Annotated in this window: 49 protein-coding genes (1 of these 49 only partly in view); 26 read left to right on the forward strand and 23 right to left on the reverse strand. The window is 72.4% G+C overall.

From position 1 onward, the window contains the following. Positions 1-219: transposase (locus DIZ27_RS28595; RefSeq protein WP_146228951.1), on the reverse strand; the 219-nt coding region annotated here is incomplete at its 3' end. A gap of 329 nt (positions 220-548) precedes the next feature. Between DIZ27_RS28595 and DIZ27_RS28600 the strand changes: the two genes are divergently transcribed. Next, entirely contained in the window at positions 549-2,105 is a 1,557-nt protein-coding gene (locus DIZ27_RS28600) for a hypothetical protein (RefSeq protein WP_109381344.1), read from the forward strand. 123 nt (positions 2,106-2,228) lie between these two features. Here the strand turns inward: DIZ27_RS28600 and DIZ27_RS28605 are convergent, their stop codons facing one another. Next, the gene (locus DIZ27_RS28605) at positions 2,229-3,530 is read right to left on the reverse strand and encodes an ABC transporter substrate-binding protein (RefSeq protein WP_109381345.1); all 1,302 of its coding nucleotides are present in this window, start codon (positions 3,528-3,530) and stop codon (positions 2,229-2,231) included. Positions 3,531-3,647: 117 nt separating this feature from the next. Between DIZ27_RS28605 and DIZ27_RS28610 the strand changes: the two genes are divergently transcribed. Both DIZ27_RS28610 and purU read left to right on the forward strand, forming a co-directional pair. Further along, positions 3,648-4,148 carry a hypothetical protein gene (locus tag DIZ27_RS28610; protein ID WP_109381346.1) on the forward strand — a complete coding sequence of 167 codons (501 nt, stop codon included), beginning with the start codon at positions 3,648-3,650 and terminating at the stop codon, positions 4,146-4,148. A gap of 46 nt (positions 4,149-4,194) precedes the next feature. Continuing rightward, a complete protein-coding gene (purU, locus tag DIZ27_RS28615; protein ID WP_109381347.1) occupies positions 4,195-5,076 on the forward strand; it encodes a formyltetrahydrofolate deformylase in 882 nt (293 codons plus the stop codon). A 35-nt stretch (positions 5,077-5,111) separates the two neighbouring features. On the opposite strand, the gene DIZ27_RS28620 is transcribed toward purU, so the two are convergent. Together DIZ27_RS28620 and DIZ27_RS28625 are read right to left on the reverse strand one after the other, a co-directional pair. Then, positions 5,112-6,386, reverse strand: a complete 1,275-nt coding sequence (locus DIZ27_RS28620) for a maleylpyruvate isomerase N-terminal domain-containing protein (RefSeq protein ID WP_109381348.1) — start codon at positions 6,384-6,386, stop codon at positions 5,112-5,114. Then, entirely contained in the window at positions 6,383-6,979 is a 597-nt protein-coding gene (locus DIZ27_RS28625; protein WP_109381349.1) for a sigma-70 family RNA polymerase sigma factor, read from the reverse strand. Before DIZ27_RS28625 ends, DIZ27_RS28620 begins: the two co-directional genes overlap by 4 nt. Positions 6,980-7,434: 455 nt before the next feature. Between DIZ27_RS28625 and DIZ27_RS28630 the strand changes: the two genes are divergently transcribed. The 3 genes from DIZ27_RS28630 (at position 7,435) to DIZ27_RS28645 (ending at position 9,872) form a co-directional block, all read left to right on the forward strand. Continuing rightward, on the forward strand, positions 7,435-7,815 hold the full coding sequence (locus DIZ27_RS28630; RefSeq protein ID WP_109381350.1) for an STAS domain-containing protein: 381 nt from the start codon (positions 7,435-7,437) through the stop codon (positions 7,813-7,815). 226 nt (positions 7,816-8,041) lie between these two features. Beyond that, on the forward strand, positions 8,042-8,554 hold the full coding sequence (locus DIZ27_RS28635) for an EF-hand domain-containing protein (protein WP_109381351.1): 513 nt from the start codon (positions 8,042-8,044) through the stop codon (positions 8,552-8,554). 877 nt (positions 8,555-9,431) lie between these two features. Then, positions 9,432-9,872: an ATP-binding protein gene (locus DIZ27_RS28645; protein ID WP_181383730.1), complete on the forward strand. Its 441-nt coding sequence runs from the start codon at positions 9,432-9,434 to the stop codon at positions 9,870-9,872. Positions 9,873-10,317: 445 nt separating this feature from the next. Here DIZ27_RS28645 and DIZ27_RS28650 read toward each other — a convergent pair whose 3' ends face one another. Continuing rightward, positions 10,318-11,427: a GlxA family transcriptional regulator gene (locus tag DIZ27_RS28650; protein ID WP_258308583.1), complete on the reverse strand. Its 1,110-nt coding sequence runs from the start codon at positions 11,425-11,427 to the stop codon at positions 10,318-10,320. A gap of 71 nt (positions 11,428-11,498) precedes the next feature. On the opposite strand from DIZ27_RS28650, the gene DIZ27_RS28655 reads away from it, so the two are divergent. After that, positions 11,499-12,833 carry an MFS transporter gene (locus DIZ27_RS28655; RefSeq protein ID WP_109381427.1) on the forward strand — a complete coding sequence of 445 codons (1,335 nt, stop codon included), beginning with the start codon at positions 11,499-11,501 and terminating at the stop codon, positions 12,831-12,833. An 81-nt stretch (positions 12,834-12,914) separates the two neighbouring features. On the opposite strand, the gene DIZ27_RS28660 is transcribed toward DIZ27_RS28655, so the two are convergent. Next, complete coding sequence (locus DIZ27_RS28660; RefSeq protein WP_109381354.1) at positions 12,915-14,126, reverse strand: NAD(P)/FAD-dependent oxidoreductase; 1,212 nt, start codon at positions 14,124-14,126, stop codon at positions 12,915-12,917. 148 nt (positions 14,127-14,274) lie between these two features. On the opposite strand from DIZ27_RS28660, the gene DIZ27_RS28665 reads away from it, so the two are divergent. Continuing rightward, entirely contained in the window at positions 14,275-14,889 is a 615-nt protein-coding gene (locus tag DIZ27_RS28665) for a GNAT family N-acetyltransferase (RefSeq protein ID WP_109381355.1), read from the forward strand. A gap of 50 nt (positions 14,890-14,939) precedes the next feature. On the opposite strand, the gene DIZ27_RS28670 is transcribed toward DIZ27_RS28665, so the two are convergent. Continuing rightward, complete coding sequence (locus DIZ27_RS28670) at positions 14,940-15,608, reverse strand: pyridoxal 5'-phosphate synthase (RefSeq protein ID WP_109381356.1); 669 nt, start codon at positions 15,606-15,608, stop codon at positions 14,940-14,942. Positions 15,609-15,782: 174 nt separating this feature from the next. After that, positions 15,783-16,418: a TetR family transcriptional regulator gene (locus DIZ27_RS28675; RefSeq protein WP_109381357.1), complete on the reverse strand. Its 636-nt coding sequence runs from the start codon at positions 16,416-16,418 to the stop codon at positions 15,783-15,785. A gap of 134 nt (positions 16,419-16,552) precedes the next feature. On the opposite strand from DIZ27_RS28675, the gene DIZ27_RS28680 reads away from it, so the two are divergent. Together DIZ27_RS28680 and DIZ27_RS28685 are read left to right on the forward strand one after the other, a co-directional pair. Beyond that, the gene (locus DIZ27_RS28680) at positions 16,553-17,389 is read left to right on the forward strand and encodes a VOC family protein (RefSeq protein WP_181383731.1); all 837 of its coding nucleotides are present in this window, start codon (positions 16,553-16,555) and stop codon (positions 17,387-17,389) included. Positions 17,390-17,610: 221 nt separating this feature from the next. Further along, on the forward strand, positions 17,611-19,977 hold the full coding sequence (locus tag DIZ27_RS28685; RefSeq protein ID WP_109381359.1) for a serine/threonine-protein kinase: 2,367 nt from the start codon (positions 17,611-17,613) through the stop codon (positions 19,975-19,977). A 196-nt stretch (positions 19,978-20,173) separates the two neighbouring features. Here DIZ27_RS28685 and DIZ27_RS28690 read toward each other — a convergent pair whose 3' ends face one another. Next, positions 20,174-20,380 carry a hypothetical protein gene (locus DIZ27_RS28690; protein ID WP_109381360.1) on the reverse strand — a complete coding sequence of 69 codons (207 nt, stop codon included), beginning with the start codon at positions 20,378-20,380 and terminating at the stop codon, positions 20,174-20,176. A 205-nt stretch (positions 20,381-20,585) separates the two neighbouring features. Next, positions 20,586-21,488, reverse strand: a complete 903-nt coding sequence (locus DIZ27_RS28695; RefSeq protein WP_181383737.1) for a UbiA family prenyltransferase — start codon at positions 21,486-21,488, stop codon at positions 20,586-20,588. Between the two features lie 7 nt (positions 21,489-21,495). On the opposite strand from DIZ27_RS28695, the gene DIZ27_RS28700 reads away from it, so the two are divergent. The 3 genes from DIZ27_RS28700 to DIZ27_RS28710 are packed head-to-tail and all read left to right on the forward strand — an operon-like array spanning position 21,496 to position 24,286. Continuing rightward, positions 21,496-22,728 (forward strand): 3-oxoacyl-[acyl-carrier-protein] synthase III C-terminal domain-containing protein, encoded by a 1,233-nt coding sequence (locus DIZ27_RS28700; RefSeq protein ID WP_181383738.1) that lies wholly within the window; start codon positions 21,496-21,498, stop codon positions 22,726-22,728. Further along, positions 22,725-23,258 (forward strand): isoprenylcysteine carboxyl methyltransferase family protein, encoded by a 534-nt coding sequence (locus tag DIZ27_RS28705; protein ID WP_258308585.1) that lies wholly within the window; start codon positions 22,725-22,727, stop codon positions 23,256-23,258. The genes DIZ27_RS28700 and DIZ27_RS28705 overlap by 4 nt, the downstream gene beginning before the upstream one ends. After that, positions 23,255-24,286 (forward strand): NAD(P)/FAD-dependent oxidoreductase, encoded by a 1,032-nt coding sequence (locus tag DIZ27_RS28710; RefSeq protein ID WP_109381364.1) that lies wholly within the window; start codon positions 23,255-23,257, stop codon positions 24,284-24,286. The genes DIZ27_RS28705 and DIZ27_RS28710 overlap by 4 nt, the downstream gene beginning before the upstream one ends. Positions 24,287-24,328: 42 nt before the next feature. Here DIZ27_RS28710 and DIZ27_RS28715 read toward each other — a convergent pair whose 3' ends face one another. Next, entirely contained in the window at positions 24,329-25,561 is a 1,233-nt protein-coding gene (locus tag DIZ27_RS28715) for a CdaR family transcriptional regulator (protein WP_109381365.1), read from the reverse strand. A 125-nt stretch (positions 25,562-25,686) separates the two neighbouring features. Here DIZ27_RS28715 and DIZ27_RS28720 point away from each other — a divergent pair, with 125 nt between their 5' ends. Genes DIZ27_RS28720 through DIZ27_RS28735 form a run of 4 tightly spaced genes read left to right on the forward strand, consistent with a single transcriptional unit; the run spans position 25,687 to position 31,023 of the window. Next, on the forward strand, positions 25,687-26,265 hold the full coding sequence (locus DIZ27_RS28720) for an urease subunit gamma (protein WP_109381366.1): 579 nt from the start codon (positions 25,687-25,689) through the stop codon (positions 26,263-26,265). Further along, positions 26,262-27,950, forward strand: coding sequence for an urease subunit alpha (locus DIZ27_RS28725; RefSeq protein WP_109381367.1), 1,689 nt, complete (start codon positions 26,262-26,264; stop codon positions 27,948-27,950). The genes DIZ27_RS28720 and DIZ27_RS28725 overlap by 4 nt, the downstream gene beginning before the upstream one ends. Before the next feature lie 44 nt (positions 27,951-27,994). Next, entirely contained in the window at positions 27,995-29,695 is a 1,701-nt protein-coding gene (locus DIZ27_RS28730; RefSeq protein WP_109381368.1) for an amidohydrolase, read from the forward strand. Continuing rightward, positions 29,692-31,023, forward strand: a complete 1,332-nt coding sequence (locus DIZ27_RS28735) for an MFS transporter (RefSeq protein ID WP_109381369.1) — start codon at positions 29,692-29,694, stop codon at positions 31,021-31,023. The genes DIZ27_RS28730 and DIZ27_RS28735 overlap by 4 nt, the downstream gene beginning before the upstream one ends. A 209-nt stretch (positions 31,024-31,232) precedes the next feature. Here DIZ27_RS28735 and DIZ27_RS28740 read toward each other — a convergent pair whose 3' ends face one another. From DIZ27_RS28740 to DIZ27_RS28750, 3 genes are all read right to left on the reverse strand, one after another. Next, positions 31,233-34,199 carry a BTAD domain-containing putative transcriptional regulator gene (locus DIZ27_RS28740; RefSeq protein ID WP_109381370.1) on the reverse strand — a complete coding sequence of 989 codons (2,967 nt, stop codon included), beginning with the start codon at positions 34,197-34,199 and terminating at the stop codon, positions 31,233-31,235. A 213-nt stretch (positions 34,200-34,412) separates the two neighbouring features. After that, positions 34,413-34,808, reverse strand: coding sequence for a nitroreductase/quinone reductase family protein (locus DIZ27_RS28745; RefSeq protein WP_109381371.1), 396 nt, complete (start codon positions 34,806-34,808; stop codon positions 34,413-34,415). Between the two features lie 12 nt (positions 34,809-34,820). Continuing rightward, the gene (locus DIZ27_RS28750) at positions 34,821-36,350 is read right to left on the reverse strand and encodes a CehA/McbA family metallohydrolase (RefSeq protein ID WP_109381372.1); all 1,530 of its coding nucleotides are present in this window, start codon (positions 36,348-36,350) and stop codon (positions 34,821-34,823) included. 284 nt (positions 36,351-36,634) lie between these two features. On the opposite strand from DIZ27_RS28750, the gene DIZ27_RS28755 reads away from it, so the two are divergent. From DIZ27_RS28755 to DIZ27_RS28765, 3 genes are all read left to right on the forward strand, one after another. Continuing rightward, on the forward strand, positions 36,635-37,528 hold the full coding sequence (locus DIZ27_RS28755; protein ID WP_109381373.1) for an LLM class F420-dependent oxidoreductase: 894 nt from the start codon (positions 36,635-36,637) through the stop codon (positions 37,526-37,528). 99 nt (positions 37,529-37,627) lie between these two features. After that, the gene (locus DIZ27_RS28760; protein ID WP_109381374.1) at positions 37,628-40,213 is read left to right on the forward strand and encodes a bifunctional FO biosynthesis protein CofGH; all 2,586 of its coding nucleotides are present in this window, start codon (positions 37,628-37,630) and stop codon (positions 40,211-40,213) included. 138 nt (positions 40,214-40,351) lie between these two features. Further along, positions 40,352-40,939, forward strand: a complete 588-nt coding sequence (locus DIZ27_RS28765; protein WP_181383732.1) for a L,D-transpeptidase — start codon at positions 40,352-40,354, stop codon at positions 40,937-40,939. 28 nt (positions 40,940-40,967) lie between these two features. Here the strand turns inward: DIZ27_RS28765 and DIZ27_RS28770 are convergent, their stop codons facing one another. Both DIZ27_RS28770 and DIZ27_RS28775 read right to left on the reverse strand, forming a co-directional pair. Next, positions 40,968-41,321 (reverse strand): hypothetical protein, encoded by a 354-nt coding sequence (locus DIZ27_RS28770; protein ID WP_109381375.1) that lies wholly within the window; start codon positions 41,319-41,321, stop codon positions 40,968-40,970. Continuing rightward, entirely contained in the window at positions 41,318-41,779 is a 462-nt protein-coding gene (locus DIZ27_RS28775) for a prevent-host-death family protein (RefSeq protein ID WP_109381376.1), read from the reverse strand. The genes DIZ27_RS28770 and DIZ27_RS28775 overlap by 4 nt, the downstream gene beginning before the upstream one ends. 309 nt (positions 41,780-42,088) lie before the next feature. Here DIZ27_RS28775 and DIZ27_RS28780 point away from each other — a divergent pair, with 309 nt between their 5' ends. Beyond that, on the forward strand, positions 42,089-43,204 hold the full coding sequence (locus DIZ27_RS28780) for an ADP-ribosylglycohydrolase family protein (protein WP_109381429.1): 1,116 nt from the start codon (positions 42,089-42,091) through the stop codon (positions 43,202-43,204). A gap of 110 nt (positions 43,205-43,314) precedes the next feature. On the opposite strand, the gene DIZ27_RS28785 is transcribed toward DIZ27_RS28780, so the two are convergent. The 5 genes from DIZ27_RS28785 to DIZ27_RS28805 all read right to left on the reverse strand — a co-directional run bounded on the left by DIZ27_RS28785 (position 43,315) and on the right by DIZ27_RS28805 (position 47,008). Next, the gene (locus DIZ27_RS28785) at positions 43,315-44,451 is read right to left on the reverse strand and encodes a DUF475 domain-containing protein (protein WP_109381377.1); all 1,137 of its coding nucleotides are present in this window, start codon (positions 44,449-44,451) and stop codon (positions 43,315-43,317) included. A 75-nt stretch (positions 44,452-44,526) separates the two neighbouring features. Beyond that, positions 44,527-45,102: a TerD family protein gene (locus DIZ27_RS28790; RefSeq protein ID WP_109381378.1), complete on the reverse strand. Its 576-nt coding sequence runs from the start codon at positions 45,100-45,102 to the stop codon at positions 44,527-44,529. A 133-nt stretch (positions 45,103-45,235) separates the two neighbouring features. Next, entirely contained in the window at positions 45,236-45,811 is a 576-nt protein-coding gene (locus DIZ27_RS28795; RefSeq protein ID WP_109381379.1) for a TerD family protein, read from the reverse strand. 132 nt (positions 45,812-45,943) lie between these two features. Beyond that, the gene (locus DIZ27_RS28800) at positions 45,944-46,402 is read right to left on the reverse strand and encodes a peroxiredoxin (protein WP_109381380.1); all 459 of its coding nucleotides are present in this window, start codon (positions 46,400-46,402) and stop codon (positions 45,944-45,946) included. 168 nt (positions 46,403-46,570) lie between these two features. Continuing rightward, positions 46,571-47,008 carry a DUF3052 domain-containing protein gene (locus DIZ27_RS28805; RefSeq protein WP_181383733.1) on the reverse strand — a complete coding sequence of 146 codons (438 nt, stop codon included), beginning with the start codon at positions 47,006-47,008 and terminating at the stop codon, positions 46,571-46,573. A gap of 417 nt (positions 47,009-47,425) precedes the next feature. Between DIZ27_RS28805 and aceE the strand changes: the two genes are divergently transcribed. Continuing rightward, on the forward strand, positions 47,426-50,173 hold the full coding sequence (gene aceE, locus DIZ27_RS28815; protein ID WP_109381382.1) for a pyruvate dehydrogenase (acetyl-transferring), homodimeric type: 2,748 nt from the start codon (positions 47,426-47,428) through the stop codon (positions 50,171-50,173). Positions 50,174-50,423: 250 nt separating this feature from the next. On the opposite strand, the gene DIZ27_RS28820 is transcribed toward aceE, so the two are convergent. After that, positions 50,424-52,052, reverse strand: a complete 1,629-nt coding sequence (locus DIZ27_RS28820; RefSeq protein ID WP_109381383.1) for an MFS transporter — start codon at positions 52,050-52,052, stop codon at positions 50,424-50,426. Between the two features lie 133 nt (positions 52,053-52,185). Here DIZ27_RS28820 and DIZ27_RS28825 point away from each other — a divergent pair, with 133 nt between their 5' ends. The 4 genes from DIZ27_RS28825 to DIZ27_RS28840 all read left to right on the forward strand — a co-directional run bounded on the left by DIZ27_RS28825 (position 52,186) and on the right by DIZ27_RS28840 (position 55,691). Then, positions 52,186-52,848 (forward strand): TetR family transcriptional regulator, encoded by a 663-nt coding sequence (locus DIZ27_RS28825; protein ID WP_109381384.1) that lies wholly within the window; start codon positions 52,186-52,188, stop codon positions 52,846-52,848. Positions 52,849-52,950: 102 nt separating this feature from the next. Beyond that, the gene (locus tag DIZ27_RS28830) at positions 52,951-54,150 is read left to right on the forward strand and encodes an alpha/beta hydrolase (protein WP_109381385.1); all 1,200 of its coding nucleotides are present in this window, start codon (positions 52,951-52,953) and stop codon (positions 54,148-54,150) included. Positions 54,151-54,235: 85 nt separating this feature from the next. Further along, positions 54,236-55,084 (forward strand): DUF4429 domain-containing protein, encoded by an 849-nt coding sequence (locus tag DIZ27_RS28835; RefSeq protein ID WP_109381386.1) that lies wholly within the window; start codon positions 54,236-54,238, stop codon positions 55,082-55,084. A gap of 172 nt (positions 55,085-55,256) precedes the next feature. Continuing rightward, the gene (locus DIZ27_RS28840; protein WP_109381387.1) at positions 55,257-55,691 is read left to right on the forward strand and encodes a VOC family protein; all 435 of its coding nucleotides are present in this window, start codon (positions 55,257-55,259) and stop codon (positions 55,689-55,691) included. 108 nt (positions 55,692-55,799) lie between these two features. Here DIZ27_RS28840 and DIZ27_RS28845 read toward each other — a convergent pair whose 3' ends face one another. Further along, positions 55,800-57,081, reverse strand: the final stretch of a protein-coding gene (locus DIZ27_RS28845; protein WP_109381388.1) for a hypothetical protein. 1,673 nt of this gene lie beyond the right edge of the window; 1,282 of the gene's 2,955 nt are visible here — the last part of the coding sequence; its start codon lies off the right edge, out of view — the gene reads right to left on this strand; the stop codon is at positions 55,800-55,802.

The following is a 57,081-nucleotide window of genomic DNA, read 5'->3' on the forward strand; positions in this document are numbered from 1 at the left end:
GAACACACCCGCGTCACGCCACTGCCGGAAGCGGTTGGAAACGGTTGACCAGGCGCCGAACTCGGTCGGCATCTCCCGCCACTGCCCGCCCGTCTTGAACCGCCAGATCACGCCCTCGAACTGCTGCCGCAGCCGCTCGGGGTACGGCCCGTACTGGCCGATCGGCAGGTACGGGCCGATGAACTCCCACTCCGCATCCGTCAGTTGCACTCGCGTCACATAAAACGATCTACCGGATCAGGTCCCGCCCCAAGAGCGAAACCCGCAGATTGATCACGACCCGATACGCGCCCTAGTACCAGTACGGGTACGCGCGATGGCGGCGTCGGCGGATGAACGGGACGGGCGTCGGCGGGCGAACGGGCGGCCAACGTGGAGTTGACGCGGGGCCGGGGTGAAGGAGGGGCCATGAACAGCGTGTGGTGACCTGGTTCTGTTACCGCGATCACAGGGCAGGATCCCAGGCTCTGTGCTGCGTGGCACCGGGCTCCGGGGACCCGGTAGCGTGAGTCGACGATTCACAAGGTCCCCCATGTGTAGGAGTCCCGGTGACGCAGAGTGGACAGGGCGAGGAGCCCTCGGCGCGCCCCGCGCGCGAAGGCATCGTGCTGCCCTCCGACGGTGGCGAGCCCCTGCTGCCGGGCGGGTCGGCCGGTCCGGTCGCCCCAGGTGGTGTGGGCGGACAGCCGCCCGCCTCGGCGCCGTCCGGCGGCCAGACCTGGGGGACGCCCTGGGGACCGGAGGAGCAGTTGCCGGCCCCGTCGCAGGGTCAGGGCTGGCAGTCCCCGCCCGCGCAGCAGTGGGGCCCGCAGGAACCGGCCCCCTGGGGCGCGCAGGACCCGGCCGCGAGCGGGCACGGCCAGGGGCAGCACGGTCCGGGTCCGCTGCCGCCCGAGGGCGGGCAGGCCCCGGCGTACGGCGCCCACACCTCGTACGACCCGTCCGTCCCGATACCGCCGCAGAACGGTTCCTTCTACGGTGTTCCCGCCGTCGACGCGTACGGCTCCGCCGCCGCGGGCGCGCTGCCCGACGGGTCGGAGGGGGCCACCCAGTTCCTGCCGCCGGTGCCCGCCGCCCCCGTGGACGAGGGTGCGACGCAGTACATACCCCCGGTGGGCCCGGGGGCGCTGCCCCCCGAGATGCCCGCCGCACACGACTCCGAGGCGACCCGGTACCCGGGCCCGCCCGCGGGCAACCCCGACGCCGAGGCCACCCAGTTCATGGCCCCGGTGACCGACCAGCCCGGGGGAGCCCCGTACGGCGCCGCACCCGGCGCTCCGGCCGACGACGGGAACCGGCAGCCGCCCGCCGAGTTCGACAATCTCTTCCGCGGCGCGGGCGCCGACACGGGTGCGGTCGGCTCCACCCAGCAGCTCCCCCGCTTCGAGCATCCGCAGCCCGCCCACACCCCGCCCGGTCGGGGCGGCGGTGGCCGGCGTGCCGCCCGTGAGGGCGACGGCGGCGGCCGGAGCGGACGCACGGGCTCACGGGTGCCGCTCATCGCGGCGGTCGGTGTCGGTCTCGTCGTCCTGGGCATCGGCGCGGGCGCGATGCTCGGCAGCGGAGACGACAGCGGCAAGAAGCAGCCCGTCTCCGCCGCCGCCCCCACGAGCGAGGAACCCGAGGCCGAGGCGTCCCCCACCGTCGACCCGGTCCGTCAGCAGGCCGTGGAGCTGGACAAGCTGCTGGCCGTCAGCGGCGACAGCCGGACCGCCGTGATCAACGCGGTGGCCGACGTGAAGGCCTGCCGCAATCTCGACCAGGCGGCCAAGGACCTGCGGGACGCGGCCGACCAGCGCAACCAGCTGGTCACCGACCTCTCCGGCATCGAGGTGGACAAGCTGCCCGACCACCAGGCGCTGAGCACCGCGCTCACCAAGGCGTGGCAGGCGTCGGCATCGGCCGACGACCACTACGCGGCCTGGGCCGACCAGGTGGCGGGCAAGAAGGGCTGCAAGAAGGGCCAGGCCCGCACGACCGGCCAGACCGAGGCGGGCAACCGGGCCAGCGGCACCGCGACGGAGGAGAAGACCAAGGCGGCCTCGCTGTGGAACGCGATCGCCAAGCAGTACGGCCTGACCGAGCGGCAGCCGACCCAGCTGTGACCGGCTCCCGGCGGCAGCGGCGGAGGACAGGGGAGGACAGCGGAGCGGGCCGGGCCGGTGGACGGCCTCCGTCCTCGCCCTGCCCCTCCTCACCCTGCTCCGTCCTCGCCGCGCCCCCGCGCGTCACACCACGTCGGCTTCGTGCAGGGTGTCCGTCACATCGATGAAGCCCTCGCTGCCGGCCACCAGCCGCCCGTCCTCGACCTTCTGCAGGGTCACGTTGGCGTTGACCAGTCGCGGGAAGCCGACGGCGGCCAGCTTGTCCTGGAACTGCCAGCGCAGGGTGGGGGTGAGGCCGCCCGTCTCGACCTTCAGCCCCTTGTTCAGCGTCCGGGTCACACTGCGCGAGCTCACCTCGTCGTCGCCGAGCGACTCGAGGACCTGCTTCAGCACCGTGTAGGCGATCCAGGTGGTCTGCACCCCGGCGTCGGCGGGGTCGATCCGGTTGTCGCCGAACGCCTCCTTCTTGATCACGTCCTTCATCGGGTTCCAGAGCGCGTCGCTCGACGCCGGGTACCAGCCGGTCACGTACGACCCCTCGTACGGGCTCGACGCGCCGCCGGACGTGTTGATCGTCGTCTGGTCGACGCTGCCCATCACGGTCGCGGTGCGCACGTCGGGGTAGTCGGCGCGGGCCCGCCGGAAGGAGTCCATGAAGGTGCCGGTGCGGTCCCCGAGCGCGGGCACCACACAGCCCGGCGCCTCCGGGTCGGTGGTGCTGGTCTCCAGGGCCCGCTTCGACTGCCCGGCGTACTCGGTGGCCTCCTCCTCCGCCCGCTGGTCCGCGGTCGGCTCGTGACCGCCGGCGGACAGGCCCGAGTTGAGCAGCGGGGGCAGCTGGTCGCCCGCGATGGTGTCCGGCCGGATCAGGGTGACCGGCCCGCAGGAATCGGCGAGGGCGCGGCCGAGACCGGCCAGCAGCGCCGGCTGGCCGCCGTTGACGGGGTAGGACAGCGGGCTGGTGAACTCGTCGGTGGTGATGCCGTAGCCGCCGATGTACGGGATGCCGGCACCCTCGAGGGTGGGCAGGAAGGAGTCGGCGTGCTGGCTGTACGAGCCGACGACCGCGACGGCGTTCTCCTTGACCGCGGTCCGGGCGCACCGCGCGGCGGCCACACTGTCGTTGCGCTCGTTGCACGTGAGGACGTTGAGCTTGCGGCCGTTGATGCCGCCCTCGGAGTTCACCCAGCGGGCGTAGGCGCGGGCGAAAGCGGGCATGCCGGGCTTGTTGGTGGTCTTGGTCTCCTCGGGCGCCCAGGTCATGACGGTGATCGGGTCGTCGTCGGCCCCCAAGGTGCCGGGGACGACTCCGCAGCCGGCGGCGAGCGTCATCGCCGCCAGCGTGCCCGTGGTCATGACGCCCGCTCTGAACGTCCGGGAGCGGTGGCGGGGAAGGAAACTGCTGCGAATGCGACTGCCGGTCATGCACACGCACGATTCCCTCACATCGCCAACCCCGGGGTGACCCGTGGTCAACGGGTGGTGACGTGGGAGTGAATTAAGGGGCCGATGTGACCCCTGGGGAGTGGAAACGTACGATCGATGACCGTGCAAGGTTCGGAGAACTCTTCCCGCCGCGGCCGCCGCTCATCCACCATGGGCGGCATGCCACTCAACGACATGCCATGGTGGCGCTGGCGCAGCAATGTGCGCTCCGCGCTGCACATGCTCTCCGACCCCGGGTTCCAGCAGGGTGTCTGGCTGGCCGGGGTGGACGGCTACGGTGACGTCACCGACGCGGTCTACCGGCTGGTCGAGGACACCTGGCTGGACAACTGGTCCGCCGAGAAGTACGTCGGCACGATCTTCCGCGACTCCCAGGAGGCGGCGCTCGTCGACACCGCGGTGCTGCGCGTGCTGCGGATCATGCACCAGGTCGGTCCGGACGCACCGGTCACCGCCTACCTCGAGCACGAGGGATGGCCGGACGCGGTACGGGCCGCGCGGGACGCGCACGTGCGGCTGGCGGTGAGCGACGGGGAGGACCCCGACGCCGCGCCGCAGACCCTCGAGGTGCTGAACATCCTCACGCGGTCCGCGTAGCGGGACGACTCCTCGTCCGCGACCCGCGTGTGGGACCCTTTCCCGCATGAGTGAGCAGCCCACCCGAGCAGAGGCCCCGGCCGACCAGTACGTCCTGACCCTGTCCTGCCCCGACAAGCAGGGCATCGTGCACGCCGTGTCGAGCTACCTGTTCATGACCGGCTGCAACATCGAGGACAGCCAGCAGTTCGGCGACCACGACACCGACCTGTTCTTCATGCGGGTCCACTTCTCCGCCGAGGCACCGGTGACCGTGGACAAGCTGCGGGCGAGTTTCGCGGCGATCGGTGACTCGTTCCGGATGGACTGGCAGATCAACCGGGCCGACGAGAAGATGCGCATCCTCCTGATGGTCAGCAGGTTCGGCCACTGCCTGAACGACCTGCTCTTCCGCGCCCGGATCGGCGCGCTGCCGGTGGAGATCGCCGGAGTGGTGTCCAACCACACGGACTTCGCGGAACTGGTGGCTTCGTACAACATTCCCTTCCACCACCTGCCGGTGACGAAGGAAACCAAGGCGGAGGCCGAGGCGAAGCTGCTGGAGATCGTGCGCGAGGAGGACGTCGAACTCGTCGTGCTCGCACGCTACATGCAGGTCCTCTCGGACGACCTGTGCAAGCAGCTCTCCGGGCGGATCATCAACATCCACCACTCCTTCCTGCCGAGCTTCAAGGGCGCGAAGCCGTATCACCAGGCGCACGCCCGGGGAGTGAAACTGATCGGTGCCACCGCGCACTACGTCACCGCCGACCTCGACGAGGGCCCGATCATCGAGCAGGAGGTCGAGCGGGTGCGGCACGACGTCGCCCCGGACCAGCTCGTCGCCGTCGGCCGCGACGTGGAGTGCCAGGCGCTGGCGCGCGCGGTGAAGTGGCACGCGGAACGCCGCATCCTGCTGAACGGGCGGCGGACGGTGGTCTTCGCCTGAACCGCCGGCCGCCCGGAAGGCGTGGAGGGTCCCGGCTACATCCTGCTCAGTGAGGCCGCCGCCAGGAGGACCTCACTGATGGCCTCCTTGTCGCCGACCTGCCCGGCGGCCGCCTCCCGCGGGGGCACGTGGCCCGCGGCCAGACGGCAGAACTCCGAGCCGTCGAGGGCGATGTGGGCCACCTCGTGCTCGGCGGAGCCCCGGGCGGCGGGGGAGTCCAGCGGGATCAGCCACTCCCCGCCGCCGGACCCCTCGATCTCCAGCCGCAGGCTCCGCCCCGGCGCACCGGCCGCGACCAGCCGCCGCCCGCCGGGTGCGTCCGGTCCGGAGCGGCGGCGTGCCTCCAGTACGGACGGCAGCATCCGCGCGGCCAGGTCGACCATGCGGTGCAGGTGCCGTCCGGTGGGCGGATCGTACGGGTAGTCCACCGCCTCGGCGATGTCCTCCGCGTGCACCCAGCACTCGAAGGCGCGGTCCAGCATCGCGTCGTGCAGCGGCAGTTCGAAGTCGCCGTACGGCACCGCCATCCGCCCGGCCCGGCTGCCCGTGAAGGACACGGTCCGCACCAGGTCGTGGGTCTGCGCACGCCAGGGCGCCCGTACGGAGCGGGTGGGTGGGGAGTGGGCGGCACTCCAGTACGCCTCGGTGCGGGCCGACGGGGTGGGCCGCTCGGCCGACAGGCCGCCGAGCGGGTCGTCCAGCCCGAGGGCGACCGCGACCAGGCCGTCGACGGTCAGCAGATGCGCGATGACCCCGGCGACCGTGGTGCGGCGGGTGGTCGCCTCGTCGTCCTCGTACCAGCGCAGCCGCACGGGCGCGTGCCACTCGGTGTCGCCGAAGTCCTGGAGCAGCGCGTCCAGCCGGGCCGTCTCGGCGTCGTAGGCGGCGGCCCAGTCGGGTACGGGTATGCGCGGCGGGCGCCGCTCGAGGCAGGACTCCAGGACGCGGGTGCGCAGCCCCGGGTCCAGATCGAGGCTCTCGGGGCGCTGCAACAGCCCGACCGCGTCGCGCAGGCGCAGCGCCTCGTCGGCGCAGGCCCCGCAGTCGCCGAGGTGCTCCTCGACGGCCGCCGTCTCCTCCGGCGCGCAGGCGGCCAGCGCCCACGCGCCCAGCAGTGACTTCAGCACCCGGTGCTCCAGCACCAGCGGCTCGGCCGGCCGCGGCGCGACCCCGGCGGCGGGCTCGGGTGCCGGCGCCGGCAGGGACGGCCCGCCGTCCTCACGCGTACCGTCCGCCCCGTTTCCCGCGGCCGTGTGTGTTCCCGCGGCGGCGGTGTCGCCGTCGGACGGCTCGCAGCGGTCGTCGCTCACGCCGCACCCCCGATGCCGGGAGGGGTGTCCAGCCGGGCCGTCTCGGTGTCGTGAGCCGTGGCCAGCAGTTGCAGGCCCAGCCGGAGGCGGCGGCGGGCCTCGTCCGCGGTGACGCCGAGGTCGGCGGCGGTCTGGTGGTAGTCGCGGCGCTGGAAGTACGCCTGCTCCAGCGCGGCCCGCAGCGGTACCGGCATGGCGTGCACGATGTAGTCCGCGCGGGCGGCCACCGAGGCGTGGCGCACCTGGCGCTCCAGTTCCTCCGTGTCGCCGGGGGAGCCGTGGGCGCTGTGGGCGAGCGCCGCCGTCCTGGTGGCGCGCAGCCGCTCGACGGCCAGCCGGTGGGTCAGCTCGGCGACCCAGGTGCGCAGCGGGCCCTGCTTGGGGTCGTAGGCGTCCGGGTGCTCCCAGACGTGGGCGAAGACGTCGCGCGTGATGCTGTCGGCGGCGCGCTCGTCGTCGAGGACGCGGTGGGCGAGGCCGTGCACGAGGGAGGCGAACCGGTCGTAGAACTCACCGAGCGCCGCGGCCTCCCCGCGGGCGAGCCGCTGCTGCATCGTGCGGTCCCAGTGAGGCGGTACGTCCCTTTTCGTCATGTGGCCCCCTTCACCCCCTGTTCCTCCCCCGGCGCCCCGAGCCGGTCGTGCCCGGGTCCAGCGTGTGCCCACCGACTCCATGAATGTAGTCGGCACGTCGGAGAACGCACGCCCCTTTATGGCAATGTGCGCCCCCCGGCGAGCCACAGGTGGTAGGGAGCCACCCGCGGGCACGTCGGATGCCGTCCGGGGCGTGCCTACCCAGCCGCTCAGCGATCGGAACTGACTGAAGTCAACCGGGGCCGACCGAGGCCGACCGAGACCGACTGGAGCCGACCGGAATTGACCTGTGCGGATCCGAGCAGACCGTAACCCATCGAATTGGATCGAAGCCGACTGAAACAAGCCTTTACTGTTCGGTAACGGTTTCTCGGGTCGAGTTTCAGGGCACGGCCGGTGGGCAGCCGCGCTGCAAGGAAGCGTAGGTGTTTCTTCCGTTTCGGCGAGCGAAGGGCGTGGTGGTGGCCTTCAAAGTGACCGACGGGCAGCAGGGCGAGTGGGCCGTGCTCCAAGTGTCGGGTGAGCTGGACCTGGTGACGTCGCCGGTGCTGCGTCAGCGGGTGCACGACGCGGTGGCCGACGGCAGACGCAGCCTCGTCCTCGATCTCTCCGAGGTGTGGTTCTGCGACTCCAGCGGCGTCGGGGTGCTCATAGCCACCCGTCGGCTGCTGCGTTCCTGCCAGGGCAGCCTGCGGCTGATCCTGCCCGCCCACGGGGCCGCCGACGGCAGTCACGTCAACCGGGTCCTGGGCGCGCTCGGTGTCCGCCGCCTCTTCGACGTGCACCCGGACGTCCCGTCCGCGGTGGACGGGAGTTCCCGCCCGCTGTCGGCCTGAGCCGACCGTGAGCCCTCGGGGCGTCACGCGCAACGGACCTCGGGGCGCACGCGCACCACGGACGCCATGGGCGTCGCACGTACCACGAAAGGTGGCGTGTGTCACGCGATCGTCCTGGAATTCTCCCGTTCTTGGCGCAAGTGTCGCTTCCGAATTCATGAAGCCGCCTCGCACGACGTACCCTCCGAGCGAGACGACCCTCTGAGTAAGGCGGCCTGAAAGAAACATGGTCACCAGCGAGTACGAGCGCCGGATCGCGGCCCGGTTCGCCACCTTCGACCAGGACGGCAACGGTTACATCGACCGCGAGGACTTCAGCGGAGCGGCCAAGGCGCTGCTCGCCGAGTTCGGCACGCGGGCCCGCTCCGACAAGGGCCAGGCCCTGTACGGCGGCGCCGAGGCCTTCTGGCAGGGCATGGCGGGCATCGCGGACCACGACGGCGACCAGCGCATCACCCGCGAGGAATTCGTGACCGGCGCGGTGAAGCGGCTGCGGGACAACCCGGACCGGTTCGCCGAGCTCGCCCGGCCCTTCCTGCGCGCGACCCTCGCCCTGACCGGCCCGGACGACGACGGCGCGGTCGGCGTGGCGGACGCCGCCCGCGTCCTGAGGGCGCTCGGCGTTCCCGAGGAGCTCGCCGGATCCGCTGCCGCCACGCTGGACACGGACGGCGACGGCAGGATCGGCGAGGAAGAGGTCGTACGGGGCTTCGCCCGCTATTTCACCGTCCCCGAGTAGGGCCGGTTTCCACGTCCGCGGGGGCGGCGCTGCTCCAGGAGCAGCGCCGCCCCCGCGGACGTGCTCGAGTGCCTTCGGTGCCTTCTGCGGTTGCGAGCCGACGACGCAACACGCCCGGAGCCGTGAACGGTTCGGCCGCGGCCGATCGGGACCTTCCGGGCGGTGGCCCGACCGGTGCGCCGGGATGCCGACCCGCGCGCAGAGCCCCCGCGCCGCCGTCCACGGAGCGGCCGTCACCGTCGACCCCGCGGGCGTCACGCCGGCCCGGCTGCCCGTAAAAAAGACCTGGGTACGGACTCAACGTGCGGAAACGGTGACGGAGGGTGAGGGATTGCCTGCAGTCGGACCGCCCACCGGAACGGCCTGCTCCGCCTCCCCGTCTGCGACGTCCTGGAGCACTCCCGCTCGGATGTCGCGGATCGTGGCACAACGAGGTCACGGAGCGTTGATGCCGTGTTGTGTCCTGGGCGTGACTCGTCACGGCCCGGAGTCGGCCGCCCGCTCCGGTACCTTGTGTGGGATGCGAGTGGTCGTGAGCACGCACAGCACGGGAGTCGCCTTCGGGGCGGCCCCGGAAATGTCAGCGTCTGCCACTGTTCGCCGTGCGACCGGGCCCGCCGCCACCGCCTGTTCGGTCGGCCGGGGTGGGCGTCGCACAGTATGCCGCACGAGTACTCCTTCGCGCTGGAATATGCCCGAAGCGCTTGTTGACGTGACTGTACGTCAACCATGCTGTCCCACAAGGGACTCACGTTCCGTGACCCCTGTCCCGGCCGTTGTTCTGGCCATGCAGAGAATGGCTACGATCGTGGCCCTCGTGAGGCGCGAGTCCAAGTGTCCGCCGGTTCGGATGGTGTGAGCGGTGCAGGTGCTTCAAGTGCAACTGGAGATCCGGCCCGACCCCGCTGAGGTGGGGCGAGCCCGGCAGTGGACCCGCTCACGCCTGGCCGGGTCGGGGATAGAGGTCGACGAGCCGCTGTCCGAGACGCTGGTCCTTCTCGTCTCGGAGCTCGTCACCAACGCCGTCGTGCACACCGGCTGTCCGGCCGTGCTGAGACTGTCCCTGAGGGATGTGGCGGCCGGAGAGGCCACCGTTCGCCTGGAGGTGGCTGACCGGAGCAGCAGCGCGCCGGTGCCGCGCTGTGTGGGCGGCGAGGCGACCGGTGGGCGCGGGCTCGCCCTCGTCGACGGCCTGGCGGACCGCTGGGGGTGGAGCTCCGACGGCACCGGCAAGCGCATCTGGTGTGAACTGGACCGCGGCGCGGCCGTGCAGGAGTCCGCCCCGGCCTGTGGTGGAGTCGCGTACGAGGCGGTGTAGGGCGCGCGGGGAGCCGGCGGGTGGACGCGCGGCCGTGGCGATGTGTCGATGGACCGGTGCACGGATGCACGGGGGGACGGTCTCGCGGGCCAGGGTGTGAACCGGTGCGCCGGGTGTGCTTCCGTGCGCGGCGACGAATAACCGGGCATATGGCGCAGAGGTATCTGTAAGACCTTGAATCGGCATTGACGTGCCGTGACCACTTGATCACTCTGTTTGTCAGCGATTCGCTGCGAGGGGACGGCGAGGGCTTCGACGACGGGAGTCCTCGGCGAGTGTGGGTCGCGACTGCGGCGTCGGTTCCCTGTGGTCGAGGGGAACCCGGGGAGGGAGCGCCGGAGTCGGAAGGCGGTGCGGTGCCGCCGTGCTCGGGATCGAGCGGCACCGTGCCGCCGTCGCCGTCGGGGGGCGATCGCCGTCGCCGTTGTCGTGTGCCGCGGCCGAATCAGGGTCCTGGGGTGGTGGAGCCCTGGAGTCCCGCAGGGCGGCGGCCGGTTCCTCCACAGGCTGTGGACAACTTTTCGGATCGGGGCGCGCCCTCGTCTCCGTCCCGGAACGTCCTCCGGTACGCGGACGGCGTCACCCCCAGCGCCGCCTGGAAGTGCTGCCGCAGTGACTGGGCGGTACCGAAACCGGCGTCACCGGCCACCCGGTCCATGGACAGGTCCGTGGACTCCAGCAGATGCCGGGCCCGCTCCACCCGCTGCCGGGTGAGCCACTGCCCCGGACTGACACCGGTCTCCGCGCGGAAGCGGCGGGTGAAGGTGCGTACCGACATCGACTCCCGGGCGGCCATGTCGCGCAGCTGGATCGGCTCGTGCAGCCGGCCCAGCGCCCAGGCGCGGGCGCCCGTCGTGGACGTCTGCCGCTGATCGGGCACCGGCCGCTCGACGTACTGCGCCTGCCCGCCGTCGCGGTGCGGCGGTACGACCGTGCGGCGGGCCACGTCGTTGGCCACGGCGACACCGTGGTCGCGCCGCACCATGTGCAGGCACAGGTCGATACCGGCCGCGACGCCGGCGGAGGTCAGGATGTCGCCGTCGTCGATGAACAGCACGTCCGGGTCGACGTCGACGCGGGGGAAGAGCCGCTGGAAGCGCTCGGCGTCCGCCCAGTGCGTGGTCGCGGGGCGGCCGTCGAGGAGGCCGGCGGCGGCGAGGACGTAGACGCCGGTGCAGATGGAGGCGAGCCGGGTGCCGGGGCGGACGCGGGCGAGGGCGGCGGCCAGTTCGCCGGTCAGTTCGCCCCGCTCGTACACCGGGCCGAGCTCGTAGGAGGCCGGGACGATCACCGTGTCGGCGGTGGCGAGGGCCTCCGGGCCGTGGACGACGTGGACGGCGAAGTCGGCGTCGGTCCGGACCGGTCCGGGCGGCCGGACGGAGCAGGTGACCACCTCGTACAGCGGCCGCCCCGCGGCGTCCCCGGGGCGGCCGAAGATGCGGTGCGGGATGCCCAACTCGAAGGGGAGCAGCCCGTCCAGGGCGAGGACGACGACACGATGGGGCCTGAAGGTGCCGGCGCCCGGGACGCTGGAGGTGGAGCCCGTCGATTTCATGGCCCGATCCTAGTGAACACTGTCCTTCGGGCCACTCGATGCGGCAGGCCGGTTTCCGGAAGCTCTATGGCGTGACCCAGACAAGCAGGACGGCCGACGCCGTGGAGCGTCCCGGCGACGGGCTGCGACAGCGCGCCCTTCGGTTCCGGGCCCCTCGCCCCCGCATCCACCGTGCGTGGTTCGTCGCCGCCGTCACGTTCGTGACGATCATCGGGGCCGCCGCCTTCCGCTCGGTGCCGGGACTGTTCATCGACCCGCTGAACGAGGAGTTCGGCTGGTCACGGGGGACCATCGGCGCCGCGGTCTCCATCAACCTCGCGCTGTACGGGCTCACCGCCCCCTTCGCGGCGGCACTGATGGACCGCTACGGCATCCGGCGGGTCGTCGCGGTGGCGCTGACCGTGATCGCGCTCGGCTCGGGGCTGACGGTGTGGATGACGGCGGCGTGGCAGCTCCTGCTGTGTTGGGGCCTGCTGGTGGGCCTGGGCTCCGGCTCCATGGCGCTGGCGTTCGCCGCGACCGTCACCGACCGCTGGTTCACCGCACGCCGGGGCCTGGTCACCGGCATCCTCACCGCGGCGTCCGCGTCCGGACAGCTGATCTTCCTCCCCGTGCTGTCCTGGATCGTCGAGCGGCACGACTGGCGCCCGGCGGCCGTCACGGTGGCGCTCGCCGCACTCGCGGCCGTCCCCTTCGTCTGGCTGCTGCTGCACGACCACCCGGCCGACGTGGGCCAGAAGCCGTACGGTGCAACGGAGTTCGTGCCCAAGCCCGCACCCGTCCCCGGCGCCGCCCGGCGCGCGCTCAAGGTGCTGGCCTCGGCGGTGCGCACGGGCCCGTTCTGGCTGCTCGCAGGCACCTTCGCGATCTGCGGCGCCTCCACGAACGGCCTGGTCCAGACCCACTTCGTGCCCGCGTCCCACGACCACGGCATGCCGATCACCGCCGCCGCCTCCCTGCTGGCCGTCATCGGTGTGTTCGACGTCGTCGGCACGGTGGCCTCCGGTTGGTTCACCGACCGCTTCGACGCGCGCCGCCTGCTCGCCGTCTACTACGCCCTGCGCGGCGTCTCCCTGCTCTTCCTGCCCATCCTCCTGGCCCCCACGGTCCAGCCCCCGATGGTCTTCTTCATCGTCTTCTACGGCCTCGACTGGGTCGCCACCGTCCCGCCCACCCTCGCGCTGTGCCGCGAGCACTACGGCGACGACAGCCCGATCGTCTTCGGCTGGGTCCTCGCCTCCCACCAGATCGGCGCCGCCCTCGTCGCCTTCCTCGGCGGTGTCGCACGGGACGTCTTCGGCTCGTACGACGTGGTCTGGTACGCCTCCGGCGCCCTGTGCGCGACAGCGGCCCTGATGGCCCTGGTCATCCGGCGCCGACCGGCGGTCGGCGCTGCGACCGGGTAGTCGGGGTGGTCGGGGTGGTCGGGTCGCCGAACTGACGTGATGTCAGAAGCGGCCGGTGCGGACCGAGTCGATGATCGGAAGTCATCGGGGGAGTCGGGAGATTCCCGGTGCCCCGTGGCGGGTCACCGCCTTGGCTATCTTCTCCGCGTCGATGGCCAGCTCGCGGAGGTTGCCGCTGATGGGGTTGGTGAAGCCGGTGAAGTACAGGCCGGGAGCGTGGGGCGGGGTGCCGGCGCCGCGGGCCACCGGTCTGCCCCGGTCGTCGAGGACGCCGAGGTGGCCGACGAGACCCTCCAGGCCGCGGACGTACCCGGTGGCCGCGATCACCGCGTCGGGGCCGACGCGGGTGCCGTCGGCGAGGGTGACCTTGCCGACGGCACCCGCATCGAACCCCGCCACGGCGGCCACGATCTCCACCCTGCCCCGCCGTACGGCGTCGACCAGCCCGACGTCCTGTACGGGGATGGCGCCCTCCAGCACCCTGCTGTAGAGGCCCTTGTCGGGGCGCGGCAGGCCCTGGGCCGAGAGGTCGGGCAGCGCCACCCTGGCCTGCGCCCGGGACAGCCGGTCCACGAGCCCGACCGGCAGCCGCCGCACCAGGACGGCCGAGTGCTGGGCGGGCCAGCCCGCGGTCGAGCGGCGCACGATGTGCGGCACGGTACGGACCGACAGCCGCACCCGGGAGGCGCCGCCCTCCACCAGGTCGACGGCGATCTCCGCGCCCGTGTTGCCGATGCCCGCGACGAGGACGTCCCGGCCGGCGAAGGGCTTCGCGTTGCGGTACTCGGACGCGTGCAGGAACTCGCCGGTGTAGGCCTCCCGGCCGGGCCAGTCGGGCAGGCGGGGCGTGTGGTTGAAGCCGGTGGCGATCACGATCGCGGCACCGGTCAGCTCGCGGCCCCCGGTGGCGCGCAGCAGCCAGCCCGTGTCGTCGGCGGTGCGCTCGACGCGGGAGACCTCGACACCGGTGACGATCTCGAGGCGGTGGTGCTCGGCGTACTTCTCCAGGTACCGGACCATGTCGGCACGGGCCACCCACCGCCCGAACCGGCGCGGTATCGGCAGGCCGGGCAGCGCGGACAGGCGCCGCGTGGTGTGCAGGCGCAGCCGGTCGTAGTGGCGCCGCCAGGACGCCCCCACGTGCTCGGACCGTTCCAGGACGACGGCCCGCACGCCCCGGGCACGCAGCGAGTACGCGACGGCGAGGCCGCCGGGACCACCGCCGACGACGTAGACGGGGCGGTCTTCCCGGGGCGGTGCGGTGGGGTTCGGGGGCGTGGTGGAGTCGGCCATGAGCGCGAGCGTAATCACGCACCAGGTTGATGGGTATCGGTCAAGACCGGAATTGGTTGCGGATTGATCACTTATGTAGGTGTAGGGGGGAGGGAAAGTGACGGAAATTCTCGTGTCCCGGCCGACCGAGCAGGTTTGAATGACCCGTATGGCTGATACGCATGCGCACCCGCACTCCTTGCGGTCCCTCCCCGAACTCCACGGCCACGGCCTGCACCTGAGCCCCTGGGACCCGGCGTCCCGGTCCGACGCCGAGGTGTGGCTGCGCGGCACCACGGACCCGGAGTTCAATCGCTGGAACACCCCGCTCCGGCCGGTCACGGACGTCGCGGGCGCCCGGGAGGCGCTGCGCAGGAGGGCGCAGTGGACCGAGGACGGCACGACCGTGTCCTTCCGGATCGCCGACGCGGACACCGGTACGCCACTGGGGCACATCGGTGTCAACGACGTCCGGCCGGTGCAGGGGCTGGGCATGGTCGGCTACTGGGTGCTGCCCGAGGCCCGCCGCCGGGGTGTGGCCACCCGGGCGCTGCTGCTCGCCGCGCGGTGGGCGTTCACCGAACTCGGCCTGCACCGGCTCGAACTGGACCACGCGGTCGAACACGAGGTGTCCTGCCGGATCGCCGAACGGTGCGGGTTCCTTCCCGAGGGGGTCCTGCGCGAGGCGATGTTCGCGGAGGGCAGCCACGACGCCTTCCGCGACTCCCACCTGCACGCCCGCCTCGCCACGGACCCGGAGCCGGCCCCACCGAAGGGCTGCTGAAGGCCCACTGAAGGGCTGCTGAAGGCTCGTCGAAGGCCCCGCCGCGGACCTCACGGCCAGAGCAGTTCCCGCGTCCAGCCCTCCCGGGGTGAGCGGCAGTAGCGCAGCCGGGTGTGACGGCGGAGGGCGTCGCCCTGGAAGAACTCCACCTCGTCCGGGCGCAGGCGGTACAGGGTCCAGGACGGAGCCGGGGCGTCCGGCTCCCGCCGGGCCCGCTCCCAGGCGGCCTCCGAGGCGCGGACCAGGTCCTCGGGCGAGCCGAGGACCTCGCTCTGGCGGCCGGTGAGCGCGGCGGCCAGCGCTCCGGTCGAACGGGCGTGCAGATCGGCCTGCGCCTCCTCGGCCGGGGCGGTGCCGACGGGCCCGCGGACCCGGACCTGGCGGCCCAGCGCCGACCAGTAGAAGGCCAGCGCGGCATACGGGCGGGCGGCGAGGTGACCGCCCTTGCGGCTGTGGGCGTGGGTCGCGAAGGACCAGCCGTCCGCGTCCGCGCCGTGCAGCATCACGATCCGTACGTCGGGCAGCCCCTCGGCGTCCGCCGTGGCCAGCGACATGGTGTGCGGCTCGGGCTGACCGGCCGCCACCGCCTCGGCGAACCACCGGGTGAACAGCGGCAGCGGCTCGGCGGGGGCGGCGGCCCGGTCCAGTTCCGGCAGGTCGGTGACCTCCGGATCCCACACCCGCAGTGACTTCAGCAGCTCGTGAAGATCGGTTCCCATGCCCCGAGTCTGCCCGGACGTGTCCGGGGCGGCAGTCCGGCGGCCGGGTCGACGGCGGGACCGGCGAGGTGTCGTGACATGCGACAGGCGGTGGCTCACCGGAGTGAACCACCGCCTGCCTGACAGGACGTGAAGTGCGAAAGGGAGGATCGGGGAAGTGTCGTCGGCATCCGCCTACCTCGTCGGCTTCTTGCCGGTGACGCCCAGGTAGATCAACAGGGCCAAGTTGGGTTTGAGTTCGGCCTGCTTCACGCCCCAGGAGGTGAAACCTTTCTGGTGCAGTGCGACCGCCGCGAGCATGGCGACCAGGGAACCGGCCACCGCGGCCGGGTTCACGTCCTTGTCGATCCGGCCCTTGGACTGCAACTCGGCGACGGCGTCCGTGAGGGAGCTGTTCACCGAGTTGAGGACCTTCATGCGGATCTTGTAAAAGCGCTTGTCGCCCTCGGCGGCGCCGAGGTCGACGACTCGCAGGATCGCGTCGTTCTTCCGCCAGAAGTCCAGAAAACCGTCGACAAGGTCCTGTGCCGTCTGCCAGCCCGCCTTGCCGACCCAGGAGCGGCCCTCCAGGAGCTCGCTCAACCCGGCGCTGTCGGCGGCCACTTGGTCGGCGATCTCGAGAACGGCGCCCTCGACGTCCGGGAAGTACTGGTAGAAGGTCGCCGGCGAAGTCCCCGCCCTGCGGGCGACATCGATGACTTTGACATCCCGGTAGGGGGAGGAGCTGAGCATCTCGCTGAGGCAGTCGAGCAGCTTCTGCCGGGTCGCCTGCCCACGCCGACCGGCCACGCGGCCGTCGACGGTACGCACTTGTCCTGTCATGACGTCAGCTTACCGACGGGTGATCGGAGCGCGATTCGGCCGACTGCAAATGGGGTGTGCGGGCTCTCGACGCCTGGTGTGCCTGGTCTGCGCGGTGCGTACGGCACGGCTAGTTTGGCTGCATGGCCGAAAAAGCCGGAAATGCCAGAAACGCCAGAAACAGGGCATCGGAGTACACAGAGGGCACCCCTTGCTGGGTCGACGCGCAGCTTCCCGACGTGGAGGCGGGCAAGCGGTTCTACGGCGAACTGTTCGAGTGGACGTTCGAAGACCAGCCCGAGCAGCCCGAGTGGCCCGCCCCGGTCTCGCAGCCCGCACCGTCAGGGCCGTCGGGCTCGGCGCAGGCTTCCCCGCCCCTGGGAACCGTGCGGGCGCTGCTCGGCGGTGAGCCGGTGGCGTCCCTCGCGCACAAGACGGACGGCCGGCTCCCCACCGTCTGGACGGTGTCCTTCGCGACCCCGGACGTCGGCGCGCTGTGCCGACGGATCGTCGCGGCCGGCGGACAGCTCGTCTCGGCGCCGCGTCCGGTCGGCGAACTCGGCGTCACCGCACTCGTGACCGACCCCGAGGGTGCCGTGTTCGCCCTGTGGCAGCCCGGTGACCGCCCCGGCTTCGGGCGCCGGCACGAGTGGGGGAGCTTCGCCTGGGCCGAGCTCTACACCCGGGACACCGAGGCGGCCAACACCTTCTACGGCGGCCTCTTCCACGACGCCCTGTTCGGTGAGGGCGCCGAGCCCGACTTCGGCCGTGCCCCGGTCTCCGACGTCTTCCCGGCCGAGATGCCGCCCCACTTCCTCGTCCACTTCGCCGTCGAGGACCCCGAGGCCACCATGGCGGAGGTGACCCGGCTCGGCGGCCGCGTCCAGGTCCCGCCCTTCGACACCTCCTACGGCACGGTGGCCGTGGTCACCGACGACCAGGGCGCGTCCTTCGCCCTCCTGGCCCGCTGGTCCGGATGACCCGCTGACCCACTGGCCGGCCGTCCCGGGGGTTCTCGGCCTCCCGTCCGTCCCATTATTTTGCATATAAGACTAGACACCCCCTATGTCGTCGGGTTCGCAACCGGCGCCCCGGACAGGAACAATCGGGGTGCGTGCCGCCACGGGGCTGCGGTGGTGAGACGCTGCACTTCGGTCGCGTACAGGTGGTGGCGCGACTCGTACGGGGAGGTGGCAGGCAAGTGGTGGATCAGCTGACGCAGCACGATCCGCGGCGTATCGGGCCGTTCGAGGTGCTGGGACGGCTGGGGGCCGGCGGGATGGGGCTGGTCTATCTCGCGCGCTCGGCGTCCGGGCGGCGCGTGGCGATCAAGACCGTCCGGACCGAGCTGGCCGAGGACCAGCTGTTCCGCGTCCGCTTCACCCGCGAGGTGGAGGCGGCCCGCGCGGTCTCCGGGTTCTACACCGCGGCCGTGGTGGACGCCGATCCGCGGGCCGCCGTGCCGTGGCTGGCCACCGCGTACGTCCCCGCCCCCTCCCTCGAGGAGATAGTGAACGAGTGCGGGCCGATGCCGGCCCAGGCGGTGCGCTGGCTGGCGGCCGGGGTGGCGGAGGCGCTGCACTCCATCCACGGCGCCGGACTCGTCCACCGCGACCTCAAGCCGTCCAACGTCCTCGTCGTCGAGGACGGCCCCCGGGTGATCGACTTCGGTATCGCCTCCGGCGTGTCGAACACCCGTCTGACGATGACGAACGTCGCCGTCGGCACCCCCGCCTACATGTCCCCCGAGCAGGCCAAGGACTCCCGCAGCGTCACCGGCGCCAGCGACGTGTTCTCGCTCGGTTCCACCCTGGTCTTCGCGGCCACCGGGCACGCCCCGTTCCACGGCGCGAACCCGGTCGAGACGGTCTTCATGCTGCTGCGCGAGGGCCCGGACCTGGAGGGCCTCCCGGACGAACTGCGTCCGCTGATCGAGTCCTGCATGCAGATGGAGGCCCCGGCCCGGCCCAGCCCCGCCGACCTGCAGTCCCAGCTCGCCCCGCACCTGTTCGGCTCCGGCTCCGACGACAGCGGCACGGCCTCCGCGTGGCTGCCCGAGCGGGCGGTGAGCCTGATCGAGGGACGCCGGGGCGGCCGACCGCCCGCCCGTCCCGCCCCCACGGGGGGCCGCAGCCTCAGCGCCGCCCGCCCCCCGGTCCCGCCCCCGCCCGCGCACGACCCCGTGATCCCGCCGCCGCACCCGCCCGTGCCGGTCGGCGCCCCCGACACCGGACCGGTCCGGCTGGCCGGCGTCTCGGTGCCCATCGGCCCCGGCCCGCGCGTCGCCGACGTCCGCGCCGCCGCCGTCAAGGCGCCCCCGCCGGAGGCCGCCCTCGCCGCCTCCTGGTCCAAGCCCCGCCCCGGCGTCAACGGCGCCGACCCCGCCGTCCCCGCGACCGTGGCGCCGCCCGTGCCGCCCCTGCCGCCGGAGCAGCCGAGCGGCTGGCGGCCGTGGCGCTTCCGGATGTCCAACGACGTCTGGGGCACCCCCTCCGTCGCCGACGACCTCGTCTACGTCACCTCCTTCGAGGTGCACGCCCTCGACGTGGCCACCGGCCGCCGCCGGTTCAAGACCCGGGACGTCGCCTGGTCGATGGCGGTCGCCGACGGCCGCATCCACGCATCCGACGGCCCCACCCTGTTCGCCCTGGACGCCCGTGAGGGCGGCGATCTGTGGCGGCTGTCCACGGACGCCTGGGTGTACTCCCTCCAGGCCGACCACGGCACCGTCGTCACCGGCACCCGGGGCGGCGGCGTCCAGGCGTGGGAGGCCTCCACCGGCCAGAAGCTGTGGGAGGTCACCGGCTGCCAGACCGACTTCGAGACCCCGGAGGCCGGCCCCGCCGTCCACGACGGCACGGTCTACGTCTGGCAGGACGCCCGCCTGCGCGCCCTGGACGCCCGCACGGGCGACGAGCGCTGGTCGTACCCCATCGGCGACGCGGCCTCCTGCGGCGGCGTCCCGGTCCGCCTCACTCACGCCCCCGACGGGTACGTGTACGTCTCCGCGGGCACCCGCATCCTCGCCCTGGACGTCGCCGGCGGGCACGTCCGCTGGCACTTCGAGGCGCCGGCGGTCTTCCTCTCGCAGCCCACCTTCGTCTCCGGTCCGGCGGTCACCGGCGGAGGCGTCTACCTCGCCGACTACCTCGGCACGGTCTACGCCCTCGACGCCACCGACGGCCGCGACCGCTGGCGCATCGCCACCGAGGCCCGGGCCTCGATCGAACCGGTCCTGGTCGCCGCGGGCCACGTCCACGTCGGCAGCGGCAAGGGCCTCTACACACTGGACGCCGTCACCGGCACGCCCAAGTGGCGCTTCCAGGCCGGCGGCGACATCGTGGGCGCCCCCGCGGTCGCCGAGGGCCGCATCCACTTCGGCTCCACGGACCACCTGCTCTACACGCTGAAGGCCGACGACGGCCGCCTGAGATGGAAACTGGCGACCGGCGGTGAGATCACCGGCTCCCCGGTCGTCCGGGACGGCGTCGTCTACGCGTGCAGCAAGGACCGCTGCGTCTACGCCCTGGACGCGGAGAAGGGGACGGGCACGGCACGTACGACGTGACGGCGGTCCCCACCGCGGGGGTCCGCCGGCCCCGCCGCCCCGACCTGTGCGCCCCGGCCGTCCGCCGACCCGCTCGGCCCCGGACCCGCGCGAGCCCCGGGCGAGGCCGGCGGACGAGGCGTGCGCACACGGCTGGGCCGCGACGGCTCCCCCTCCGCGCCGTCGCGGCCCAGCTGTCTCCCCGTGCGGGTGCGGTCTACCGGGTCGGCTTGAACGGCTCCGACGTGGCGTGGATGTCCTTGGTCTCCAGCGGCTCGTCGGTGGCGTGGATGTCGCCCTGGGTGGTCGCTCCGCCGGCCTCTGCCTCAGAGGCCTTGGGGGCCTTCGGGTCCGCGCTCTTCGTGCCGAGCGGCTCCGACGTGGCGTGGATGTCCTGCGGCTTGACGACCTGCTCGTCACTCATGATTCTTCGGTCTCCCCTGTGTGGTGTTCGTCGTCATGAGGCCCGCCCGGGCATTCCCCCGAGGACGACCGGACGGGCCTTTCAGCCGCTCGACCCTGGTGGGCCGGTACAGCGGCCTTCGGTGACGACCCGGCTGCCCCCCGACGCGACGGATCGACTGACTCCACGATGGCGCCCGGCGATAAACGAATGATGAACGCCGACGTCAGGAAGCCATGTCCGAGCCCCGGAGCAGGAGCTGCGCCACGGCCGTCCCGGCCACCACGATCGCCGCCCGGAACGGCCACCGGCTCCGGTCCGCCGACGGTACCGCCGTACCCGCGACCGCGACGATCCCGCCCGCCGCCCCCAGCGCCCACCCCGGCCTCCCCACCGCCCCGGGCGGCCCCGCGACGACCACCAGCACGGCCGCCGACATCACGCACGGAGCCAGCCACCGGCAGACCGGACGGCCCAGCCGTTGCGGCAGTCCGCGCACGCCGGTCGCCAGGTCGTCCTCGATGTCCGGAAGCACGTTCACCAGGTGCGCCCCCACACCCAGCAGCGCCCCCGCCGCCACCGCCCACCACGCGGGCCGGGACGGCGACGGCAGACCGAGAACGACGAAGGCCGGCAGCGAGCCGAAGCCCACGGCGTAGGGCAGCGGCGAGAGCACCGTGTGCTTCCACCGCAGGTTGTAGGCCCAGCCCGCGGCCACGCCCGTGAGGTGCGCCGCAGCCGCCACGACGCCGCTCAGCAGCGACAGCGGTACGCACAACGCCAGGGCCGTCCCCGCCGCGGCGGCCGCCACCCGCGGCGGGAGCGTGCCGGCGGCGACCGGTTTGTCGCCCCGCCCGCAGTCCGTGTCGCGCCGCGCGTCGACGGCGTCGTTGCACCAGCCCACCGAGAGCTGACCGGCCAGCACCGCCGCACCCACCGCCGCCGCTCCCGCCGGCCCGTGGCCCGCCGCCACGGCCAGAGCGGTCACGAACACCGTCACGGCGACCGTCGGCTCCGGATGACAGGAACGCAGCAACACCGGGACCCGGCGCGTCGAGCGTCGGAGGGCCCCGGACGGGTGGAGAGACACATACGCAAGGTAATCAGGCAGCCGATGCGGGGGAGGCATGACCGACATGCGTGTCCCCCTGATCGCCGACCATGCCCCCTCCCCGACCACCTCGACCTCCCCGACCGCCGTCCCGCGCCGGACGGCCGCGCCGGCCGTGCCAGCCGCGCCGGCCGTGCCAGCCGCGCCGGCCGTGCCATCTGCGATTGCCGCCGTCCACACCGCGCTGCCGCCGCACCGGTACGCCCAGGCCGACCTGACCGAGCCGATCGGCGACCTGTGCCTGCCCCCGGGCGCGGACCGCGCCGTACTGCGCCGCCTGCACGCGTCCGCGGGCGTACGCACCCGGCACCTCGCCCTGCCGATCGAGCGGTACGCCGGTCTGAGGGACTTCGGGCTGCGCAACGACGCCTGGCTGGCGATCGGCCTCGAACTGGGCGAGGAGGCCCTCACCGGCGCGCTGAAGCGGGCGGGGCTCGCACCGGCCGACGTCGACCTGCTGGTGTGCGCATCCATCACCGGCGTCGCCGCCCCCTCGCTCGACGCCCGACTGGCGGGGCGCGTGGGGCTGCGGCCCGACGTCAAGCGGCTTCCGGTCTTCGGTCTGGGCTGTGTGGCGGGCGCCGCCGGCCTCGCGAGGGTGCACGACCACCTGCTCGGTCACCCCGACGACACCGCGGTGCTGCTCACCGTCGAACTGTGCTCGCTGACGCTCCAGCACCGTGACGACCGCCGCGCCAACCTGGTCGCCGGCGCCCTGTTCGGCGACGGCGCGGCGGCACTCGTCGCACGTGGCGCGGGCGGCGCCGACGGGCGGGAGAGCGGCGGCGGGAGGAACGACGGTGAACCGGACGCGGCCGGCCCCGCCCCCTCAGTGGTCGCCACACGCAGCCACCTCTACCCGGACACCGCACCACTCCTCGGGTGGGACATCGGAGCCGGCGGCTTCCGCGTCGTGATCGACGCCGGGGTGCCCGGCGTCGTCCGCGACCACCTCGGCCGGCACGTGCGCGCCTTCCTCGCGGAACACGGCCTCACCGCCGACGACATCGGAACCTGGGTGTGCCACCCGGGAGGCCCCAAGGTCCTCTCCGCCGTCACCGACGCCCTCGGCCTGCCCGGTGACGCCCTGGAGTCCGCGTGGCGCTCCCTCGCGACGGCGGGGAACATGTCCTCGGTCTCGGTCCTGCACATCCTGCAGGGCATCCTGGAAGCCCGCCGCCCCGAACCCGGCACCTGGGGCCTGCTCCTGGCGATGGGCCCGGGCTTCTGCTCCGAACTCGTCCTGCTGCGCTGGTGAGCGCCCCCGTGCAGTGGTGGTACGTACTCCTGGTCCTCGCCGTCGCCGCCGAGCGCGTCGCCGAACTCCTCGTCGCCCGGCGCAACGCGGCCTGGACCCTCGCCCGCGCCGGTGTGGAGCACGGCCGGGGCCACTACCCCGTCATGGTCGCCCTGCACACGGGCCTGCTCGCGTGCTGCCTGCTCGAACCCGCACTCCTCGCCGGCCGGCCGTTCCTGCCCGCTCTCGGCCTGCCCATGCTGGCGCTCGCCGTACTGGCCCAGGCCCTGCGCTGGTGGTGCGTCACCACCCTCGGCCCGTACTGGAACACCCGCGTCATCGTCGTCCCCGGAGCACGCCTGGTCGGGGCGGGCCCCTACCGTCTCCTGCGCCACCCCAACTACGTCGCGGTCGTCGTGGAGATCGTCGCGCTGCCCCTGGTGCACTCCGCATGGCTGACCGCGACGGCGTTCACCCTCGCCAACGCGATGCTGCTCACGGTCCGGATCCGCTGCGAGAACACGGCCCTCACCCAGGCGGTCCCCGCGTGAACGGCACCCACGACCTGCTGATCGTCGGAGGCGGACCCGCCGGCCTCGCCACCGCCCTGCACGCCGCGCGCGCCGGACTCGACGCCGTCGTCGCCGAGCCCCGCCGGGCCCCGGTCGACAAGGCGTGCGGCGAGGGCCTGATGCCCGGTGCCGTCCGCGCGCTCACCGCCCTCGGCCTGGACGTCCCCGGCCACCCCATCACCGGCGTCCGTTACGTCCAGGGCCCCCGCCGGGTCCAGGCCGCCTTCCGGTGCGGCCTCGGCCTCGGCGCCCGCCGCACCGGCCTGCACAGCGCCCTGCACCGGGCCGTCCTGGACGCGGGAGTGCCCGTACTGCCCCTGAGGGTGGGGGAAGTGCGGCAGGACACCACGGGCGTGACCGCCCCCGGCACCGGCCTGCGCGCCCGCTGGCTGATCGCCGCCGACGGCCTGCACTCACCCGTCCGCCGCTCCCTCGACCTGGACGTGCGGACCACGGGGACCCCCCGTTACGGCCTGCGCCGCCACTACGCGGTGCCCCCCTGGTCCCCCTACGTCGAAGTCCACTGGGGTCCCCACGCGGAGGCCTACGTCACCCCGCTCGGCCCCGACCTCGTGGGCGTCGCCCTCCTGACCACCCGGCGGGCCCCCTTCACCACCCACCTGCGGACGTTCCCCGAACTCGCCGCCCGTCTTCCCGCGCAAGCGGCCGTCACCGCGGTGCGCGGCGCCGGTCCACTGAGCCAACGAGCCCGCACCCGCGTCCACGGCCGGGTCCTCCTGGTCGGTGACGCCGCCGGCTACATCGACGCGCTGACCGGTGAGGGCATCACCCACGCCCTCACCGGCGCCGAGGCCCTGGTCGCCAACGTACGCCGGGGCACCCCGGGCCGCTACGAGACCGACTGGAGACGAGCCACCCGCCGCCACCGCCTCCTGACCCACCTCCTGGTCAGAGCCCGCCAGCACCCCGCCCTCGCCCACCACATCACCCCCACGGCCACCCGCCTGCCCCACCTCTTCGCCGCAGCGGTGAACGCCCTGGCGTGAACCCGGTTGCCGGAGCGGAAGGTGTCACACGGTCCGCGGGCGTCACCCGCCACGGCTGCGGGAGCACTGCAGGGCGAACAGGACGGTGGCCGCCTCCGTCGGCCTGGTGGGGTGGAGGCCGGTCAGCTCGGTGAAACGGCTCAGCCGGTTGAGCACCGTGTTGCGGTGGCAGTACAGGTCGCGGGTGACCGCCGCGACCGTCCCGGACTCGCAGTAGGCGACCACGGTGTCCAGCAGGCGCCCGCGCTCGTGCGGGGACAGCCGGTCCAGACCGGACAGCACCGAGTCGGCCAGCATCCCCGCGATCGGGCCCAGCCGTGCCGCGGCCACGGGCATCCATGCGTCGACCAGGGTCACCGGGCCACCTCGCGCCGTGTCGTCGCCGTCCATCGTCATGGCGATCGCCTCGGTCACCCGCACCGCGTCGGGGACGCGGGCCAGTCCGCGCGCCACCGGGCCGACCGCGCACGCCACACCGTCCAGCCAGGCGGACGGGAGCGCGTCCGCTCCCTGCGGAAGCCTGGCCACGAGCACCAGCATGCCGTTGTGCTGCTGCAGGTGGGGGGAGTGACCTGTCAGCCGTGCCGTAACGGCCCGGCGCAGTTCCTCCTGCGACTCCGGCGGAGCCACCGCCACGGCGAAGTCCGACTGCGCGTTCACCTGGAGGAGGGTGGCCGCCTGGGCGACGAGTCGCTGGTCGCGGCCGTCCGAGGACAGCAGTCTGCCCATGAGCGCGGTCCGTTCCCGTTCCTGCTCGCGGGCCAGCACCGCCACCTGGTCCAGGTAGGCGGCGTGCGCGTGCACGGTGTGGAACTCCACTGCCTCCCACACCCGCACCGCCCCGTGTGTCAGCTGCGGCAGGTCCTCCGGGCGGGTGCGTTCCAGGAACGCGGTCCACAGCACGCGGAAGTCCATGCGCACCGCCTGCAGGAGCCGCTCCAGAGGAACGCCCTGGTGGGCGCGGCGGCGGCCCAGCCGCTCCGGGACCTCGCGCAGGTCCTCGGGCACCGGCAGGCCGCCGATCAGGCGCAGCAGCAGTTCGAAAGAGGCCCGGGCGGTGTCACGCAGGTCCTCGGGCGTGACCACGCCCTGGTAGTCGTCGAACGCGGAGACCTCCGGGACGTAGCGCCCGACCAGGTCGTCCAGGTCGTCCAGACAGTCGCGCACCAGCGTGCGCAGTTCGGGGGAGACCGACGCGCCGCCGTCGCCGGCGGGTCGGGCGGTGGGAGTGCAGACGGGACCGTCGGGGCCGTCGATGTCCGGCGCATTGTGCATATGCCCATTATCACCGCTCCAGCACGGAGCGTTTCGGCATTGTTCATGCCCTCCTCACAGGGCATTGTGCTGTGCACGCCCCACCACGCGGCCAACGGGCCCGCACCATCTCAAGGGGAACACCCATGCATCTGACTCCACGCGAGCAGGAACGGCTGACGCTGTTCTCGGCCGCCGAACTCGCCCGGCGGCGGCTGGCCCGCGGCGCCCGGCTCGGTGCGACGGAGGCCGTCGCCCTGGTGTGCGACGAGATCCTGGAGATGGCCTGGGACGGGGTGCCGCTGGAGAACGTGGTCGAGCAGGCCCGGGACGTCGTCCCGCGCGAGCACCTGCTGCCGGGAGTCGCCGGAGCCGTACCCGGCATCCAGGTGGAGGCGCTCTTCCCGCACGGCTCCACGCTGGTCCACGTCGCCGAGCCCTTCGGGCCGGCCGGGCCGGCCGACCCCGGCGCCGTACTGGCCGCCGAGGGCGAGACGGACCTGGCACCCGGCCGGCCGCGCAGGGAACTGGAGATCACCAACCGGGGCGCCCGCGCGGTGTGGCTCTCCTCCCACTTCCCCCTGGAGGAGGCGAACACCGCCCTGGAGTTCGACCGTGAGGCCGCACGCGGCCACCGGCTGGACGTCCCGGCCGGCTCCTCCGAGCGGTTCGAGCCCGGTGCGACCCGCACCGTCACCGTCGTGGCACGAGGAGGAGACCGATGAGCCGGATGTCCCGGCGCGCGTACGCGTCCGTGTACGGCCCGACCACCGGCGACCGGATCCGGCTGGCCGACACCGACCTGTGGGTACGGGTCGACGCCGACGACACCGAGCCCGGTGAGGAAATGCTCGGCGGCTGCGGCAAGACCACCCGCGACGGCCTGCTCGTGACCGGCCGCGCCCCGCGGGACAGCGCTCTGGACATGGTGATCCTCGGCGTGGTCGTCCTGGACCCGCTGCTCGGCGTCCGCAAGACCAACATCGGAATCAAGGACGGCCGGATCGTCGGGGTCGGACGGGCCGGCAACCCGGAGAACAACGACGGCGTCGAACTCGTCGTCGACTCCCACACCGCGATGATCAACGGCCAGGGACTCCTCGCCACGGCCGGGATCGTGGACTCCCACGTCCACCTCTCCAGCCCCGAGGTGGTGCCCGCCGCGCTCTCCGCCGGCGTCACCACCATGGTCGGCATGGGCATCGGCGGCGTGTGGGACGTCGGCGCCAACCCCGCGTACAACCTGCACAGCCTCATCGAGGGCTGGCGCGACGCCCCGGTCAACGTGGCGTTCCTCGCCCGCGGCTCCTCCTCCTCGCAGGAACTGCTGGAGCGTGCGGTGCTCGCGGGTTCCGGCGGCTTCAAGATCCACGAGGACTGGGGGGCCACGCCCCGCATCGTCGACACCTGCCTGGGCGTCGCGGAACAGGCCGACCTGCCGGTCGCCCTGCACACCGACACCCTCAACGAGTCCGGCTACCTGGCCGACACCCTCTCGGCGACCCGCGGACGCACCGTGCACGCCTACCACGTCGAGGGCGGCGGCGGTCACCCCGACCTGCTGGAGATCGTCTCCCAGCCGCACGTGCTGACCTCCTCCACCACCCCGACGCTGCCCCTGACCCCGGCCACCGTCGCCGAGCTGCTGCCCATGACGATGACCGTCCACGGCGGACACCACGGCGTGGAGAGCGACGTGTCCATCGCGGCGAGCCGGGTGCGCGAGCACGCCATCGCCGCCGAGAACGCCCTGCACGACCTCGGCGCGATCAGCATCGTCAACTCCGACTCCATGGGCATGGGCCGCATCGCCGAGACCGCGCGCCGCACCTGGCAGCTCGCCCACGTCCAGGCCCACCTGGCCGGTCAGACCGGTCCGGACGTCGTCAACAACGAACGGGTACTGCGCTACCTGGCCAAGATCACGCTGAACCCCGCGATCGCCCACGGCATGGCCGCGGACGTCGGCTCCCTGCGGCCCGGCGGCATCGCCGACGTCGTGCTGTGGCGCCCCGCCACCTTCGGCGCGCAGCCCGAGCTGGTGCTCAAGTCCGGCTTCGTCGCCTGGGGGCTGACGGGCTCGGGCTCCGGCTCGACCCGGCTCACCCAGCCGCGCGTGATGAAGCCGTACTTCGGCGGACTGGGCGGAGCCCCGCGCCGGCTGTCCACGGTCTTCGTCTCCCAGGCCTGCCTCGACGACCGCGCCGCCGCCGACGCCCTCCCCACGGGGGTGCGCTACACCGCCCTGCGCGACAGCCGCGGCCTGACCCGCGGCGACATGGTCGGCAACACCGCCGTACCGACGGTGCGGGTCCCCACCACCCCCGAGGCGGTCCTCGTCGACGGCCGCCCGATCGACATCCACCACGCCGCCGACCTGCCGCTGACCCGCCTGCAGAACCTGGCCTGAACCGGCCCCGCCCCGGACACCCCCACACACCCGAAAGCCGCCCCATGCTCGATCTCAAACTGCGCAACGCCCGCATCCGCACGGTGGACGACCACCACCCCCGTGCCCACACCCTCGGTGTCCTGGCGGGGCGGATCGTCGGCCTCGACGAGACCGTCGAGGACCTGCCCGCGCGCACCGTGCTCGACTGCGGCGGCGCGGTCGTCGTCCCCGGATTCGGCGACGCCCACAACCACATGGCCTGGTTCGGCCAGTCCCTCGGCGAACTCGACCTGAGCACGGCCACCACGCTGCCCCAGGTCTACGACGCCGTCGCCCGCCGCGCGGCCGCCCTGCCGGCCGACGCCTGGATCGTGGGCGCCGGCTACGACGACACGGTCATGGGCGGGCATCCGCACCGCACGGGGCTGGACCGGGCGGCCGGCGGTCGGCCGGTGTGGCTCAAGCACCGCTCCGGGCACATGTGCGTGGCCGGCAGCGAGGTGCTGCGGCGGGCCGGCGTCCTCGACGGCACCGCGGACGCCCCCGAGGGCGGGGTCGTGGTGCGTGACGCCGACGGCGCCCCTACCGGCCTGCTCCAGGAGCGGGCCCAGGCACTGGTCACCGACCTGGTCATGCCCTACCCGGTGGCCGAACTGGCCGACGCCCTCGGCCGTGCGAGCGAGGTCTACGCCGCGGAGGGCCTGACCCACGTGGTGGAGGCCGGGATCGGGCTCGGCCTCATCGGCCGCAGCCCCGTCGAGGCCGCCGCCTACCAGCTGGCCCGAGAACGCGGCACCCTGCGCACCCGGGTCGAGCTCATGGTCGCCGCCGACAACCTGCACGCCCTGCGCGCGCACGCCGACGACGGCATCACCACCGGCATCGATCTGGGCCTGCGCACCGGCTTCGGCGACGACCGGCTGCGCCTGGGCCCCATGAAGATCTGGCTGGACGGGTCGCTGATCGGCCGCACGGCTGCGGTCTCCGAGCCGTTCTGCGGGCACGACCACACGAGCGGCGTCTACCAGGACAGTCCGCAGGAGATGCACCGGCTCGTCGTCGACGCCCACCGGGCCGGCTGGCGGGTGGCCGCCCACGCCATCGGCGACAGCGCCGTCGACCTGGCCCTTGACGCCTTCGCCGAGGCACAGCGCGTGCTGCCCCGCCCGGATGTGCGCCACCGCATCGAGCACTCCGCCGTGGTCCGCCCCGACCAGCTGGACCGCTACGCGGAGCTGGGCGTGGTCCCGGTACCGCAGGCGCGCTTCCTGTATGACGTGGGCGACAGCATGGCCGAGGGACTCGGTCCGGACCGTACGCTCTGGATGTACCGGCACCGTTCCTTCCTCGACCGGGGGATCCGGGTGCCGGGCAGCTCCGACCGGCCGGTCGCCCCGGGAGCGCCCCTCCTCGGGATGCAGTCCATGGTCGAGCGCCTCAGCCGGGCGGGCACCGTGCTCGCCCCGGACGAGCGGGTGAGCGCGGAGCAGGCCCTCCGGGCCTACACCATCGATGCGGCATGGGCCAGCCACGACGAGGATCGTCGCGGCAGTATCACCCCCGGCAAATATGCCGATTTCGTCATACTTTCCGATGACCCTGTCGCCGTCGACAGTCATCGGATGGGCGCCATCGACGTCCTCGCCACCTTCGTGGCCGGGGAGTGCGTCCACGGCGCCGACGCAGTCGGGGACCTCGCGGCAGTGAACGGTCCCCTCCCCACGGCCGGAACCCCCCGGCCGGACGCAAGGAGTCACGCATGAGCACAGTCGGTCAGGTCACCCCAGGGGCTCCGCCGGGCACGTCGACCGATACGAAGGCCAAGGACGCCGGACGGGTCGCCTTCGCGTCCTTCGTCGGCACGGCACTGGAGTGGTACGACTACTTCCTCTTCGGTACCGCCTCCGCCATCGTCTTCAACCGGCTGTACTTCACCACCCTCAATCCCACAGCGGCCACCCTCGCGGCCTTCGCCACCTTCGGTGTCGGATTCGCCGCCCGGCCGATCGGTGCCCTGATCTTCGGATGGCTGGGCGACCGGATGGGCCGCAAGCCCGCCCTGCTGATCACCGTGGTCATGATCGGCATCGCCACCGGACTGATCGGTCTACTGCCCGGCTACGCCACCATCGGCATCGCCGCGCCGCTGCTGCTGGTGTTCCTGCGCCTGGTCCAGGGCATCGCCGTCGGCGGTGAGTGGGGCGGCGCCATCACCCTGGCCGTGGAACACGCGCCGCCGGGGAAGCGCGGCTGGTACGCCGCACTCCCGCAGGTCGGCTCCCCGGTGGGCACCCTGCTCTCCTCCGGCGCCTTCGCCCTGGTGCTCCTCCTGCCGTCCGAGTCCTTCGACTCCTGGGGCTGGCGCCTGCCGTTCCTGATGGCCTTCCCGCTGATGGGCATCGCCGTCTACATCCGCCGCAAGGTGGAGGAGTCGCCGCTCTTCGACGAGATGCTGGAGCAGAACGAGCAGGCCAAGGTGCCCGCGCTCGACATCTTCCGCCAGGCGTGGGGCCGGCTGCTGGTCGCGATGGCCTCGGCGACGCTGGGAGTCGGCGGGTTCTACATGCTGACCACGTTCATGATCAGCTACGGGGCCGACACCCTGGGCATGCCGCGCTCCCTCATGGTCAACGGGACACTGGTGGCGGCAGTCGTCCAGATCGCGGTGATCATCGTCGTGGGACGCATGGCGGACCGCCTCGGCCCCGGCCGGGTCACGCTGTGGGGCGGCCTGCTCAGCGCCGTCTTCGCCTTCCCGCTCTTCTGGCTGGTCGAGACCGAGAACCCGGTCGTGGTCGTGCTGGCCATGGCGGTCGGCATCGGCGTGCTCTCCGTCGCCTACGCCGTGTCCGGGGCGCTGCTCGCCGAACTGTTCCCGGCCCGGCTGCGCTACACCGGCGTGGCTCTCTCCTACAACCTGGCCGGCGCCCTCACCGGCTTCCTCCCCTTCCTGGCGACCGCCCTGCTGGCAGGCGGCGGCGGGGCCTCCTGGCCGGCGGCCCTGCTGCTGATGGCCCTGTCCCTGATCACCGCCCTCGGCGGACTCCTGGGCGGCCGGATGCGGGTGAAGGACGACGCCGTCACCGCCTGATCCCGACCGGCCCGCGTCCGGCACCGCCCCCCGTACGGCGCCATCGACGCGCGAGCCACCCCCTTCGTGCGGCCCGCTGCCCCTCCCTCGTGCAGCGGGCCGCACGGCCGTTCCGGTCCGGCAGGCACGTATGGCGGGCACGTACAAGGAGCACTCGGCGGAGCTCGCCGTACGGGGCGGGCGGCACCGCTCCCTCCTCGGCCGGACGCTCAGGCGGCCTCGACGGGAGTCAGCAGGGCGCGTACCGCCGTGGCCTCCGGTGAGCCCAGCGCCTCGTAGATGCGCATGGCCTCCTCCCAGCAGACGCGGGCGCGGCCCGTGTGGCCGACGCCGGTGAGGGCGTGCCCCAGCACCGTCAGGACGTTGCCGCGCCGCCATTGCCCGCCGATGCCGCGCAGCACCGTCAGCGCCATCTCCGCGTTCGCCGCGGCCGGGGCGTAGCGCTGCCCCGCGATGTCGACCTCCGCCAGGCGGAAGAGGGTCATGCCCTCCCACAGCCGTTGCCGGCTGTCCCGGAAGACCTCCAGCGCCTCGAGGAGCCGGTCGGCGGCGTCGACCAGGCGGTGGCTCTGGGTGAGGGCCATGCCCAGCGCGTACCGGCCGTTCGCACCGCGCATGGAGTTGCCCATGGCGTCGTAGATCTCCATGCCCTGCTGCGCGAGTGCCACGGCGCTGTCCGTGCTGCCGGCGGCCAGCCGGATCCGCGAGAGGTTGCAGAGCGCGCTGGCCTCACCGGGGCGGTCGCCCAGCGTCCGGAAGTGCGTGAGGGCGTGGGAGAGGTGCTCCTCGCCGGCCGCGGTACGGCCCTGGTAGAGCGCGATCACGCCGCGGGCGTTGTGCGCCCAGCACACGGGCAGCAGGTCGTCGGCCCGCCGTGCGAGGTGGACGACCTGCTCGGCCTCCTCGTCGGCCAGGTCGAACCGGCCGCCGTCGAGGTGCGCGTGCGCCAGGGTCATCAGCGCTCGGGCCTCCACCTGCGCGACGCCGACCTTCCGGGCCGCCTCCAGCAGGGTCCGCGCCGTGAACTCGTACTCCTTGGAGTTGGCCCCCGACTCCGACAGGTCGAGCGCCGCCCACAGCAGGTCGATGCTCCGGCGCAGGGTGTCCGGCCGGTCGGCGCACTGCCGGGCGAAGGACAGCAGGCAGTTCGCCTCCGTGTAGAGCCAGTCCCGCGCCGGCCCCCGGTCGGGGAAGCGCAGCCCGGGATGGTCGGTGGCGGCCAGGTGGTCCACCAGCCGGTCCCCGGGCCGCTCGATCGCGTACACGCCCGCCGCCGTCGCCAGGTAGAAGTCCAGGAGACGGGACAGGGCGGCGGCGCGCTCGCCAGGCGGGTGCTCGTCGCGTTCGGCGCACGCACGCGCGTAGAGGCGGACCAGGTCGTGCAGCCGGTAGCGGCCGGGTGCCGCGGACTCCAGCAGGGAGGTGTCCACCAGGGACTCCAGGAGGTCCTCCGTGTCGTCCGCCGGGAGATCGAGGACCGCCGCCGCTGCCGCCAGGGAGATGTCCGGGCCGTCGGCCAGGCCGAGGAGGCGGAAGGCACGGGCCTGGGCCGGCTCCAGCTGGCCGTAACCGAGTTCGAAGGTGGCCTTCACGGCGAGGTCGCCGGCCTGCAGCTCGTCCAGGCGGCGGCGCTCGTCGGCGAGTTTGGCCGCCAGCACCGCGACGGTCCAGGTGCGGCGTGCCGCCAGCCGGGAGGCCGCTATCCGGATGGCCAGCGGGAGGAAACCGCAGGCCGCCACGACGTCCAGCGCGGCCTCGCGCTCCGACGCCACCCGTTCCTCGCCGACGATCTTCGTGAACAGGGCCAGTGCCTCGTCCGGGGACATCACGTCCAGGTCGACCAGGTGGGCGCCGGCCAGGTCCACCATCCGCACCCGGGACGTCACCAGGGCCGCGCAGCCCTCCGTGCCCGGCAGGAGGGGGCGCACCTGGGCGGCGTCCCGCGCGTTGTCCAGCAGCACCAGCACCCTGCGGCCGTCCAGGACGGACCGATACAGCGCCGCCCGTTCCTCCAGCGAGTCGGGGATGGCGGAGTCGGCGGTGCCGAGGGCGCGCAGGAAGGCACCGAGCACCGTCTCGGGCTCGGCCGCCCGCTGCCCCGCGCCCTGCAGGTCGACGTACAGCTGGCCGTCGGGGAAGCCGGCCCGTGCCTGGTGGGCCACGTGCACCGCGAGGGTCGTCTTGCCGACGCCGCCTATCCCGGCCAGCGCGGACACCGCCATCACCCGGCCCTCGGCCGAGGCGAGGATCGCGCCGAGTTCGCGTACGAAGGACGCGCGGCCGGTGAAGTCCGGCACGGTGGCGGGCAGTTGCGCGGGACGGACCGGAGCGGCGGCGGGCTCGGGCGGCGCGGGGGAGGAGGGCTCCGCCAGGTGGGGGTCCGCCTGGAGGATGCGCTGCTGGAGTTCCTGCAGGCCGGGCCGCGGGTCCACACCCAGCTCGTCGGCGAGCAGCCGGCGCGTGTCCGCGTACACCGCCAGCGCCTCGGCCTGGCGTCCGCTGCGGTACAGCGCCAGCATCAGCAGCTCGCGCAGGCGTTCGCGCAGCGGGTGGGCCGCCGTGAGCGCCGTCAGCTCCGAGACGGCCTCCGCGTGGCAGCCCTGCTCCAGGTCCATGTCCAGCCGGGCCTCGACGAGTTGCAGGCGCCACTCCTCCAACCGCACCCGCTGGGCCTGCGCGTACGGGCCCGGTACGCCCGCCAGCGTCTCGCCGTCCCAGAGCGCGAGGGCGCGGTCCAGCAGCGTACGGGCCGTGCACAGGTCCCCGGCGTGCTTCGCCCGCTCCGCCTCGGCGGCCAGCCGCTGCGCCACCTCGGCGTCCAGCGCGCCCTCGCCCGGCCCGCGCACCGCGTACCCCCCGGACTCGCTGACCAGGACCCCGGGGTCCAGCACCTTCCGCAGCCGGGACGCGTACGTACGCAGCGCCGCCAGCGCCTGTGAGGGCGGCTCCTCGCCCCACAGGGCGTCGATCAGCTCGGCCGCCGTGGCCGTACGGCCCCCGCGGAGTAACAGGGCGGCGAGCAGGGCGCGTTGCTGAGGGCTGCCGGTGCTGACGAGCTCGCCGCCGCGCCAGGCGCGCACCGGCCCGAGCACGCTGAAGCGCAGCACCGGCGGCTCGGGCGGTGCTGTCGGCGAACCGGGACGTCCCTGCTCCGGCACTCGCGGTGCACCCTCCATGGAGTCCCCCTACGGATCCTGAACAACCACGCCAGTCTGCCTTGTCCGTGACGAATGCGTCAGCCGTGCGAGACGGCGATCACACGGCGGCGCGCACGGGTTCACAAGGCCCTCACACCTTCTGCGTGCACGGGTGCGTCGATGTCACCGGAACCGGTCCTGGCTATCGCGATTGACGCTGCGTCAGGTGAGTGAGGGGCGGCGTCGACCGCCTCAGTCGTCCAGGTCGACCCGTACCGTCAGCAGTTCCGCCCCCACCGCCCGTACCGCCGCGCTGTTCATGCGCGGCAGGGCGCGCAGCCGGGCGACCGGGTCGTCCTCGGGCAGCGGGTGGGCGGTACCGGTGTGCCAGCGGCCCCGGATGCGGATCCGCACCCGGGGGTCCGCGCGGATGTTGCGCACGTACTGGGACCGCTCGCCGAACTCCGACACCAGCCAGAACGAGTCCCCGACCCGCCGCCCGCCCACCGGGGTGCGCCGGGGCAGGCCGGAGACGCGGCCCGTGGTCTCCAGGAGGGTCTGCAGCGGGAGACGGCGCGTCACGGGGTTGGCGATCCGGCGCTGGACGGCGGTGACGGCCCGGTACTTGCGTTCGGAATGACGGCTCATGGTGCGGCGAGCCTACCGGCGGCCCAGGAAGATCGGGTTGGTCAACGCGGCCGGGACACCCGGCAGCGGGCCGGCCGCCGTCTCGTGCCGCAGCTCGGCGCGGACGTAGGCGGCGTACGACGGGGTGGTCCGCCACTCGACGACACCCGAGCCGGACACCGGCAGCGGGGCGCTGGTGTGCAGGACGCCCTGGTCGGTGACGAGGCGGACCGTGCAGCGCGGGGCGCCGACGGCCTCCAGGCGGACGGTGACCGGCATGTCCCGGTCCACGCCCAACCGCTCGCCGATGCCGGCGTGTTCGCCCCGCCCGCCGGACGCCGTGAGGGCGACGGAGACGCGTGCGGACTCGGCGACGTACGAGCGGCCCGCGCGGATGCCCTCCTGGACGGCCCGGCGGGACAGCTCGTCGGCGAGGACGACGGTCTGCGGGTGGCCGACGGCGTCCGGGTCCCGGTGGGCGTCGCTGTTGCCCATCGCCGGGGCCCAGCCCCGCCCGCCCCTTTCGCCCTGCCCACCCCGCACCGAGGCGACGAGCATGCCGTCCCAGTCGGCCAGGGCCACCTCGTCGTCGGGTGTCCAGGGGCCGTTCCACACCTCCACGGCGTCCGCCTCGCCGAAGCCGAACTTCCAGTTGCAGCCGATGCAGGTGGCGTGCGGATGCGCCGGCACGACCAGGCCCCCGGCGTCGCGGACCCGGCGGGCGAACCGGCCGAACCGGTCGTCGCGGGCCCGGTAGCGCCAGTCGACGAAGGTGCCGGGGTCCGTGCCGAGCGCGACCACGTGCCCGTTGCGGGTGGTGATCTCCTCGCCCAGCAGCACCAGCAGGTCGTCCCCGGCGGCATCCGCCCAATGGGCGTGCGCGGAGTGGGTGTTGTGCTCCGAGCTGTTGATGAAGTCCAGCCCCGCCGCCCGTGCGAGCGCCGCGATTTCGGCCGGGGTGCGACGGCCGTCGGAGTGCCAGGAGTGCAGATGGCAGTCGCCCCGGTACCAGGCCCGCCCGCGCCCCTTCGCCCGTTCGGGCGGATACACCGGCCGGACCGTCTCGCCGGGCTCCCCGTAGGTCAGCGTGACGGCGATCTCGTACGACAGCCCCTGCGGGGCCACGGTGTACGGGCCCAGCGCGATGTGCCAGGTGCCCTCCCGCACCGGGCCGGGCAGATAGCCGGGGGTGGCGTCGTCCGCGCGGAGGAAGAACTCCGTACGGGCCCCGCCCGACCAGCCCCGGAAGCCCGCGCCGCCCAGCTCGGTGCCGCGTTCGTCGAAGATCCCGATGTCAAGGGCGTTGCCCGCGGTCCCGGCCGGGACGGACGGCCTGTCGTAGGTGTAGGCGACCCTGATCTCCCGTACGCCGTCCGGCACTTCGACGGGGACGTAGACGAAGTCGGGGGCGCCCGGCGGGAGGGTGCCGCGCACCGTCCTCGTCTCCTGTTCACCGCGGCCGGCCGCGGAAGCGAAGCTCACGCTCCCCAACGTAAGCGCGGCGGCGGCTCCCGTCAGGAAGACGGCCCGCCGGCCGATCCCGCTCCGGTGCTCCTCGCACATGCTGCTGCTCCCGGGGTGTCGTGTGATGGCAGGGCGGATGACAGGACAGGGGGTGCGGGGTGGTGCAGGGGTGGTGCGGTACCACACTGATAGCGAGCGGTGAACTGCCGTGCAAGGGAAGGGAATCAGCGGATTCAGCGACGAAGACCGCTCGTCGTCGGCCCCTCCGTCGTGGGTCCTCCCGCCCCGCCGCGCCCGCCCCGATGTCCCGACCGGTCGGTATGGACAGGAGGTCCGGGCCCGGGTATTGATGGGTCCGTCGTCCGCGTACGAAAGGCCCGTTCATGCGCATCGCCGTCACGATCTTCCTCACCGACGAGACGATCACCCCGACCCGGATCGCCCGTGAGCTGGAGCAGCGCGGCTTCGCCGGGCTGTACCTGCCCGAGCACACGCACATCCCCGTCGAGCGGACCAGCCCCTACCCGGCGGGCGGCGACCTGCCCCGGGAGTACGGCCGCACCCTGGACCCCTACGTCGCGCTCGCGCAGGCCGCGGCCGTCACCGAGCGGCTCGGCGTCGGTACCGGCATCACGCTCGCCGCGCAGCACGACCCGATCGACCTGGCCAAGCAGATCGCGACCCTCGACCACCTCTCCGGCGGCCGGTTCACCCTCGGGCTCGGCTTCGGCTGGAACGTCGAGGAAGCCGCCGACCACGGGGTGGAATGGCGTACGCGGCGGGAGCTGGTCCGGGACCGGATGGGTCTGATGCGGTCGCTGTGGACGGAGGAACCGACCGCGTACAACGGGAAGTTCGGCAGCGTCCGGGCCAGCTTCGCGCACCCCAAGCCGGTGCAGAAGCCGCGCGGTCCCGTCATCGGTCCGCGCACGCTGGTCGGCGGGACGGCCGGGCCGAAGCTGTTCACGCACATCTGCGAGTACGCCGACGGCTGGATGCCGATCGGCGGGCGCGGCCTGTCCGAGGCGGTGCCCCGGCTGCGCACCGCCTGGGCCGACGCCGGCCGCGACCCCGGCGCTCTCCAGGTCGTCCCGTACGCCGTCCAGCCCAGTCCGGGCAAGCTCGCCCGCTTCGCCGAGCTCGGGATCGAGGAGGTCGTGGTGCAGCTGCCGCCGGAGGGCGAGGCGGGAGTGCTGCGGGCCCTGGACGCCTACCAGCCGTTCGTCGACGGCACGGGCGACGGGGCGGGCGACGGCACCGGTGGGGCAACCCGGTGACGGCACCGGCGGCGGTCCCGTGACGGCCGGTGAGCGCCGGGCCGGGAGGAGGGCCCCGGCCCTCCTCTGCCCTGATCACCCCGAACGTATGCTCAAGGAATGACGACATCCGCGACCTCCGGAACCGGCCCGACCGAGAACTCCCTGCGTCGCGCCCTCAAGCGGGCCCGTGACGGCGTCTCCCTCGACGTGTCCGAGGCCACCGTCCTGCTCCAGGCGCGCGGCGAGCAGTTGGAGGACCTGTGCGCCTCGGCCGCCCGGGTGAGGGACGCGGGCCTTCGGGCGGCGGGCCGGCCCGGGGTCATCACGTACTCCAAGAGCGTCTTCGTCCCGCTGACCCGGCTGTGCCGGGACAAGTGCCACTACTGCACCTTCGTCACCGTGCCCGGCAAGCTGCGCCGGGCCGGGCACGGGATGTTCATGTCGCCGGACGAGGTCCTGGACATCGCCCGCAAGGGCGCCGCCGCCGGCTGCAAGGAAGCCCTCATCACCCTCGGCGACAAGCCCGAGGACCGCTGGCCCGAGGCGCGCGAGTGGCTCGACGCGCACGGCTACGACGACACCATCGCCTACGTCCGCGCGATCTCCATCCGCATCCTGGAGGAGACCGGACTCCTCCCGCACCTCAACCCGGGCGTGCTGACCTGGACCGACTTCCAGCGGCTCAAGCCCGTCGCGCCCTCGATGGGCATGATGCTGGAGACCACCGCGACCCGGCTGTGGTCCGAGCCCGGCGGCCCGCACCACGGCTCCCCGGACAAGGAACCGGCCGTGCGGCTGCGCGTCCTGGAGGACGCGGGCCGCTCCTCCGTCCCCTTCACCTCGGGCATCCTCATCGGCATCGGCGAGACCTACGAGGAGCGCGCCGAGTCCCTGTTCGCCCTGCGGAAGGTCTCCCGCGCCCACCACGGCATCCAGGAGGTGATCGTCCAGAACTTCCGCGCCAAGCCGGACACCGCGATGCGCGGCATGCCGGACGCGGAACTCGACGCGCTGGTCGCCACGGTGGCCGTGGCCCGGCACGTCCTCGGCCCGTCCGCCTGCCTCCAGGCCCCGCCCAACCTCGTCGACTCCGAGTACGGACGGCTGATCGCGGCCGGCATCGACGACTGGGGCGGCATCTCCCCGCTCACCATCGACCACGTCAACCCCGAACGCCCCTGGCCGCGGATCGAGGAACTGGCCGAGAAGTCCCGGGCGGCCGGTTTCGAGATGCGCGAACGCCTCTGCGTCTACCCGGAGTTCGTCACCCGCGGCGAACCCTGGCTGGACCCGCGGCTGCGCCCGCACGTGGCGGCGCTCGCCGACCCCGCCACCGGCCTCGCCCGCCCGGACGCCGTGGTCGAGGGCCACCCCTGGCAGGAGCCCGACGAGGTGTTCACGGCCAGTGGCCGCACCGACCTGCACCACACCATCGACACCGAGGGCCGCACCGCCGACCGCCGCGACGACTTCGACGAGGTCTACGGCGACTGGGGCGCCCTGCGCGAGGCCGCCGCCCCCGGCATGGCACCCGAGCGCATCGACACCGACGTGCGCCAGGCCCTGGCGAGGGCGGCCGACGACCCGACGAGGCTGACCGACGACGAGGCCCTCGCCCTGCTGCACGCGGACGGCCCGGCGCTGGACGCCCTGTGCCGGATCGCGGACGACGTCCGCAAAGCGGCGGTCGGCGACGACGTCACCTACATCGTCACCCGCAACATCAACTTCACCAACGTCTGTTACACCGGCTGCCGTTTCTGCGCCTTCGCCCAGCGCCGCACCGACGCCGACGCGTACACGCTCTCCCTCCAGCAGGTGGCCGACCGCGCCCAGCAGGCCTGGGACGTGGGCGCGGTGGAGGTCTGCATGCAGGGCGGCATCCACCCCGACCTGCCGGGCACCGCGTACTTCGACATCGCGAAGGCGGTCAAGGAACGCGTCCCCGGCATGCATGTGCACGCCTTCTCCCCGATGGAGGTGGTCAACGGCGCCACCCGCACCGGCCTGTCCATCCGCGAGTGGCTCACCGCGGCCAAGGAGGCGGGCCTGGACTCCATCCCCGGCACGGCCGCCGAGATCCTCGACGACGAGGTCCGCTGGATCCTGACCAAGGGCAAACTGCCGGCGGCCACCTGGATCGAGGTCGTCGAGACGGCCCACGAGCTGGGCATCCGCTCCTCCTCGACGATGATGTACGGCCACGTCGACCAGCCCCGCCACTGGCTCGGGCACCTGCGCACCCTGGCCGGCATCCAGCAACGCACCGGCGGCTTCACCGAGTTCGTCACGCTCCCCTTCATCCACACCAACGCCCCGGTCTACCTGGCCGGCATCGCCCGCCCCGGCCCGACGACGCGCGACAACCGCGCGGTCACCGCGATGGCCCGCCTCCTGCTGCACCCGCACATCCCCAACATCCAGACCAGCTGGGTCAAACTGGGTGCGGAGGGCGCCGCCGACATGCTCCGCTCCGGCGCCAACGACCTCGGCGGCACCTTGATGGAGGAGACCATCTCCCGCATGGCGGGCTCCTCCTACGGCTCCTACAAGTCCGTCAAGGACCTGATCGCGGTCGCGGAGGCGGCGGGCCGCCCGGCCAGGCCCCGCACCACCCTGTACGGCGAGGTCCCGGCGGAACGACAGCAGGCGGCCCAGGCCTCCGACGGCCACCTGCCGGCCCTCCTGCCGGTCCTGGACTGAGGCCGGGGCGAGCCGGGACGGGGCCGGGGCGAGCCGGGACGGGCGAGGGCGGCCCACCCCGCTGCCCCGCCCCGGTCGCAGTACGATGATCGGGCCCCGGAGGTGAGGGGGTTCTCGTAGCTGAGGAGATGCGTACCGGTGCCTGCCCGTCTTCCTTCGTGGGCCTGGGTGACCGGGCTGACCACGGGGGCGATAGCCGCGGTGGCGGTCCTGGCCGTCCAGGCGGATCAGGGGCCGAAGCCCACCGCGTCCACGAGTCGCCCGAGCGCGTCGGCGACGGCGGACGCGAAACCGTCCGCCGAACCGAAGGAGAGGGGAACCGGGACGGAGTCGGAGTCGGAGTCGGAGGCGGTCCCGGCCGACTCGGGCACCGGCCGCCGGATCGTCTACTCCCTCGACGACCAGCAGGTGTGGCTGGTGGACGCCAGCGACGCCCCCCGCCGCTCCTTCGAGGTCTGGCCGGGCACGGTCGACCCCGATCCCGGCACGTACACGATCGGAACCCGCACCGAGGCCACGACCGGCAGCGACGGCGTCGAGGTCGAGCACATCATCTACTTCGCCGCCAAGTCGGGCGTCTCCATCGCCTTCTCCAACGCCGTCGACGGCTCCTCACCCCCACCGCCCGACGGCCGGACGACCGGCGGCATCCGCGTGGGCAAGGCGGACGGCAAGGCCCTGTGGACCTTCGGCACCCCGGGCACCACGGTCCGGGTCGTCGAGTAACGGCCGACCCGACGCCGTCGCGGGCGGATCAGTCGGTGTCCTCGGGGTGCCGGGTGGACGCGTACACGAGGTGAACCGTCCGGCGCTCCTCGTCGACGAGGTGGCGGACACGGCCGCCTGCCGTCACCTCGTACTCCCACTGGGCGAGCTCCTGGCCGCGGAGGTTGGCCGTGGCCAGTCGGCCGCGCAGCCGGTGCTGACGATCGAGGTCTGCCCGGGACAACGGGTCCCTGCGCAGGGCCTCGAAACAGCGACGTGTGTTTCCCGGCGCCTCCGCACCCGACTCGCCCCACCCCTTCGCTGCCTCGTTCGTCGCGAATCGCAGGTGCCGTTCCTCACCCACGGAGGGTGGGGCGACATCGTCACCGCGTTTGGGGCTCACGGCGCGGTCACCTCGCCATGGTCCTCGTCCGGCAGCCGACGGGTGAGCTGTGCGGTGAGTTCGGGATCGGCGAGAATGCGGGCCGTAGCGCGCCATTCGACGATGACGCGGTGGAGTTCGCCGTGTATGTCCAGTTGGGCGACGTCGTGCGTGGCGTCGATGAGGCCGGTCACGAACTGCCGCAGCTCCTCCGTGGACAGGTGACGGACCCAGGGGAAGACCGAGGGGAGCGCGCGCTGTATGGCCCGCTCGCCGGCATCGCTGCGAACGAGGGCGGCGAGGAGACGGGCCGTGACGTCCGCCGTTTCCTCGCGCTGCTGGTCATGGCGGGCCGTGGTCAGGTAGAGGTCCTCGCCGTCCCGACGTGTGATGTGCACGCGGTGGGCCCGGTCGAGCGTTTCGGCGACACGTCTCGAGTTCTTCGAGAGCTCTGAGAAGGCGACCGTGGGAGTGGACATACCGGAAACCGCACTTCGGAACATATTCCGAAGTCAATCGATGGTGTGTCCCTTCGTCGTGATTGCGCGACGTGGTCGGGCGCTGTTGTGACGACGTGGTCGGGCGCTGTTGTGACGACGTGAGGCGCAGCCCGGGTGACCCGGGGCGGTCGGTGAAGGGTGGGGACGCACGTGCCCAGCGTGGCCGGCGGTGGTCAGATCCGGTCGTTTCGGGTACTGCTCCCATACCTCACCGCGTACTGAACCGGTCACTCCCGTTCGTTACAGTGCAGGGCGTCGCACGTACGCACGGTGGCCTGGGAGGTCTGGGTGGACGCGACTGCCGGGCCCGTGTGGGGGCGGCGCGAGCAGCAGGACTTCCGCAGCCGGGTGCGCGGAACGCTGCTCGGGGTCGCCCTCGGGGATGCCCTGGGCGCGCCCGTGGACGGGATGGGCACCGATGCGATCCGGAAGGCGCACGGCGCCGCGGGGATCACCGGATTCGTCCCCGCCCACGACCGGCGCGGGGCCGTCACGCACCTCACCCAGATGACCCTGTTCTCCGTGGACGGGCTGATCCGCGCGCAGGTGCGGCGCGACACCGGCGCCTGGCATCCGCCGACCGACCTGCACCAGGCGTATCTGCGCTGGGCGACCACGCAACGGGACTGGGGGCCGGACGAGCGCCGGGCGGAGGACGGCTGGCTCGCGCGGGAGGAGTGGCTCTACGCCCGCCGGGACCCGGCCCGCGCGCTGCTGCTGGGGCTCGGGGACGGGACCATGGGGACGCCCGAGTCGCCCAAGAACCCCGGTGAGGCGGGGCCCGAGGCGGCGGCCCGTTCGGCGCCCTTCGGGCTGCTCGTCGGCTGGGAGCCGCAACTCGTCGCCCAGCTCGCCGTGGAGTGCGCGGCACAGACCCACGGGCACCCGACCGCCTACCTCGCGGCCGGCGCGTACGCGGTGATCGTGCACGGGCTGGCCCGGGGCGAGAGCCTGGACGCGGCGGTGCAGCGGGCGCTCGCGCTGCTGGCCGCCCGGCCGGGGCACCAGCCGGTGTCGGACGCCCTGCAGCAGGCCCTGGGCGCCGTGCGGCAGGGGATGCCCACCCCGGAGCGGGTCGCCCAGCTCGCCGGGACGGGCACGGCGGAAGGGCTCGTCGCCGCCGCCGTGTACTGCGCCCTGGTGGGGGAGGACGTACGGCACGGGCTGTGCCTAGCCGCCAACCAGGACGGGCCGAGCGCGGTGGCCGGCGCGCTGACCGGCGGGCTGCTGGGCGCCCTGCACGGCGAGACGGCCCTCCCGCCGGCCTGGCTGGCCGAACTGGAGGGCCGTCCCACGATCCTGGAACTCGCCGACGACTTCGCCATGGAGATGACCCAGGGCCCCGCCCTGCACAGCCCCGCCGGCTCGTCCCCGGCCTGGCTGGCGAGATACCCCCGGGCATAGCAGGGCCGGCCCTGCGGGCGCACTGCGTCCGGCGGCTGGACCACCCCCGCGGCTCGCAGCATCCCGCTGCCCTTGATCACGGGGATCACGGGGGAACTTCACCCCGCCGGTCACACCCCGGACGGGACCTCGGTCTTCTCCGGGGTCCCCCCGGCCGCCGCGATCGCCTTGTTGCGGCGCACGGAGGACCAGAAGGAGGCGCCGATCAGGACGACACCGATCAGGCCGGTGATGATCTCGTTGATCTCGTACTGGATCGTGACGAGCAGCAGGGCGGCGAGCGCGCCGATGGCGTAGTGCGCGCCGTGCTCCAGGTAGACGTACTCGTCGAGGGTGCCCTGGCGGACCAGGTAGACCGTCAGCGAACGGACGTACATGGCGCCGATGCCCAGGCCCAGGGCCATCAGCACGATGTCGTTGGTGATGGCGAAGGCGCCGATCACACCGTCGAAGGAGAAGGACGCGTCCAGGACCTCCAGGTAGAGGAACATGAAGAACGCGGCCTTGCCGGCCAGCGCGACCGCCGAGCGGGGCTTCCCGGCGCGCACGGCCCTCTCCTCCTCCTCGTGCTCGCGTTCCTCCTCCTCTTCGAGTTTGTCCTCGAAGTAGCCGGAGAGTCCGCCCACGATCATGTAGGTGATCAGACCCCCGATGCCGGCGAGGAGGACGGTCTCCGCCTTGTCGACGTGGAGGCCGCCGTGCTGGTGGGCGTTGGCCCCGACGGTCAGGGAGGCGATCAGCAGGACGATCAGCGCGACGCAGACCGACAGCATGTCGACCTTGCCGAGCTTGGAGAGCGGGCGCTCGATCCAGGTCAGCCACTTGATCTCCCGGTCCTCGAACACGAAGTCCAGGAAGATCATCAACAGGAACATGCCACCGAAYGCGGCGATCGACGGGTGGGCGTCGGTGACGAGCTGCTGGTACCGGTCCTTGTCGCTGAAGGCGAGATCGACCGCCTCGATCGGACCGAGCTGGGCRCTGATGGCGACGATCACGACGGGGAAGACCAGCCGCATGCCGAAGACGGCGATCAGGATGCCGATCGTGAGGAAGATCTTCTGCCAGAAGGCATTCATCTTCTTCAGGATCCCGGCGTTGACCACCGCGTTGTCGAAGGACAGCGAGATCTCGAGGATCGACAGGATCGCCACGATGCCAAAGGCGGTCCACCCCCCGAAAAGGATCGCTGCGACCAGACCGAGCGCGGTGACCGCGAACGACCAGCCGAAGGTTTTCAGAACCACTGGCTACCCCATCATGTGTTGGGGGCTCCCCCGGACGATCTCCGAAGGAGACTCTCCCCGCTGCCGAAGTCGGCTTTACGAAACATTGACTCCAAAGTCTAGAGCGATGCCCCGCAGCCCGGACGCGTACCCCTGGCCCACCGCCCTGAACTTCCACTCGCCCTGATAGCGGTAGAGCTCACCGAAGATCATCGCGGTTTCGGTGGAGGCGTCCTCCGAGAGGTCGTACCGGGCGAGCTCCTGGCCGTCCGCCTGGTTGACGACCCGGATGAAGGCATTGCTGACCTGACCGAAAGCCTGGCCGCGGTCGTCGGCCAGATGGATGGAGACCGGAAAAACGATCTTGTCGCACCGGACCGGCACCTTGGAGAGGTCGACCAGCAGGGACTCGTCGTCGCCGTCGCCCTCGCCGGTGAGGTTGTCACCGGTGTGCTGCACCGAGCCGTCCGGGCTCGTGAGCTGGTTGTAGAAGATGAACCACTCGTCCCCCATGACCCGGCCGTCGCTGCACATCAGTGCGCTGGCGTCGAGGTCGAAGGGGGCTCCGGTGGTGGAGCGCGCGTCCCAGCCGAGCCCGATCATCACCTGCGTGAGATTCGGCGCGGCCTTGGACAGGGAGACGTTTCCCCCCTTGGCAAGCGTGACGCCCATCTTGCTGTTCCCTCCCCGGATGGTGTTTCTCAGGTGGTCCTGCGCGTCCGGCGCCACACGTAAACCGTGTGGCGCCGGACAGAACGGCCGTGCGAGGCGGCCGGGCCCGGGCGGCGCCCGGGACGTGACCGTCTCAGACGTTCACCCCGAAGTCCTGCGCGATGCCGCGCAGGCCGGAGGCGTAGCCCTGGCCGATGGCGCGGAACTTCCACTCGGCGCCGTGCCGGTACAGCTCGCCGAAGACCATGGCGGTCTCCGTGGAGGCGTCCTCCGAGAGGTCGTAACGGGCGATCTCGGCGCCGCCGGCCTGGTTGACGACGCGGATGAACGCGTTGCGCACCTGGCCGAAGGACTGCTGGCGGTTCTCGGCGTCGTAGATGGAGACCGGGAAGACGATCTTCTCGATCTCCGCCGGGACACCGGCGAGGTTGACCTTGATCTGCTCGTCGTCGCCCTCGCCCTCACCGGTGAGGTTGTCGCCGGTGTGCTCGACCGAGCCGTCGGGGCTCTTGAGGTTGTTGAAGAAGACGAAGTTGGCGTCGTTGGCGACCTTGCCGGTGTTGTTCACCAGCAGCGCGCTGGCGTCCAGGTCGAAGTCGGTGCCGGTCGTGGTGCGGACGTCCCACCCCAGTCCGACGATGACCGCGGTCAGGCCCGGCGCCTCCTTGGTCAGCGAAACGTTGCCGCCCTTGCTGAGGCTGACTCCCACGAGTCCTCCATTGATGTCCGGGGGCGGGAAGCCCCGTCGTGCGTTGGATGTCAGATCAACGTGTCGATCCTAGTGATGGGTTCCCGGCCGCCGCAGGCCCCGGGACGGGGAATCACGAGGTGTCGGACGTGCTCACAGCGCGTCGAGCGCCTCGACGTACTCGTTCAGGTCACGTGCGTCGGGCAGTGCGTTGACGACCGTCCAGCGCACGATGCCCTCCCGGTCGATGACGAAGGTCCCCCGCACGGCGCAGCCCTTGCCCTCGTCGAAGACACCGTACGCGCGTGAGACCTCGCCGTGCGGCCAGAAGTCCGACAACAGGGGGTACTCCAGGCCCTCCTGCTCGGCGAAGACGCGCAGGGTATGGATGGAGTCGTTGGAGACGGCGAGCAGCTGGGTGTCGCGGTCGGCGAGGAGCGGCAGGTTGTCGCGCAGTTCGCGCAGCTCCCCGGTGCACACGCCGGTGAAGGCGAAGGGGTAGAAGACGAGCGCCACGTTCCGCCGCCCGAGGTGGTCGGACAGTCGTACGGGCGCGCCGTGGTTGTCCTTGAGCTCGAAGTCGGGGGCCTTGTCGCCGACCTGGATCGCCATCGCCTCGTTCGTCCCTTCGGGGGTGCTGTTCCCGGTTCGTTCCCGGGGACCACCCTACGCACGGGGGACGACAGTGGGCCGGACGGGCCGATCCGGATCGGCCCGTCCGGGTTCGAACGGGGTGCGGCCCTGGCGGCGGGAGTGCCGCCGGGGCCGCCTCCGCCGTGGCTACCTCCTGGACTTGGCGGCCTTCGGCGTGGCCAGCCGGCTGCCGCTCCAGTCCTTGCCCACGCTGACGCTCTTGGCCGCCGTCAGGCCCGCCGTGGTGGCGGCCTCCGAGATGTCACTCGGCTCGACGTAGCCCGAACGGCCTGTCTTCGGCGTGAGGAGCAGGATGGCACCGCCCTCTTCGATGTACGTGCCGGCGTCCACCAGCGCGTCCGTCAGGTCGCCGTCGTCGTCGCGGAACCACAGCACAACGGCGTCAGCCACGTCGTCGTAGTCCTCGTCGACCAGGTCGTTCTCGATGACGCCCTCGATGGCCTCGCGGAGCTCCTGGTCTACGTCGTCGTCGTAGCCGATCTCCTGGACCACCTGCCCGGGCTGGAACCCCAGCCTGGCGGCAGGGTTCGTCCGCTCCTCCGCGTGGTCCGCGGTCGCGCTCACGGTTTGCCTCCTGATCATGGTTTGGGAATCTCGCCAATTGTCGCAGCCACGCACGGGCGCGCGGCGTTGGCCGTAGTCCACACGGGCGGGGCGGTTCGCGCAAGTACCCGGCCGCAGGGACCGCCGAAACGGTGACGATCCTGGCCGGGTCACCGCAACTCCAGGCACATCATCCTGGCTCACAGTGACGCACACCACACCCTTGTGCCCTCTATGGGCGTTTGGGAACCGTATACGGGTACGGGACTCGCACGAGTCCGTGGCCCGTCCCGTATGCCACCGTACCGGTGCCGCGGCCGGGTTACCTATCGGTAGAGATGACGTGTGCGGCCCCCGGGTGGACGATGGGGAGCGCGCAGACGGCTGAATCAGTGAAGCAGCGGCCCTTTCACGGCCCTCTGACAGGTAAGGAACAGCGTGGCTTCCGCATCCGACCGCAATCCGATCATCATTGGTGGCCTTCCGAGTCAGGTCCCTGACTTCGACCCCGAGGAAACGCAGGAGTGGCTCGACTCCCTCGACGCCGCCGTCGACGAGCGCGGCCGGGAACGGGCCCGCTACCTGATGCTGCGGCTGATCGAGCGCGCGCGCGAGCGGCGCGTGGCCGTGCCCGAGATGCGCAGCACGGACTACGTCAACACGATCCCCACCCGCGCGGAGCCGTTCTTCCCGGGCAACGAGGAGATCGAGCGCAAGATCCTCAACGCGACCCGGTGGAACGCCGCGGTGATGGTCTCGCGCGCGCAGCGGCCCGGGATCGGCGTCGGCGGTCACATCGCCACGTTCGCGTCCTCGGCGTCGCTGTACGACGTGGGCTTCAACCACTTCTTCCGCGGCAAGGACGCGGGCGACGGCGGCGACCAGGTCTTCTTCCAGGGCCACGCCTCGCCGGGCATCTACGCGCGCGCGTACCTGCTGGACCGGCTCACCGAGCGGCAGCTGGACGGCTTCCGCCAGGAGAAGTCGAAGGCGCCCGAGGCGCTGTCGTCGTATCCGCACCCGCGGTCGATGCCGGACTTCTGGGAGTTCCCGACGGTGTCGATGGGCCTCGGCCCGATCGGCGCGATCTACCAGGCCCGGATGAACCGCTACATGCAGGCGCGCGGCATCACCGACACCTCGAAGTCGCACGTGTGGGCGTTCCTCGGCGACGGCGAGATGGACGAGCCCGAGTCGCTGGGCCAGCTGTCCATCGCCGCCCGCGAGAACCTGGACAACCTGACCTTCGTCGTCAACTGCAACCTGCAGCGCCTCGACGGGCCGGTGCGCGGCAACGGCAAGATCATCCAGGAGCTGGAGTCCATCTTCCGGGGCGCCGGCTGGAACGTGATCAAGCTCGTCTGGGACCGCACCTGGGACCCGCTGCTCGCCCAGGACCGGGACGGTGTGCTGGTCAACCGGATGAACACCACGCCGGACGGCCAGTACCAGACGTACGCCACCGAGTCCGGGGCGTACATCCGCGACCACTTCTTCGGCGACGACCACCGGCTGCGCGCCATGGTCGAGGGCATGACCGACGACCAGATCCTGCACCTGGGCCGCGGCGGTCACGACCACCGGAAGATCTACGCGGCCTACAAGGCGGCCCTGGAGCACAAGGGCCAGCCGACGGTGATCCTCGCCAAGACGGTCAAGGGCTGGACGCTGGGTCCGAACTTCGAGGGCCGCAACGCCACGCACCAGATGAAGAAGCTGACGGTCGACGACCTCAAGGGCTTCCGGGACCGCCTGCACCTCCCGATCGCCGACAGGGACCTGGAGTCCGGCCTGCCGCCGTACTACCACCCGGGCCGCGACTCGGAGGAGATCCAGTACATGCACGACCGCCGCAAGTCCTGCGGCGGATACGTGCCGACCCGCGTCGTGCGCTCCAAGCCGCTCGCGCTGCCCGACGACAAGGCATACGCGAGTGTGAAGAAGGGCTCGGGTCAGCAGTCCATCGCGACGACCATGGCCTTCGTCCGGCTCCTCAAGGAGCTCATGCGGGACAAGGAGATCGGCAAGCGGTTCGTACTGATCGCGCCGGACGAGTACCGCACGTTCGGCATGGACTCGTTCTTCCCGAGTGCGAAGATCTACAACCCGCTGGGCCAGCAGTACGAGTCCGTGGACCGGGAGCTGCTGCTCGCGTACAAGGAGGCGCCGAACGGGCAGATGCTGCACGACGGCATCTCCGAGGCCGGCTGCACGGCCTCGCTGATCGCGGCCGGCTCGGCTTACGCCACGCACGGCGAGCCGCTCATCCCGGTGTACGTCTTCTACTCGATGTTCGGTTTCCAGCGCACCGGTGACCAGTTCTGGCAGATGGCCGACCAGCTGGCGCGCGGTTTCGTCCTGGGCGCGACCGCGGGGCGCACGACCCTGACCGGTGAGGGCCTTCAGCACGCGGACGGACACTCGCAGCTGCTGGCGTCCACGAACCCGGGCTGTGTCGCGTACGACCCGGCGTTCGGCTACGAGATCGCGCACATCGTGCAGGACGGTCTGCGCCGGATGTACGGCGGCGACGAGCAGCACCCGCACGGCGAGGACGTCTTCTACTACCTGACCGTCTACAACGAGCCCATCCAGCACCCGGCCGAGCCCACGAGCGTGGACGCGGAGGGCATCGTGAAGGGCCTGTACCGCTTCAGCGAGGGCACGGCGGGCAGCCTGCCCGCCCAGATCCTCGCCTCCGGTGTCGCGGTGCCCTGGGCGATCGAGGCGCAGAAGATCCTCGCCGAGGAGTGGGACGTCAAGGCCGATGTCTGGTCGGCGACCTCCTGGAACGAGCTGCGGCGCGAGGCGGTGGACTGCGAGCGGCACAACCTGCTGCACCCGGAGGAGGAGCAGCGCCTCCCGTACGTGACGAGGAAGCTGGCCTCGGCGCAGGGGCCGGTCGTGGCGGTGTCGGACTGGATGCGGTCGGTGCCGGACCAGATCGCGCGCTGGGTGCCGGGGACGTACCAGTCGCTGGGCGCGGACGGCTTCGGCTTCGCGGACACCCGCGGGGCGGCCCGGCGGTTCTTCCACATCGACGCGCAGTCGATCGTGGTGGCGGTGCTGACGGAGCTGGTCCGCGAGGGCCACCTCGACCGGTCGGTGCTGAAGCAGGCCATCGACCGCTACCAGCTGCTCGACGTCACCGCGGCCGACCCGGGCCCGGCGGGCGGCGACGCCTGACACCCGCGCCCGGTGACAGGAGAGGGGCCTTCGGCGAGTCGACTCGCCGAAGGCCCCTCTCCTGTCGTCCCGGGTCGCCGGAGCCGGTGTGCGCGCCGCCCCCTCCAGCGGCGCGCCACAGCCGGCGTCCTCTCCTGCCCCCGGTATGTCCTGGGGAGGACCTGACCCACTGTGACCCGTGGTGCCCGCCGGGCGGGAGGGGTCGCCGCATCGGTTCACCCTGATGAGCGAACCCGGTCGCCGGAATCCGTCAGATGTGGCCGACGCCCGCGCCCGCCTCCGTGTTCTCGCCGTTCTCACCGCGTTTAGTGAGAAAGGCGACCAGCACCGCCACGGCGGCGACTCCGGTGGCGACCAGGGATGCCGTGCTCATGCCGGAGAGGAAGGTCTCGTGCGCCACGTCGGTGATCTTCGCGGCGAGCTCCCCGGGCATGCCCGGGGCCACCGGCGCCACACCGACCCGGACGGCCTCGGAGGCCTGCTCGGACTGCTCCGGGGTGAGCGGCGGAAGGCCCGCGGCCGCCCAGTTGCCGGGGAGGTCGCGGTCGACCTTGGAGGCCATCACCGCGCCCAGCACGGCCGTACCGAGGCTGCCGCCGACCTGCATGGCGGACTGCTGGAGACCGCCGGCGACGCCGGAGAGCTCCATCGGCGCGTTGCCCACGATGACCTCGGTGGCGCCGACCATGACGGGGGCCAGGCCGAGGCCCAGCACGGCGAACCAGAGCGACATCACACCGCTTCCGGTGTCCTTCTCGAGCGTGGACAGGCCGAACATGGCGAGCGCGGTGAGGGCCATGCCGCCGGCCAGCGGGATCCGCGGGCCGGCCTTGGTGATCACCGCACCGGCCAGGGGAGAACCGACGATCATCATGCCGGTGAGCGGCAGCAGGTGCAGACCGGCGTCGACGGGGCTCATCCCGTGCACGTTCTGCAGGTAGAACGTGACGAAGAACAGGCCGCCCATGAACGCGATGGCCATGAGGACCATCAGCACGACACCCGCGGACAGCGCGACGGAGCGGAACATCCCCAGCGGGATCAGCGGCTCCCGCACCTGCGTCTCCCAGAACGCGAAGATCAGGAAACCGACGACCGAGGCGACGATGAAGCCCCAGGTCTTGAGGTCGCCCCAGCCCCACGCGGGGGCCTTGATGAGCGCCCAGACCAGGCAGAACATCGCACCGGAGAGCAGGACGATGCCGGGCAGGTCGAAGGAGCGCGGGCGGTTCTCCGCGCGGTGGTCGAGCAGGATCCACGCGCCGAGGACGACGGCGACGACGCCGACCGGGACGTTGATGAAGAAGACCGACTGCCAGCTGACGTGCTCGACGAGCACACCGCCGAGGATCGGGCCGCCGGCGGTGGAGGCACCGATGACCATGCCCCAGATGCCGATGGCCATGTTGAGCTTCTCGGCCGGGAAGGTGGCCCGCAGCAGGCCGAGCGCGGCCGGCATCAGCAGCGCGCCGAACAGGCCCTGCAGGACCCGGAAGACGATGACCGCCGCGATGCTGTCGGACAGGCCGATGGCGCCCGAGGCGGCGGCGAAGCCGACGACGCCGATGAGGAAGGTCTGCCGGTGGCCGAAGCGGTCACCGAGCTTACCCGCGGTGATCAGCGAGACCGCGAGGGCGAGGAAGTACGAGTTGGTGATCCACTGGACCTCGGCGAAGGTGGCGCCCAGGTCCCTGGCGATGACGGGGTTGGCGATGGCGACGATGGTGCCGTCGAGGGCCACCATCATGACGCCCACGGCGACGGTGAAGAGGGTGAGCCAGGGATGGCCGCGCAGCCCTCTGCCGGGTGCCGCGTCCGACGGGTTCACGGGCGCCTTGTCCCCGGGTCCCGTCGCGTCGACGGTGGTCTGACTGGTCATGACTTCAAAGCTAATGACAGCCGCTGACAGTTGACAAACCAATTCACCGACCGGCAACCGACTCGTCTCATCCCTATAGCCTGAACTGGGGGAACAGTTCCAGAACGCCCCCACAGGACACGCTGGAGGATCGATGGAGACGGTCGGGGCCGCCGCCGGCGCGGTGCCGGCGACGGGTCTGCGGGAAAGCAGGAAGCGGCTCACCCGGGACGCGCTGGTCCGCTCCTCCCTGGAACTGTTCGCGACGCGCGGCTACGAGGGCACGACGGTCGACGACATCGCCGCCGCCGTCGACGTCTCGCAGCGCACCTTCTTCCGCTACTTCGCCAGCAAGGAGGAAGTCGCCTTCCACGTCCCGCGCCTCGCGGAGTCCCTCGTCGTCGACGCCGTACGGGCACGGCCGCCCGGCGAGCCACCGCTGGACGTGCTGCGCCGGGCCCTGCGGGAGAGCTGGGACGGCATCAACGAGGTCGTCGAGCAGGTCGTCCCCCTGGAACTGCACCTGCGGGTGTACCGGGTGATCGAGTCCACACCCGCGCTGCTCGCCGCCCATCTGCGGCGCGCGGCGGAACTGGAGGACCGGCTGGCCCGCGTCATCGCCGACCGCGAGGGCATCGACCCGGACACCGACCCCCGGCCGCGCATCCTGGTGGCCGCCTTCAGCGGGGTCGTCCGGGTGGCGGAGCACTCCTGGTCCACCGGGGACGACGCCGGCCTCGCCGCCCTGCGTGAGCTGACGACGGCCTACCTGGACCAGCTGGAACCGGCGCTCGCGGGGAACTGGCACGGCGTCTGATCACCCGTAGGGTGACGACTGCTCACACTCCGGCACGCTGAAACGTGATACCCGTCACTCGGTTAACGCGAGACCCTCTCGTTCTCCTAGTGTGTCCTGTCAGTGACTTCCTTCGACTCCTCTCCGCAACTGAACGCATGGCGCGCGCTCCTCGCACTCGCTGTCGTCTTCGTGATGCTGGCGACCACCGGCTGGACGGCACTGCGCCAACAGCGGGAGGTGGCACCGCTGTCCGCCTCGCTCGCCGCCTGGGAGCACGGCCGCATAGCGGGCCGCGAACTGCCGGACCCGCAGTCCGCGCCCGGCCGGCTGGCCCGGTTCTTCGCCTCGCTCACCGAGGCGCAGCGGATGAGCCTCGCCCACCGCTTCCCCCTCGCGGTCGGCAACATGAACGGCGCCCCGGTCGGTCTGCGGTACCGCGCCAACCGCATCGCGATGGAGCAGGCCCGCGAGATCGAGCAGGAACGGATGCACGACACACGGCTCACGCCCGCGGGACAGCACCAGGCGGGCCGTCGGATGAACCGCCTCGGGGCACTGCTGGGCCCCGGACGCCAGATCCTCGCCTTCAACCCGTCGGGACCGGGCCGCGTGGCCGAGGTCTTCGGCGATCTGGACGAGGCCGAACGCATCTCGGTCGTCGTCCCCGGCGTCGACACGGATCTGCTCACCTTCCAGCGCACCTACCGCCGCTACTCGGCCCCCGTGGGCATGGCCGAGGCGCTGCGCGCGGCCGAGCACGAGGCGGACCCCTCGACCCGTACCGCCGTGATCGCCTGGGCCGACTACACCGCGCCCGGCGGACTCGGCATGGAGGCGGCCATGGCCAGGCGCGCCGAGGACGGCGCGGTGCGGCTCGACGCGCTGCTGCGCGCGCTGCCCGGTACGACCCCGGTCGCGCTGTTCTGCCACAGCTACGGCTCCGTGGTGTGCGGGCTCGCCGCGAGCACACTGCCCGGCCGGGTGGCCGACATCGCGGTGGCCGGCAGCCCCGGCATGCGGGCCGAGACGGCCTCCGCACTGCGCACCCACGCGCGCGTGTGGGCCATGCGGGACGCCGACGACTGGATCCAGGACGTGCCCTATCTGGAGGTCGGCGGACTGGGCCACGGCGCCGACCCGGTCTCCCCCGCTTTCGGGGCGCGGGTCCTGTCGGCACGTGAGGCGGAGGGACACGGCGGGTATTTCGAGCCGGGCACGGACAGCCTGCGCAACTTCGCCGAGATCGGCGTTGGCGCATACCGAGCGGTGGCCTGCGCACACGATGACGGCGTATGCCGGGCGAGTTTGTCCTACGCCTAGGCACCCTGACGCGCGTAGAGGACGGAGGAACCGCGGTATGCACGGGGAGGGGACGAAAAAGCTCGTGCCGCATACGATGAGCCGCATGGGTGACGTACTGGCTGGATTTCACGCTGCCTGGGAGTTCGAGTCCGACTCCGTGCTCATCCGTTACGAAAGGGGGATTCGAACACCCAAGCTGTTTCAGGCACTCGGGGAACGACGCGTCCCCCTGGAGGCCATAGCAAGGGTGACGCTGACCCCCGGCAGGCGCGGCAGCGTCGTGCTGCGCGTCGAGCCCCGGCCCGGGGCCGACCCGCTGATGGAGGCGGCGGCCGGGCAGTTGAAGGAGAGCTCCGACCCCTACCGGCTGGTGCTGCCCGCCGAGCGCGAGACGCTCGCCGAGTACTACGCCGACGAACTCCTCGCCCGCCTCACCGAGTCCGGCCCCGCCGAACGCCACCTGGTACCGGCCCCCGAGGTGCCGCTGCGGTTCAAGGCGTACGACGGCAAGGCCTCCTTCGACGGGACGACGGTCTCCTTCCACTGGTTCTGGACGGGCGCCTCGTCGGCGAAGTGGAAAGCCGGTGACCAGCGCTTCCCCGTGGGTGAGCTGAGCGGCGTGGAGTGGCGGTCGCCCGAGGTGTTCGAAGGGCATCTGCGGCTGCTGCGCCGGGACGATTCGGCGTCGTCGCCCCAGGCCGACCAGGACCCGGCGGCCGTGGTGTTCGGGCTGGGCTACGGGCCGGTGCACGAGTCACTGCCGTTCGCGGCGGCCGTGCTGGCGGCGGTACGGACGTCCGAGCCGGTGCCCGCGATGGTCGCGGCGACCGTGCGCCGTGACCCGGCCGACATCGCCGACCGCATCCGCCACCTCGGCGAACTGCACCAGGCGGGCCTGGTGACGGACGAGGAGTTCTCCTCCAAGAAGGCGGAGTTGCTGGCGGAGCTTTAGGGTCTGTCCGGCGGGTCATGCCGTAGACGCGGGGTCCGGTACGCCCTCCTCCGCCTTCCAGCCGGACGCACCGACCCCCGCTCACCCGCGCCGACAAGGCACCGTCGATTTCCTGCGGCCTGATCCGCCGGACAGGCCCTGGCCTGTTCGCCGCTCCCGCTACGGTGGGCCGATGACATCGGTCAAGCAATTCCAGGTCACCTTCGACTGCGCGGAACCCGAGCGCGTCGCTCGTTTCTGGTGCGAGGTGTTGGGGTACGTCGTACCGCCGCCACCGGAGGGGTTCGCCACGTGGGGCGATTTCGATCGCTCGCTGCCGCTTGAGCGTCAGGGCTCGGCGTTCGCATGCGTCGACCCCTCGGGTGTGGGCCCGCGGCTGTTCTTCCAGCGCGTTCCCGAAGGCAAGGTCGTCAAGAACCGGGTGCATCTCGACGTGCGGGTCGGCACCGGGCTCGTGGGTGAAGAGCGCGTGGCCGCTCTCGAGGCCGAATGCGCACGACTGGTCGCGCTCGGCGCGGTACGGGTGCGACTGCTGCGTGCCGACGGCTTCAACGAGTCGTGCCTCGTGATGCAGGACGTCGAGGGCAACGAGTTCTGTCTCGACTGAGCATCCTCCGAGACGGCGAGGTGGTGACGTCGCATGCGGTGATCCGGTGCCCGGGGGCCCTGTGGGTTTCGTCGACCCGTAGGGGCCCCGGGCGCCGGGAGCACCGTGTCACTCCTCGTCGCGCAGCCGGGCCGCCAAGGCCGTCAGCGGCTCGGTCTCCTCGGGGTGACCCGCCGCGGTCAGGCGGGAGACCGCCGCGTCGAGGCGGGTGAGGGCGGGGGCGGGGCGTTCCAGGTAGATGCCCTCCACGGCGGCGGCGAGGCGGACGCACTCGGCCCACTCGCCGACGCGGTCCGGCTCCGGTCCCGGCTCGCCGAGCAGAGTGAGGGCCTGCTCCAGGGCGGTCAGGGCGTCCTCGTAGGCACCGGCGTAGGCGTTGACCCTCCCGTGCTCGTAGGCCAGGGCGGTGTCCAGGGAGCGGCCGTGGGCCTCGTACGCGGCGGCGCGGGCCTCGTCGGCGACCCGGCCGGCGTCGGCGAGGAAGGCGCGGGCGTCGGCCAGGCCGTCGGGTCCCTGCTGCTGGGCCTGGAGGCGGGCGAGTTCGCGCAGGGTGTTGCTGAGGTGCTCGTAGCGCGGGGCCCGGGCGTGGGCGGCGAGTGCCTGGTCGGCGGCCTTGCGGGCCTGGCCGAACTCGCCGGACTCGCCGAGGAGCACGGCCGTCTCCGCGGCGATCATGGCGTGGCTCCCCGGGTCGTCGTCCCAGCCGGCCGACTCGGCGGCGAGGGCGACGAACTCCGCCGTGGCGGCCTTGAGGTCGTCCCCCGCGTGCAGCGCGCGGGCTCGGGTCAGGCGCAGTTGGGCGGCGAGCCGGTCGTCCAGCTCTCCGGTGGTGACGTCCGGTTCGGCCAGCAGGGAGTCGAGCAGGGCGATGGCGTCCTCGACGCGGCCCAGGTCGAGGCTGAGCTGGGCGGCGTTGCTGTAGGTGCAGAACGCGGCGAACCGGCTGCCGCGGCGCAGGTCCAGCTCCGCCGAGCGCGTCAGGTGCCGCAGTGCCTCGTCGGGGCGGCCCAGGTGCATGCAGATCTCGGCCAGTTCGGCGTGCAGGCGGGCGGTGTCGACCGCGTCGGCCGGCCAGTCGGCGGCCAGCCGCAGGCCCTCGGACAGGTCCGCGTGCGCGGCCTGCGCGTCCTGGAGGCCGAGGTGGAGCCTGCCCCGCAGGGCGAGCACGCGGGGCAGGTGCCAGGCCGGGCCGTGCTCCTTCAGCCGGTCGAGGAGGCCGTTGGTCTCGGTGAGCGCGGCGGGCAGGTCGCCGGACAGGGCGTATGTGGTGGCCCGCAGCAGCAGGGCCCTGGCGACCTGCCCGCCGATGTCGTGCCGGGTGGCGAAAGCGTGCAGCAGGTCCACCTCGGCGAGCAGCGGTGCGACGTGCTCCTCGCTCCCCGACGCCTGC

Origin of the sequence: Streptomyces sp. NWU339, from assembly GCF_003143855.1 — a bacterium.
Lineage (GTDB): Bacteria > Actinomycetota > Actinomycetes > Streptomycetales > Streptomycetaceae > Streptomyces.

Excerpts from the sequence above, each read along its gene's own strand:
- DIZ27_RS28605 (WP_109381345.1), bottom strand. The coding sequence starts at position 3,530 with ATGACCGGCAGTCGCATTCGCAGCAGTTTCCTTCCCCGCCACCGCTCC.
- DIZ27_RS28610 (WP_109381346.1), top strand. The coding sequence starts at position 3,648 with ATGACCGTGCAAGGTTCGGAGAACTCTTCCCGCCGCGGCCGCCGCTCA.
- purU (WP_109381347.1), top strand. The coding sequence starts at position 4,195 with ATGAGTGAGCAGCCCACCCGAGCAGAGGCCCCGGCCGACCAGTACGTC.
- DIZ27_RS28625 (WP_109381349.1), bottom strand. The coding sequence starts at position 6,979 with ATGACGAAAAGGGACGTACCGCCTCACTGGGACCGCACGATGCAGCAG.
- DIZ27_RS28635 (WP_109381351.1), top strand. The coding sequence starts at position 8,042 with ATGGTCACCAGCGAGTACGAGCGCCGGATCGCGGCCCGGTTCGCCACC.
- DIZ27_RS28650 (WP_258308583.1), bottom strand. The coding sequence starts at position 11,427 with ATGAAATCGACGGGCTCCACCTCCAGCGTCCCGGGCGCCGGCACCTTC.
- DIZ27_RS28660 (WP_109381354.1), bottom strand. The coding sequence starts at position 14,126 with ATGGCCGACTCCACCACGCCCCCGAACCCCACCGCACCGCCCCGGGAA.
- DIZ27_RS28665 (WP_109381355.1), top strand. The coding sequence starts at position 14,275 with ATGGCTGATACGCATGCGCACCCGCACTCCTTGCGGTCCCTCCCCGAA.
- DIZ27_RS28670 (WP_109381356.1), bottom strand. The coding sequence starts at position 15,608 with ATGGGAACCGATCTTCACGAGCTGCTGAAGTCACTGCGGGTGTGGGAT.
- DIZ27_RS28680 (WP_181383731.1), top strand. The coding sequence starts at position 16,553 with ATGGCCGAAAAAGCCGGAAATGCCAGAAACGCCAGAAACAGGGCATCG.
- DIZ27_RS28690 (WP_109381360.1), bottom strand. The coding sequence starts at position 20,380 with ATGAGTGACGAGCAGGTCGTCAAGCCGCAGGACATCCACGCCACGTCG.
- DIZ27_RS28695 (WP_181383737.1), bottom strand. The coding sequence starts at position 21,488 with ATGCCTCCCCCGCATCGGCTGCCTGATTACCTTGCGTATGTGTCTCTC.
- DIZ27_RS28700 (WP_181383738.1), top strand. The coding sequence starts at position 21,496 with ATGCGTGTCCCCCTGATCGCCGACCATGCCCCCTCCCCGACCACCTCG.
- DIZ27_RS28715 (WP_109381365.1), bottom strand. The coding sequence starts at position 25,561 with ATGCACAATGCGCCGGACATCGACGGCCCCGACGGTCCCGTCTGCACT.
- DIZ27_RS28720 (WP_109381366.1), top strand. The coding sequence starts at position 25,687 with ATGCATCTGACTCCACGCGAGCAGGAACGGCTGACGCTGTTCTCGGCC.
- DIZ27_RS28725 (WP_109381367.1), top strand. The coding sequence starts at position 26,262 with ATGAGCCGGATGTCCCGGCGCGCGTACGCGTCCGTGTACGGCCCGACC.
- DIZ27_RS28730 (WP_109381368.1), top strand. The coding sequence starts at position 27,995 with ATGCTCGATCTCAAACTGCGCAACGCCCGCATCCGCACGGTGGACGAC.
- DIZ27_RS28735 (WP_109381369.1), top strand. The coding sequence starts at position 29,692 with ATGAGCACAGTCGGTCAGGTCACCCCAGGGGCTCCGCCGGGCACGTCG.
- DIZ27_RS28740 (WP_109381370.1), bottom strand. The coding sequence starts at position 34,199 with ATGGAGGGTGCACCGCGAGTGCCGGAGCAGGGACGTCCCGGTTCGCCG.
- DIZ27_RS28745 (WP_109381371.1), bottom strand. The coding sequence starts at position 34,808 with ATGAGCCGTCATTCCGAACGCAAGTACCGGGCCGTCACCGCCGTCCAG.
- DIZ27_RS28750 (WP_109381372.1), bottom strand. The coding sequence starts at position 36,350 with ATGTGCGAGGAGCACCGGAGCGGGATCGGCCGGCGGGCCGTCTTCCTG.
- DIZ27_RS28755 (WP_109381373.1), top strand. The coding sequence starts at position 36,635 with ATGCGCATCGCCGTCACGATCTTCCTCACCGACGAGACGATCACCCCG.
- DIZ27_RS28760 (WP_109381374.1), top strand. The coding sequence starts at position 37,628 with ATGACGACATCCGCGACCTCCGGAACCGGCCCGACCGAGAACTCCCTG.
- DIZ27_RS28775 (WP_109381376.1), bottom strand. The coding sequence starts at position 41,779 with ATGTCCACTCCCACGGTCGCCTTCTCAGAGCTCTCGAAGAACTCGAGA.
- DIZ27_RS28790 (WP_109381378.1), bottom strand. The coding sequence starts at position 45,102 with ATGGGCGTCACGCTTGCCAAGGGGGGAAACGTCTCCCTGTCCAAGGCC.
- DIZ27_RS28800 (WP_109381380.1), bottom strand. The coding sequence starts at position 46,402 with ATGGCGATCCAGGTCGGCGACAAGGCCCCCGACTTCGAGCTCAAGGAC.
- DIZ27_RS28820 (WP_109381383.1), bottom strand. The coding sequence starts at position 52,052 with ATGACCAGTCAGACCACCGTCGACGCGACGGGACCCGGGGACAAGGCG.
- DIZ27_RS28825 (WP_109381384.1), top strand. The coding sequence starts at position 52,186 with ATGGAGACGGTCGGGGCCGCCGCCGGCGCGGTGCCGGCGACGGGTCTG.
- DIZ27_RS28835 (WP_109381386.1), top strand. The coding sequence starts at position 54,236 with ATGGGTGACGTACTGGCTGGATTTCACGCTGCCTGGGAGTTCGAGTCC.
- DIZ27_RS28840 (WP_109381387.1), top strand. The coding sequence starts at position 55,257 with ATGACATCGGTCAAGCAATTCCAGGTCACCTTCGACTGCGCGGAACCC.